General features: G+C 30.9%; 53 protein-coding genes. 37 read left to right on the top strand and 16 right to left on the bottom strand.

The window, feature by feature from the left end; translation table 11 throughout:
* Window positions 1-56 precede the first annotated feature (56 nt).
* The 4 genes from ITB9_RS06085 to ITB9_RS06065 all read right to left on the bottom strand — a co-directional run bounded on the left by ITB9_RS06085 (window position 57) and on the right by ITB9_RS06065 (window position 3,858).
* On the bottom strand, window positions 57-881 hold the full coding sequence (locus ITB9_RS06085) for a GIN domain-containing protein (RefSeq protein WP_028607783.1): 825 nt from the start codon (window positions 879-881) through the stop codon (window positions 57-59).
* A gap of 188 nt (window positions 882-1,069) precedes the next feature.
* Window positions 1,070-2,914, bottom strand: a complete 1,845-nt coding sequence (locus tag ITB9_RS06080; protein WP_054851552.1) for a PspC domain-containing protein — start codon at window positions 2,912-2,914, stop codon at window positions 1,070-1,072.
* Window positions 2,911-3,252 (bottom strand): PadR family transcriptional regulator, encoded by a 342-nt coding sequence (locus tag ITB9_RS06075; RefSeq protein ID WP_028290483.1) that lies wholly within the window; start codon window positions 3,250-3,252, stop codon window positions 2,911-2,913. Before ITB9_RS06075 ends, ITB9_RS06080 begins: the two co-directional genes overlap by 4 nt.
* A gap of 159 nt (window positions 3,253-3,411) precedes the next feature.
* Window positions 3,412-3,858 (bottom strand): DUF4870 domain-containing protein, encoded by a 447-nt coding sequence (locus tag ITB9_RS06065; RefSeq protein ID WP_054851550.1) that lies wholly within the window; start codon window positions 3,856-3,858, stop codon window positions 3,412-3,414.
* 145 nt (window positions 3,859-4,003) lie between these two features.
* Between ITB9_RS06065 and ITB9_RS06060 the strand changes: the two genes are divergently transcribed.
* From ITB9_RS06060 to ITB9_RS06030, 7 genes are all read left to right on the top strand, one after another.
* On the top strand, window positions 4,004-4,459 hold the full coding sequence (locus ITB9_RS06060) for a DUF4442 domain-containing protein (RefSeq protein WP_028290481.1): 456 nt from the start codon (window positions 4,004-4,006) through the stop codon (window positions 4,457-4,459).
* Window positions 4,460-4,519: 60 nt separating this feature from the next.
* Window positions 4,520-5,350 (top strand): TIGR00266 family protein, encoded by an 831-nt coding sequence (locus ITB9_RS06055; protein ID WP_036598879.1) that lies wholly within the window; start codon window positions 4,520-4,522, stop codon window positions 5,348-5,350.
* A gap of 147 nt (window positions 5,351-5,497) precedes the next feature.
* A complete protein-coding gene (locus ITB9_RS06050; RefSeq protein ID WP_028290479.1) occupies window positions 5,498-5,695 on the top strand; it encodes a hypothetical protein in 198 nt (65 codons plus the stop codon).
* Between the two features lie 136 nt (window positions 5,696-5,831).
* The gene (locus ITB9_RS06045; RefSeq protein WP_148638382.1) at window positions 5,832-6,185 is read left to right on the top strand and encodes a hypothetical protein; all 354 of its coding nucleotides are present in this window, start codon (window positions 5,832-5,834) and stop codon (window positions 6,183-6,185) included.
* Window positions 6,186-6,251: 66 nt separating this feature from the next.
* Complete coding sequence (locus ITB9_RS06040) at window positions 6,252-7,055, top strand: MbnP family protein (protein ID WP_054851548.1); 804 nt, start codon at window positions 6,252-6,254, stop codon at window positions 7,053-7,055.
* A 56-nt stretch (window positions 7,056-7,111) separates the two neighbouring features.
* A complete protein-coding gene (locus tag ITB9_RS06035; RefSeq protein ID WP_054851547.1) occupies window positions 7,112-8,158 on the top strand; it encodes a cytochrome-c peroxidase in 1,047 nt (348 codons plus the stop codon).
* 55 nt (window positions 8,159-8,213) lie between these two features.
* Window positions 8,214-9,122 (top strand): hypothetical protein, encoded by a 909-nt coding sequence (locus ITB9_RS06030; RefSeq protein WP_261975563.1) that lies wholly within the window; start codon window positions 8,214-8,216, stop codon window positions 9,120-9,122.
* A gap of 55 nt (window positions 9,123-9,177) precedes the next feature.
* Here the strand turns inward: ITB9_RS06030 and ITB9_RS06025 are convergent, their stop codons facing one another.
* Window positions 9,178-10,119, bottom strand: a complete 942-nt coding sequence (locus ITB9_RS06025; RefSeq protein WP_028290475.1) for a LysR substrate-binding domain-containing protein — start codon at window positions 10,117-10,119, stop codon at window positions 9,178-9,180.
* Between the two features lie 104 nt (window positions 10,120-10,223).
* Here ITB9_RS06025 and ITB9_RS06020 point away from each other — a divergent pair, with 104 nt between their 5' ends.
* A complete protein-coding gene (locus ITB9_RS06020; protein WP_028290474.1) occupies window positions 10,224-10,703 on the top strand; it encodes a Dps family protein in 480 nt (159 codons plus the stop codon).
* A gap of 52 nt (window positions 10,704-10,755) precedes the next feature.
* Here ITB9_RS06020 and ITB9_RS06015 read toward each other — a convergent pair whose 3' ends face one another.
* Entirely contained in the window at window positions 10,756-11,214 is a 459-nt protein-coding gene (locus tag ITB9_RS06015; protein WP_054851546.1) for a DUF2141 domain-containing protein, read from the bottom strand.
* 331 nt (window positions 11,215-11,545) lie between these two features.
* On the opposite strand from ITB9_RS06015, the gene ITB9_RS06010 reads away from it, so the two are divergent.
* Window positions 11,546-12,148, top strand: a complete 603-nt coding sequence (locus ITB9_RS06010; protein WP_054851545.1) for a trimeric intracellular cation channel family protein — start codon at window positions 11,546-11,548, stop codon at window positions 12,146-12,148.
* A gap of 17 nt (window positions 12,149-12,165) precedes the next feature.
* Here the strand turns inward: ITB9_RS06010 and ITB9_RS06005 are convergent, their stop codons facing one another.
* On the bottom strand, window positions 12,166-12,804 hold the full coding sequence (locus tag ITB9_RS06005) for a glutaredoxin domain-containing protein (protein WP_054851544.1): 639 nt from the start codon (window positions 12,802-12,804) through the stop codon (window positions 12,166-12,168).
* 68 nt (window positions 12,805-12,872) lie between these two features.
* Between ITB9_RS06005 and ITB9_RS06000 the strand changes: the two genes are divergently transcribed.
* From ITB9_RS06000 to ftsY, 8 genes are all read left to right on the top strand, one after another.
* Entirely contained in the window at window positions 12,873-13,646 is a 774-nt protein-coding gene (locus tag ITB9_RS06000; RefSeq protein WP_028289502.1) for a 3'-5' exonuclease, read from the top strand.
* 56 nt (window positions 13,647-13,702) lie between these two features.
* Window positions 13,703-14,314, top strand: a complete 612-nt coding sequence (locus ITB9_RS05995) for a fumarylacetoacetate hydrolase family protein (protein ID WP_028289503.1) — start codon at window positions 13,703-13,705, stop codon at window positions 14,312-14,314.
* A complete protein-coding gene (locus ITB9_RS05990) occupies window positions 14,315-14,656 on the top strand; it encodes a hypothetical protein (protein ID WP_054851543.1) in 342 nt (113 codons plus the stop codon).
* Window positions 14,656-15,906 (top strand): competence/damage-inducible protein A, encoded by a 1,251-nt coding sequence (locus tag ITB9_RS05985; protein ID WP_054851542.1) that lies wholly within the window; start codon window positions 14,656-14,658, stop codon window positions 15,904-15,906. The genes ITB9_RS05990 and ITB9_RS05985 overlap by 1 nt, the downstream gene beginning before the upstream one ends.
* An 81-nt stretch (window positions 15,907-15,987) precedes the next feature.
* A complete protein-coding gene (rpmB, locus tag ITB9_RS05980) occupies window positions 15,988-16,224 on the top strand; it encodes a 50S ribosomal protein L28 (RefSeq protein ID WP_028289506.1) in 237 nt (78 codons plus the stop codon).
* A 29-nt stretch (window positions 16,225-16,253) separates the two neighbouring features.
* On the top strand, window positions 16,254-16,436 hold the full coding sequence (gene rpmG, locus ITB9_RS05975) for a 50S ribosomal protein L33 (RefSeq protein ID WP_028282775.1): 183 nt from the start codon (window positions 16,254-16,256) through the stop codon (window positions 16,434-16,436).
* A gap of 38 nt (window positions 16,437-16,474) precedes the next feature.
* Entirely contained in the window at window positions 16,475-16,627 is a 153-nt protein-coding gene (locus ITB9_RS15325) for a DUF4295 domain-containing protein (RefSeq protein ID WP_082396086.1), read from the top strand.
* A 167-nt stretch (window positions 16,628-16,794) separates the two neighbouring features.
* Entirely contained in the window at window positions 16,795-17,769 is a 975-nt protein-coding gene (gene ftsY, locus ITB9_RS05970) for a signal recognition particle-docking protein FtsY (RefSeq protein WP_054851541.1), read from the top strand.
* A gap of 346 nt (window positions 17,770-18,115) precedes the next feature.
* Here ftsY and ITB9_RS05960 read toward each other — a convergent pair whose 3' ends face one another.
* On the bottom strand, window positions 18,116-19,192 hold the full coding sequence (locus ITB9_RS05960; RefSeq protein WP_054851540.1) for a serine hydrolase: 1,077 nt from the start codon (window positions 19,190-19,192) through the stop codon (window positions 18,116-18,118).
* Window positions 19,193-19,286: 94 nt separating this feature from the next.
* Between ITB9_RS05960 and rimO the strand changes: the two genes are divergently transcribed.
* The 3 genes from rimO (at window position 19,287) to ITB9_RS05945 (ending at window position 21,791) form a co-directional block, all read left to right on the top strand.
* Window positions 19,287-20,591, top strand: coding sequence for a 30S ribosomal protein S12 methylthiotransferase RimO (gene rimO, locus ITB9_RS05955; RefSeq protein WP_054851539.1), 1,305 nt, complete (start codon window positions 19,287-19,289; stop codon window positions 20,589-20,591).
* 76 nt (window positions 20,592-20,667) lie between these two features.
* On the top strand, window positions 20,668-21,150 hold the full coding sequence (locus tag ITB9_RS05950) for a DUF4878 domain-containing protein (protein ID WP_054851538.1): 483 nt from the start codon (window positions 20,668-20,670) through the stop codon (window positions 21,148-21,150).
* Window positions 21,151-21,155: 5 nt separating this feature from the next.
* Window positions 21,156-21,791, top strand: a complete 636-nt coding sequence (locus tag ITB9_RS05945; RefSeq protein ID WP_054851537.1) for a YiiX/YebB-like N1pC/P60 family cysteine hydrolase — start codon at window positions 21,156-21,158, stop codon at window positions 21,789-21,791.
* 2 nt (window positions 21,792-21,793) lie between these two features.
* Here the strand turns inward: ITB9_RS05945 and ITB9_RS05940 are convergent, their stop codons facing one another.
* The gene (locus tag ITB9_RS05940) at window positions 21,794-23,047 is read right to left on the bottom strand and encodes a carboxypeptidase-like regulatory domain-containing protein (protein ID WP_054851536.1); all 1,254 of its coding nucleotides are present in this window, start codon (window positions 23,045-23,047) and stop codon (window positions 21,794-21,796) included.
* A gap of 129 nt (window positions 23,048-23,176) precedes the next feature.
* On the opposite strand from ITB9_RS05940, the gene bshC reads away from it, so the two are divergent.
* The 6 genes from bshC to ITB9_RS05910 all read left to right on the top strand — a co-directional run bounded on the left by bshC (window position 23,177) and on the right by ITB9_RS05910 (window position 30,668).
* On the top strand, window positions 23,177-24,778 hold the full coding sequence (bshC, locus tag ITB9_RS05935; RefSeq protein ID WP_054851535.1) for a bacillithiol biosynthesis cysteine-adding enzyme BshC: 1,602 nt from the start codon (window positions 23,177-23,179) through the stop codon (window positions 24,776-24,778).
* 3 nt (window positions 24,779-24,781) lie between these two features.
* Complete coding sequence (locus ITB9_RS05930) at window positions 24,782-26,155, top strand: aminotransferase class V-fold PLP-dependent enzyme (RefSeq protein ID WP_054851534.1); 1,374 nt, start codon at window positions 24,782-24,784, stop codon at window positions 26,153-26,155.
* 80 nt (window positions 26,156-26,235) lie between these two features.
* Window positions 26,236-27,771, top strand: a complete 1,536-nt coding sequence (guaA, locus tag ITB9_RS05925) for a glutamine-hydrolyzing GMP synthase (protein ID WP_054851533.1) — start codon at window positions 26,236-26,238, stop codon at window positions 27,769-27,771.
* A 142-nt stretch (window positions 27,772-27,913) separates the two neighbouring features.
* Complete coding sequence (locus ITB9_RS05920; protein ID WP_054851532.1) at window positions 27,914-29,851, top strand: LysM peptidoglycan-binding domain-containing protein; 1,938 nt, start codon at window positions 27,914-27,916, stop codon at window positions 29,849-29,851.
* Between the two features lie 38 nt (window positions 29,852-29,889).
* Window positions 29,890-30,429, top strand: a complete 540-nt coding sequence (locus ITB9_RS05915; RefSeq protein ID WP_054851531.1) for a hypothetical protein — start codon at window positions 29,890-29,892, stop codon at window positions 30,427-30,429.
* A 2-nt stretch (window positions 30,430-30,431) separates the two neighbouring features.
* Window positions 30,432-30,668 carry a DUF3820 family protein gene (locus ITB9_RS05910; protein WP_036598481.1) on the top strand — a complete coding sequence of 79 codons (237 nt, stop codon included), beginning with the start codon at window positions 30,432-30,434 and terminating at the stop codon, window positions 30,666-30,668.
* 105 nt (window positions 30,669-30,773) lie between these two features.
* Here ITB9_RS05910 and ITB9_RS05905 read toward each other — a convergent pair whose 3' ends face one another.
* Window positions 30,774-32,402: a DUF4832 domain-containing protein gene (locus ITB9_RS05905; RefSeq protein ID WP_054851530.1), complete on the bottom strand. Its 1,629-nt coding sequence runs from the start codon at window positions 32,400-32,402 to the stop codon at window positions 30,774-30,776.
* A 274-nt stretch (window positions 32,403-32,676) separates the two neighbouring features.
* On the opposite strand from ITB9_RS05905, the gene ITB9_RS05900 reads away from it, so the two are divergent.
* The 3 genes from ITB9_RS05900 to ITB9_RS05890 all read left to right on the top strand — a co-directional run bounded on the left by ITB9_RS05900 (window position 32,677) and on the right by ITB9_RS05890 (window position 37,104).
* Window positions 32,677-34,293 carry a CTP synthase gene (locus ITB9_RS05900; RefSeq protein ID WP_054851529.1) on the top strand — a complete coding sequence of 539 codons (1,617 nt, stop codon included), beginning with the start codon at window positions 32,677-32,679 and terminating at the stop codon, window positions 34,291-34,293.
* Between the two features lie 83 nt (window positions 34,294-34,376).
* Entirely contained in the window at window positions 34,377-36,287 is a 1,911-nt protein-coding gene (gene yidC / locus ITB9_RS05895) for a membrane protein insertase YidC (protein ID WP_054851528.1), read from the top strand.
* A gap of 133 nt (window positions 36,288-36,420) precedes the next feature.
* The gene (locus tag ITB9_RS05890; protein ID WP_054851527.1) at window positions 36,421-37,104 is read left to right on the top strand and encodes a toxin-antitoxin system YwqK family antitoxin; all 684 of its coding nucleotides are present in this window, start codon (window positions 36,421-36,423) and stop codon (window positions 37,102-37,104) included.
* A gap of 105 nt (window positions 37,105-37,209) precedes the next feature.
* Here the strand turns inward: ITB9_RS05890 and ITB9_RS05885 are convergent, their stop codons facing one another.
* Complete coding sequence (locus ITB9_RS05885) at window positions 37,210-38,181, bottom strand: fasciclin domain-containing protein (protein WP_028289524.1); 972 nt, start codon at window positions 38,179-38,181, stop codon at window positions 37,210-37,212.
* 150 nt (window positions 38,182-38,331) lie between these two features.
* Here ITB9_RS05885 and mnmA point away from each other — a divergent pair, with 150 nt between their 5' ends.
* Genes mnmA through ITB9_RS05850 form a run of 7 tightly spaced genes read left to right on the top strand, consistent with a single transcriptional unit; the run spans window position 38,332 to window position 45,238 of the window.
* Window positions 38,332-39,549 (top strand): tRNA 2-thiouridine(34) synthase MnmA, encoded by a 1,218-nt coding sequence (gene mnmA, locus ITB9_RS05880; protein WP_261975565.1) that lies wholly within the window; start codon window positions 38,332-38,334, stop codon window positions 39,547-39,549.
* A 25-nt stretch (window positions 39,550-39,574) separates the two neighbouring features.
* Window positions 39,575-41,206, top strand: coding sequence for a S8 family serine peptidase (locus ITB9_RS05875; protein ID WP_054851525.1), 1,632 nt, complete (start codon window positions 39,575-39,577; stop codon window positions 41,204-41,206).
* A 33-nt stretch (window positions 41,207-41,239) separates the two neighbouring features.
* Window positions 41,240-42,181: a nitronate monooxygenase family protein gene (locus ITB9_RS05870; RefSeq protein WP_054851524.1), complete on the top strand. Its 942-nt coding sequence runs from the start codon at window positions 41,240-41,242 to the stop codon at window positions 42,179-42,181.
* Between the two features lie 14 nt (window positions 42,182-42,195).
* On the top strand, window positions 42,196-42,957 hold the full coding sequence (locus ITB9_RS05865) for an FkbM family methyltransferase (protein ID WP_054851523.1): 762 nt from the start codon (window positions 42,196-42,198) through the stop codon (window positions 42,955-42,957).
* Between the two features lie 42 nt (window positions 42,958-42,999).
* The gene (locus tag ITB9_RS05860) at window positions 43,000-44,382 is read left to right on the top strand and encodes an MATE family efflux transporter (RefSeq protein WP_054851522.1); all 1,383 of its coding nucleotides are present in this window, start codon (window positions 43,000-43,002) and stop codon (window positions 44,380-44,382) included.
* Window positions 44,383-44,402: 20 nt separating this feature from the next.
* On the top strand, window positions 44,403-44,630 hold the full coding sequence (locus tag ITB9_RS05855) for a hypothetical protein (RefSeq protein WP_028289530.1): 228 nt from the start codon (window positions 44,403-44,405) through the stop codon (window positions 44,628-44,630).
* A gap of 32 nt (window positions 44,631-44,662) precedes the next feature.
* Window positions 44,663-45,238, top strand: coding sequence for a phosphatase PAP2 family protein (locus ITB9_RS05850; protein WP_054851521.1), 576 nt, complete (start codon window positions 44,663-44,665; stop codon window positions 45,236-45,238).
* A 1-nt stretch (window position 45,239) separates the two neighbouring features.
* Here the strand turns inward: ITB9_RS05850 and ITB9_RS05845 are convergent, their stop codons facing one another.
* From ITB9_RS05845 to ITB9_RS05835, 3 genes are read right to left on the bottom strand one after another with little or no spacing between them, the layout of a single operon-like run.
* On the bottom strand, window positions 45,240-46,874 hold the full coding sequence (locus ITB9_RS05845) for a glycosyltransferase family 39 protein (RefSeq protein ID WP_054851520.1): 1,635 nt from the start codon (window positions 46,872-46,874) through the stop codon (window positions 45,240-45,242).
* Window positions 46,867-47,490, bottom strand: coding sequence for a lipid-A-disaccharide synthase N-terminal domain-containing protein (locus ITB9_RS05840; protein WP_028289533.1), 624 nt, complete (start codon window positions 47,488-47,490; stop codon window positions 46,867-46,869). Before ITB9_RS05840 ends, ITB9_RS05845 begins: the two co-directional genes overlap by 8 nt.
* Window positions 47,490-48,203 carry a glycosyltransferase family 2 protein gene (locus ITB9_RS05835; protein WP_054851519.1) on the bottom strand — a complete coding sequence of 238 codons (714 nt, stop codon included), beginning with the start codon at window positions 48,201-48,203 and terminating at the stop codon, window positions 47,490-47,492. Before ITB9_RS05835 ends, ITB9_RS05840 begins: the two co-directional genes overlap by 1 nt.
* A 94-nt stretch (window positions 48,204-48,297) precedes the next feature.
* Here ITB9_RS05835 and ITB9_RS05830 point away from each other — a divergent pair, with 94 nt between their 5' ends.
* Entirely contained in the window at window positions 48,298-49,239 is a 942-nt protein-coding gene (locus ITB9_RS05830; protein WP_054851518.1) for an NAD(P)-dependent oxidoreductase, read from the top strand.
* Window positions 49,240-49,405: 166 nt separating this feature from the next.
* Here the strand turns inward: ITB9_RS05830 and ITB9_RS05825 are convergent, their stop codons facing one another.
* On the bottom strand, window positions 49,406-49,621 hold the full coding sequence (locus tag ITB9_RS05825) for a hypothetical protein (RefSeq protein WP_054851517.1): 216 nt from the start codon (window positions 49,619-49,621) through the stop codon (window positions 49,406-49,408).
* Window positions 49,622-49,639: 18 nt separating this feature from the next.
* Window positions 49,640-50,084 (bottom strand): hypothetical protein (locus ITB9_RS15595; RefSeq protein ID WP_187294257.1); only part of this gene is annotated, 445 nt, incomplete at its 5' end.

The raw sequence follows: 50,084 nt of genomic DNA, 5'->3' as shown, positions 1-50,084 counted from the left end.
TCTAATCAAAATCAGTAAACGATATTATATNTTTTTTTTTATTGGTATTATTATAATTATTTCTTTTTTAAGATTGCATTATCTTCAAAAGATTCAATTATAATTTTTGGACTTCCAAAAGTTTCTATAATTGAAGATCCTGAAGCATTAATAACTAATTCTGAAGTTGTTTGAACGCTAACTTCAGCTCTGTTAGCAGTAGTCAGATTAGTGTTTTTAGCTGTTAGATTTTCTCCTGTAAAATCTGAAGAGTTATCTATGTTAAGTATTAAGTTTTTTGTATCACCTTCAATTTTTGCATTAGCACTTTCTAGCATATCTACAACAATTTTGGACGCGTTTATTAAAGCTTCGACTTTACTGCTTCCGTTTAACTCCAAAGTTGCAGATTGTGCAGTTATATTTAATTCAGCTTTAGCTTTATCATTATTAATTAGTTTAAACAAATCACTTTCTATAGTTAAATAAGCTTCAGAACTAGAAGTGGTTGTCAAGGTTAAATCTTTAAATTTTAAACTTGTTTTAGAAAGGATTTCTGCATCTTCATTTAACTCGATGGTATTCAAAAAATCATTATAATATATAGTTATATCTAATCTTTTTTCTTGAAGTCTAGCTGTAGTTTTAAGGCTTAAAGTACTGTCTTGAGATATAATTTTAATGTATTCGTGCAGATTTTCGTCTGTAGTGATTTCTATTTTAGTAGAGTCAGATCTAACTAAGTTAACTTCAAAATCTTCGTTTAAAACTAAGCGTTTAAAACTATGTAAAGGGGTTGCAACTTTGGTTAATACACGACTACCTTTTACTTTTTCCTTTTTTTGAGCAAAAGCTGTAATAGTTATGAATGTAAAAATTAGTGTAAGTAAGCGTTTTGTCATTTATCTGTAAATTTTTTTGTGTACAAATATAATCAAAAACCATCCCAAACTTTTTGTTAAGGAAAAAGTGAGATGGTTTTTTTTGGTTGGTTTTTAAATGTGTATCATAAAAATATAGACACTAGGGTTGTTACTATGTACTCGATTACAGTAATCATAACGTTTGGTTTTTGATTGATGATTAATTATTAGTCTTTTGGTGTGATGTTAATTCCGTTTTTATTATCAATAGTTACATTAATATTTTCGGTACTAACTTCAGTACCTTCGCTTTCAATTATAGTTTCTGTGTTTTCAGGTTTATTAACATCATTGCTGTTATTTTTATTAATTAAAGGTTTAGTGTTAATTTGTTGATGGTTTACATCATTGTTTTGGTTATCACAATCTAGGCATAACAATTTTGAGCGTTTAACTAACAAATAGTGTTCTTCCATCCCGTTGTTTAAAATATCATTGTAATAATGTGTATTGTTTCTGTGGTAATTGTAAGTGCTTTCTTCTGCATATAAAATTGTTCCTTCAGGTAAAAATAATGTTAGTTCAACTTCTTGATCTCTTGATATTGCATCGTTAGGGACTGTAAAATAATTATTTAAAATTAAATTGTTGTTAGTTAACCTGTAGTTATATTGTATATTTCTTGCTCTGTCTTTTGCAATATTATAATTTGTACCTCTAGCCGATTTATCTACTCTTAGTTTAGCAACGCTGTCTTTAGTAGATTTTACGATTAGTCTGATGCCTTGCGAGAAAATTATTGGATTACCATTATCATCGTGTGCCTTTTGTAAGCCATAATCACGTCTAAAACGATCAGCAAAACTATCGTTGTAATTCATGCTAACTACTAAGGTGTCATTAGTTTTGATTGAAGTAAAAGGCGTTGTTTTAACTACTGCAGCTTCTTCTTTATAACTTAAACCTTGTCTAGCGCTAATTACAGCTAAGCCAATTACTGCTAATATCCAAAATCCAATTAAGCTATATTTGGCAACAATACCCATTGGTTTTAGGTTATTTACCAAGATTTTTAATCCTAAGTAAATAAAAAAGATAATTGGAATAACGCTAACAATAAATATTAATACCGGAAACATCCAAAAAGGACCAGCTTCAGTGTTATATCCATTTACAAAATTAGTATCAAAAAATCTTAAGTCGGCTTCAAAGAAGGTTCCGAAAATTAAACCAATTAAAAGCGCTATAATTCCTGCGACGCAAGATACAACCAGAGCGACACCAATAAATTTAGAAAACACTTTAAATACAGATGAAAATACTTGACCTAAACTTCCAAAAAATGATTTGCTACTAGATTTTATTTTATTGGTATCTATACGTTTAACCGAGTCTGATATACTATCTGAGGCTTGGTCAAAACCTTCTTTAAACTTGTCTGCATGTTTCTGAAAGTCTATGTTTTTTACGTTTTCAGAAACGCTGTCAAATCCGTCTCTAATTTTTTTTTCAATGTTTGTAATCGTGACTTCTTCTCCTGTCATGGTTATCTTGTCAGAAGTAGAAGTTGCTTCAGGAATAAATATCCATAATAAGATATATAAAAACACACCTGTTCCAGCTCCAAAAATTAGTAATACCCAAATTAATCTGATCCAAACAACATCAATATTAAAGTAGTAAGATAATCCAGAGGCTACACCACCAACATAACTATTGTCAGTATCTCTAAATAGTTTTTTAGAGTTACTGTTGGATGATTTAGATCTAGAGGTTTTGGTTTTAGGTTCGTCTTCAAATATCTCGTCATCAACAAGGTAATCTTCAGGTTGTCCCATAATGGTAATAACCTGATCTACTTCTTTATTTCCAATAACTTGACGATCTGTTTTCATGCGTTCAGAAAACAATTCAGCTATTCTAATTTCTATATCAGCAATAATTTCAGAACGACCTTGAGAGTCAGTAAATGAACGTTTTATAGCCTCCAGATAGCGTTGTAATTTTAAGTATGCATCTTCATCTATATGAAAAAAGATACCTGCTAAATTTATGTTGACTGTTTTATTCATTTTTTAGTTGATTTAATTGATGTTACTATATTAACTGCGTTTTGTAATTCGTCCCAAGTCGTGGTTAATTCTTTTAAAAAAAGTTGACCTGTTTCTGTTAATCCATAATATTTACGTGGTGGTCCAGAAGTAGACTCTTCCCAACGATAGCTAAGTAATCCTGCGTTTTTAAGTCGTGTTAATAAAGGATATATTGTGCCTTCAACAACTAGCAGTTTGGCGTCTTTTAATGTGCCTAAAATTTCGGCAACATAAGCATCTTCGTCTTTTAATACAGACAAAATGCAGTATTCAAGAACACCTTTGCGCATTTGTGCTTTAGTATTTTCTATTTTCATAAGTCTTTTCTAATGTTTGTTACAAGTCTTATGCATTTTGCATCATAGACATCAGTATATATTAATAAAGTATGTGATGATGTTACTGTCATAATTGTGTAATTGATTTCATAATTAACTGTTCGTTTTTTGATGATTTGATTGATTGATTGATGATGGTTATTTGATAAATTCAATGGTAAAAGGATACTTGTAATCCTCTCCATCTCTAGCTTTTAAACTGGCATTGATAATAAATACAATTTCTAATATAAACCCTAATATGGCTAGTAATGTAAATGTTCCGCAGATATAAAATAATGGAGAGGGACTATTTACTTTTATGCTAATGTCACTAAAATAATTAAAGTCTAAAATGTCTAAATGATTAAACAAACTAAAAGCAAAAAAAGGAATGCATAATGTACCAATTATTATTACATATAACAAAATACTAAACTGAAAATTAATAGCTTGTTTACCATGTGTATCTACAAAATCAGACTTTTCTTTATTAGTTATCCATAAAACTAAAGGCGCAATAATGTTTCCAAACGGAAATATAAACCTAGCAAAGGTGGATAAATGTATAAAAGTAGCGATGTTTTTGTGGTGATTAGTTACCATGATTTAAAAGTATATAATAGTTTCTTATGCAAATATATATCTTTAAAAAGGTATTATGCAATACAAAGTACTAAAAATTAACATTTTTTTAACATGTTGGTAATTCAATTATTTTCAATAATTTAGCTGAAAAATATTTTATATAATGAAGATGACTCCTAGTAAACTCAATACTTTTACAATGTTTAAGTTACCATCTGCTTTCTTGTGTGGTGTACGTACTAAAGTATTAAACGAAGCACAATGTATAACGACAGTAAAACATAAATGGATTAATCAAAACCCATTTAAATCTATGTTTTGGGCTGTTCAAGGTATGGCAGCAGAGTTTTCAACTGGAGCTATAATGATCATGAAAATTAAAAATTCTGGTAAAAAAGTATCCATGCTTGTAACTAGTAATAACGCCACATTTACAAAAAAGGCTACAGGAAAAATTACGTTTGTCTGTAATGATGGAGCTAAAGTAGATGCAGCTTTAGCTGAAGCTATAAAAACAGGAGAAGGTCAAGCCTTTTGGATGCAATCTATAGGAACCAATAAAGATGGAGTAGTAGTATCTACTTTTAATTTTGAATGGTCTATAAAAGTTAAAAACTAATAGATTTTGTAACAAAACAGAATCCTTTGCAACATATAAATAAATTAAACCCTTAATAATATGTATCAAAAAGACCAAATACCAAACAATAACTTAAATGCACACGAGATTGATTTTGAAATCTTTGGTGAAGAAATGCAATATGTAGAAATCGAATTAGATCCAGAAGAAGGCGTTATAGCTGAAGCAGGTAGCTTTATGATGATGGACGATGGCATTAAAATGGAAACTATATTTGGTGATGGATCTCAAAAAGATACAGGTTTTTTAGGAAAAGTTTTTGGTGCTGGAAAACGTCTTTTAACAGGAGAAAGTCTTTTTATGACTGCTTTTTACAACAATCTTACCGGAAAACGTAAGGTTAGTTTTGCTTCTCCCTATCCAGGAAAAATTGTAGCAATTGATTTGTTAGAGTACAACGGTAAATTTATTTGCCAAAAAGATGCTTTTTTATGTGCAGCTAAAGGTGTAAGTGTAGGTGTTGAGTTTAGTAAAAAACTTGGTCGTGGATTGTTTGGAGGTGAAGGTTTTATCATGCAAAAATTAGAAGGTGATGGATTAACATTTGTACATGCAGGTGGAACTTTAGCTAGAAAAGTCTTAAAACCAGGCGAAACATTAAGAGTAGATACAGGATGTATTGTTGGATTTACACAAGATGTAAATTATGATATAGAGTTTGTTGGTGGTATTAAAAACACTGTTTTTGGAGGTGAAGGTTTGTTTTTTGCCAAGCTTGAAGGTCCAGGTGTTGTTTATATACAATCTTTACCATTTAGTAGATTGGCTGGACGTGTTTTACAAAGCGTACCAAGTGGTGGTAAAAGTAAAGGCGAAGGTAGTATTTTAGGAGGTTTAGGAGATTTGTTAGATGGTGATAATAGGTTCTGATTTTACTGTTTTAACTTTGTTTTAACTGTTAAAATTTGAAGTCAGTAAGTTTTGAATAATATTTTTTCATTACCTTTAATCGAAACTTTTAAACTGTTTGCCTATAGTATAACACTACTTTAATTTAACCAAATCCAATAATTAATTATGGCAAGAGCAATGTTTGAGTACACTAAAACTGTACTACAAAAGGTTAGTTTTGATACTACGTTGTTTTGCAAAGAAGTACAAAAAGCCCTAGAACGCCTTTTACCATATGAGGTAGAAGAACTTAAAGTTTACATACAGTCTTTAGTACAGCAAAACCCAAAACTAGACCAGTGTTTAATTTATTTAAACCCTTAAAAAAATAAAATTTAAAAAAAGCGACCTATTTGGTCGCTTTTTTTGTGTTAATGCACAAGATTAATTAAAAAAAGACGTCTTAATAATGTAACTTTGCCAAAATTTTATTTTTCTGAAAAAGCTATTTACAATATTATTGTTTTTATCATTTGCTATACGTCCAATGTATTACGTTGGTTATGTGGCTTATTTTCAGTTAAACATAGATTACATTGTAGATACTTATTGCGTTAATAAAGAAAAACCAAAATTAGCCTGTAATGGTAAGTGTCATTTAGCTAAACAACTTCAATCTGCAACTGCAGATAGCATAAATTCTGAAGGAATAACCTCTTTAGCAGAGTCTTTTTTTCCAGTATTTTATACAACTTATAATTATGATCAGCAACAAGTATTGTCAACAGACTTAGACAATCTTGTAAACGTTGCTTACAATCAGAGTTATTCTTTTGACTTTGATTATGTTCATTTTAAACCTCCAATTGCTTAATTTTTATTTATCGACCTAAGCCTAATAAGGCTTAATAACTTACTATTTAAAATAAAAATTATACAAATGAAATTATTAAAATACACATTTGCACTACTAGCGTGTGCAGTAATATCAGCATGTTCATCAGACGATGACGCAACATCAACTGAAGATTTATCAGGACAAACAGGATCATTAACATTAAAATATGATAATGGAGTAGGAGATCAAGATTTTTTATTCTCTACGTCTTACAATAAATCAAATTCAGAATCTTTTAAGCTAGAGAATGTAAAATATATTATCAGTAATGTAAGATTTACAGATAGCAATGGAGATGTATTTATGTATCCAACTGAAGATAACGTATTTATTGTTGATGAAGAAGATGGTAATAATGCAGGCGAAATTTACATCACTTTAGATAATGTAGATGCAGCAGACTACGTGTCTGTAACCTTTGGTGTAGGTATAGATCAAGAACGTTTTGCGTTAGGAGCAGAAGGACAAGGGGACTTTTTAGACTTAGCAGACGAAAAAGGTATGATGTGGAGTTGGGCTACTGGTTATAAGTTTATTAGATTAGACGGAACTTACACAACTAGTACTGTTATTGATGAGCCATTAAACATACACATGGGAAGTGTAGGTAACTCTTTAGATAATTATAAAGAAGTAACTTTAGATTTTCCTAATACTGTTTTGGTAAGAACAGATAAATCTCCAGAAGTACACATAAAAGCAGATATTGCTAAGGTATTTGATGGTACTGTATCAGTAAATTTTGCAGATGGATATAATCAAGTGCATACCGACGAGCTTACTACAGGTATTATTGCTACAAATATCTCTTCAATGTTTGAAGTACACCACGTACACAACGATTAAAGCTAATAATAATACACCATTGTAAATTTTATAATGGTGTATTAAATTTTATTAAAATGAAAAAAGTAAGCCTTTTAATTTTAGGGTTGGTTACTTTTTTTTCCTGTTCTGATAACTCATCACAAGAAAAGTATGTGCCAATACCCTTACAAATGGAATTGCCGACTAATTTTCCGGACTTAGCCTACAATTTAGATAATAATCCAATTACAGACGCAGGGTTTGAGTTAGGTAAAACGTTATTTTACGATGGTAAACTATCATCTAACGGAGCAATACCTTGTGCATTTTGTCATGAGCAAGCATTTGCATTTACACATCATGGACACACATTAAGTCATGGTGTAAATGGAGCTGTTGGTTTAAGAAACGCACAACCCATCCAAAATTTAGCCTATCAAACCTCGTTTATGTGGGATGGAGCCTCTACACATCTAGATTTACAGCCAATAATACCGCTAACTAGTGAGGTAGAAATGAATGAAACATTAAGTAATGTTATTAATAAATTACAAGCCGATAGTTATTATCAAGAACAATTTGGGATAGCCTTTGATGATGGTGAAGTTAACTCTGAAAACATGCTAAAAGCATTATCTCAGTTTATGTTAATGATGGTATCTTCCAACTCAAAATACGATAAATATGTAAGAGAAGAAGATGATGTAACATTAACCGCAACAGAATTAGATGGATTAAATACCTTCCAGAATAAATGTAGTACTTGTCACGCAACAGATTTGTTTACAGATCAAACTTTTAGAAATAATGGTTTACCTGTAAACCCACAATTAGATGATAAAGGACGTTACAACGTGTTAGAAAATCCTGATGATTTATATAAGTTTAGAGTCCCAAGTTTGCGTAACGTTGAGGTGTCTTATCCGTACATGCATGATGGACGTTTCTCTACACTAGACGCTGTTTTAAATTTTTATGATACAAATGCAGTAGATAATGGTAACGTAGATCCAGAGTTATTAAGACCTGACGGAACTTACGGAATTACATTATCGGACTACGAAAAAGAAAGCTTAATAGCCTTTTTAAAAACATTAACCGATACTCAATTTTTAGAAGATGAACGTTTTGCTGAATTTTAAACAAATACTACTAATTGTGCTGTTTTTAGGTTTCGCTAAAGCGGAAGCACATAGCTTGAAAAGTCCCTGTACAACACATCAACCATTACAAGTGTTGTGTGATCTTTGTGGATGTTCTACCAGTAGCGGAAGCTTTGGGTTTGGGACGCTAAGCAATGCTAACTTTGTTGGAGTACGTTATATTTATCAAAATTTTGAATCAAGAAATGGAATTTTTGAAGATTCGCCATTAAGTAAAGAAACCTTTAATACGTATCAAGTTTGGGCTCAAATACCAATTAACGATTCGTTTTATGTTACCGCTAGTTTACCTTATCAGGATCTTACTAGAGATTTTAACAATATAAAAGAAAACTTAAACGGAATAGGAGATGCTAATATTATAGGTTGGTACAAACATGTGTTTTATAAAAAAGAAGACGAAACTGTTATTAATTTTTCAGGCGAAAAAATAGCTTCAGGACACAGTTTACAGTTTGGTTTAGGTGTTAAGCTACCAACAGGCGAATTTGAACAACGTTTAACAGATAATATTAATCCTGGCTTTCAAGTGGGAACAGGGAGTGTAGATGGTATATTTTCGGTAGGATATAATTATGGTAGTGATACTTTTGGTGTCAACACTTTATTAAGTTATTACCTAAAAGGAGAAAACAAGAATGATTACCAATTTGGAGATCAGTTTAGTTATGCAGTTAACTTTTTTACTGCTATACCTAAAGAAAAAATGAATATTATGCCATTTGTTGGATTATCAGGAGATCGATATGATACTATTACACAATACGGAGAAACACTAAAAGACACCGATGGTAGCATCCTAAATGCGTCTATTGGTACAGAGTTGGCTATCGAAAAATTTATTTTTGGAGCCAGTTACACCTTACCAGTAAGTCAAAACTTATTTGGTGATAATGTACAGTCCAAACAACGATTGTCTTTGTATGTCAATTTTGCATTATAGTAGTAATAAAAAAAGGCGACCATTTGGTTGCCTTTTTTTATTACTTACAGTATGTTTATTTTTTGGAAATAGGACTTACAATTTGTACGTTTTGAAACGCAATTGCACCTCTAATAACTCCAGAGATTACATCTTGTAAAGCTTCAATGATTTGCATTTTAAGCTCACTTTTATGATAGATTAGACTGACTTCTCTAGCAGGAGAAGGCTCCGTAAAATAATGTAAGTTTGCTTTAGATTTTTCGTTTATATCTAAAGTGTGTAAATAAGGTAGTAATGTCATACCTAAACCTTCATTAGATAATTTAATTAATGTTTCAATACTTCCGCTTTCTAACTGAAACTTATCATCTGTATGGTTTTTAAATGCTTTACATAGGTTAATAACACCTTCTCTAAAGCAATGACCATCTTCAAGCAACAGCATATCGTCAATATCTAAATCGGTAATATTTAATTTTTTGTTATCTCTTAATCTGTGATTATTTGGTACGTAAGCTACAAAAGGTTCAAAATATAAAACACGCTCTTTAATTGTTTCGTTTTCTAAAGGTGTTGCAGCAATGGCAGCATCTAAGTGCCCATCATTGATGCGTGCAATAATTTCTTCAGTAGTTAATTCTTCAATTTTAAGTTTAACTTTTGGGTATTTTTTGACAAAGTTGTTTAAAAACATTGGTAAAAGAGTAGGCATAATTGTAGGAATGATACCTAATTTAAATTCGCCACCAATAAATCCTTTTTCTTGATCTACAATATCTTGTATTCTGTAGGATTCATTTACAATATTTCTAGCTTGAGTCACTATTTTTTTTCCAACTTCGGTTAGCTCAATTGGTTTTTTACTTCTGTCAAAAATTAAAATATCTAATTGATCTTCTAGTTTTTGAATTTGCATGCTTAATGTTGGTTGTGTTACAAAACATTTTTGAGCAGCTTTAGTAAAATTTTGGTGTTCGGCTACAGCCAAAACATATGATAATTGAGTAATCGTCATGGATATAAATTTAGGTTATAAAAATATAACATCTATCAATAAAACTTATTGAATATCTTGATTATTTAATCGTAAATTTGGTTAACAATCAAAACACAAATATTATGACTTTAAATACATTAGGATTAGATACCCAAAAGACCAAAGAATTAGCAGGACAATTGAATCAGTTATTGGCTAATTTTCAGATTTATTACCAAAATTTAAGAGGAATCCATTGGAATATTAAAGGGAAAAACTTTTTTGATTTACATGTAAAATTTGAAGAGTTATACAATGACGCTAATATGAAAGTTGACGAAATTGCAGAGCGTGTATTAACTCTAGGGGAAACACCTTTGCATACATTTGAGGATTACGTTAAGTTGGCAAAAGTACCAGTTGGTCACAACATATCTGTAGATGACAACGCTGTTGCTTTAATTGTAACTTCGTTAACAGAGTTATTAAAATTAGAACGTGACATTTTAAATGCTGCAGGAGATGCTAATGATGAAGGGACAAGCTCTATGATGAGTGATTTTATTTCTGAGCAAGAAAAAACAGTATGGATGATGAATGCGTGGTTAGGTAAAAGTTTATAAACTACAACTATAGTTAAAAAAAAAGAGCAACAATTGTTGCTCTTTTTTTTATTTAAAATCTGACCTTAAAGTCCAAATCTTGATTAGTGACTTCAAACTTAGCATCACTGTATTGTGGTGGTCCATAGCTTAATGGGTTATTGGTCATTCCGTAGTTTTCTAAAGGCATACCGTTTTTAAAATCCATACGGTTATTGATGTTTTCATCATGTAGTACCATAACTGCATATGTGCCAGGTTTTACGTTTTTAAAAGTAACCGTTGCTATATTGTTTTTAATTTTAGTTGAGGTATTTTGTATGCCTTGGGTTTTCATCCAAGTTTGATTGTTATGCAATCCAAATATAACTTGTCCTGTATTGTTTTTAACATTGTTAACTGTTACTGTTATGGTTTGTCCAGTTTCATTATTTTGTTCTGTTTGAGCTATTGTTGATAGGCTTAGTGCAAAAAATAAAATAACGTTTAATAATATTGTTTTTGTTTGGTTAAAAGATGTTGTCGTTTTCATAATGTGTTGTTTTAATTGGTTAACACTTCAAATTTGCAACATTTACTACTTGTGTAATAAAACAACTTACTGAACTGTACTATTAAATACCTGAACTGTATTTTTATTGTAAAAGGATGATTTCTACACGTCTATTTTTTTGTTTTCCTGCTTCTGTGTTGGTTTTATCAATAGGAAACTTAAAAAATATTAAAACTATTAAGTTAATGTGCTTATTTTGAAGGTTTAATTCGTATTTGTTATAGTTTTTAGAATGAAAATAATATGGATAAAACCACCCCTTAAGTTTTTAGTTTACATTATAAAAACTAATTTTACCTTTTTTTAAAACATGTTTTATATACTTGATATTTTAGGGACTATTGCTTTTGCCATTTCGGGTGTTTTGGTTGCATTAAACAAACGTATGGATGCTTTTGGCATCTTAATTATTGCTTTTGTAACCGCTGTTGGAGGAGGAACTTTAAGAGATGTTTTAATTGGCGAAACTCCAGTAAGTTGGATGAAGGATATGACCTTTATTTATGTTGTTGTTTTATCTACAATATTTGCTGTTATCTTTAGAACTAAAATAGATTATCTAAGAACCTCTTTATTATTATTTGATACCATTGGTATTGGTTTATACACTGTTGTTGGTGTAGAAAAAGGGATTTCGGCAGAATTACATCCCATTATATGTGTGTTTTTAGGTACTATGAGTGCTTGTTTTGGAGGTGTTATAAGAGATATTTTATGTAATGAGATACCTATTATTTTTAGGAAAGAAGTCTATGCAACAGCTTGTATACTAGGAGGCGTAACTTATTTTTTGGTTATAAAACTGCCTATAGCCTCTAATTTTGTATTTATTATAGCAGGAGCTGTTGTAATTACGGTTAGATTGATAGCTGTAAGATTTAAGATTAGTTTGCCTAATTTGTATAAGGATTAATTAGGTTGATTTAAATTTTAATTAAATGCCTCACGTAAACATTTTATAAAATCATCTAAAGATCCAATGTCATTATATAATTTGTTTTCAATCTTCAAAACAGGAATTTTATTAAAATCACTTTTAGGCTTAATAGTTTTAAATTCTTTAATTACTTTATTGTAATTAGTGGTGTCTTTATCTAAGTTGTATTCGGTGTAATTAATTTTGTTTTTAGTTAAAATGTGTTTAGCATCAGGACATATTAAACAGTCATTTTTAGTATAAATTACAACGTTTTTATTATGTATTTCTTTGTCTAGTTTAAAATCTATTATTTCATAGTCATTATCAACTTCTAATGCATAAGAGACTTCATTTACAACCAAAATGTAGGTGTATTTTCCGGGTTTACCGTTAAGTTTAACCATAGTTAAAACTTTCTTCTTGCTTTTTCCAGCTATGGTTTGTAAAATTGGACGCTCACTACTACGTCTAAAATCGTTTGTTTCAATTTTTAAAAAAATATCGTAGGATATAGAGTCTGTATTTTCAATAAAAATCTCGTAACGTTTACCAGTTATTTTTTCAGATAACTTTACATATTTATGATTGTTTTGCGCTAAAGCAGTTAGTGATACTAATGTTATAAGTATTAGAGTTAGGTTTCTTATCATTTTAAGAGGTTTACAAAGTAAAAGTAACAGATTAAAATTATATTTGCATAAACCATACCATAATATTTATGTCTTTAAACTTAACAAAACCAATTTGCTTTTTTGATTTAGAAACCACAGGAATTAACATTACCTCAGATAGAGTTGTAGAGATTTCTATCTTAAAAGTGTTTCCTAATGGTAATAAAGAAAGTAAAACTTGGTTAGTCAATCCAGAAATGCCAATACCAGCTGAGGTGTCTGCTATACATGGAGTAACCGACGAAAGAGTTGCAAACGAGCCAACATTTAAACAATTAGCGCCAGAAATTAACGCTATGATTAAAGATGCAGATTTAGCAGGATTTAATTCTAATAGATTTGATATTCCGCTTTTAGCAGAAGAAATGTTGCGTGCAGATTTAGATTTTGACATGAAAGGTCGTGTTGCTGTCGATGTACAAACTATTTTTCATAAAATGGAACAACGTACATTAAGTGCAGCTTATAAATTTTATTGTGACAAAAGTTTAGAAAATGCTCATACAGCCGAAGCTGATACCTTAGCAACTTATGAGGTTTTAAAAGCACAAGTAGAACGTTATGACGAGCTTGAAAATGACACTAAGTTTTTAGCCGAGTTTAGTTCGCGTAGACGATTTGCAGATTTTGCTGGTTTTATTAGTTTTAACAAAGAAGATCAAGAAGTGTTTTCTTTTGGGAAACATAAAGGAAAACTAGTTACAGAGGTTTTAGATAAAGAACCTGGTTACTTTGGATGGTTACTAAATGCAGACTTTCCTTTATATACCAAAAAAGTTTTAACAGCAATTAAGTTAAGAGCTTTAAATAATAAGTTTTAACCAGATTTACATATTTCAATCAATAATTACAAATAGTGTTTTAAATACATAAGTATATGAAATTAATTTGCATAGGTCGTAATTACACAGACCATATCAAAGAGTTAGAAAACGAAAAACCTACAGATCCAGTAGTGTTTATTAAATCTGATAATGCTATACTTTTAAAAAAACAACCATTTTTTATTCCCGATTTTTCAAACGAAATTCATTACGAATTAGAAGTTTTGGTGAAAATTAATAAGTTAGGAAAACACATTGATAAAAAATTTGCACACAAATATTATGATCAATTAAGTGTCGGAATAGATTTTACTGCACGCGATTTACAAAAAAAATTAAAAGACAAAGGTTTGCCTTGGGAAAAAGCTAAATCCTTTGATGGAGCAGCAGTAGTAGGACAATGGATTGATAAGTCTGAAGTTGCACATGTTGATAATCTTAATTTTAGGTTAGAAAAAAATGAAACTGTGGTACAAACCGCAAATACTAATTTAATGTTGTGGAAAATTGACGAATTAATAGAATATGTCTCAAAATATTTTACTTTAAAGATTGGAGACATTATATTTACAGGAACACCTGCTGGAGTTGGCAAGGTAGTTGCCAATGATAAATTAAAAGGATTTCTTGAAGATAAAGAGTTATTTTCAATAACAGTAAAATAAATGGAACAACATTACAAATTACATAGAATTAAAGAGTTAGCAGATAATGATCAAGATTTTATATTAGCCTTAGCTTCCACATTTATAGAGGAAGTGCCAGGAGATGCTAAAGTGTTGGAAATAGCAGTAAATAACGAAAACTATTTGCTAGCCTATCAAACTGCTCATAAAATGAAACCTACTGTAGATTTATTTGAACTTGGTGTATTAGACGACCTAATTGAAGTTCAAGATTGGGGTAAGTTTGAACAAAAAGATAAAGATATTTCTGAAAAACTACAAATCGTTTTAGATGCAGTAGATAGAACAACTAAAGAAATAATACAAGATTTTAAATTGTAATGCAAGCCGAAATAATTACAATAGGTGACGAAATACTTATTGGCCAAATCATAGATACCAATTCTGCATTTATAGGTAAAGCCTTAAACTCAATTGGTGTATCTGTGTATCAAATTACCTCTATTCAGGATGAAAAACAGCACTTGCTTAAAGCTTTTGCTGAAGCAGAACAAAATGCTGATATTATTATCATTACAGGAGGTTTAGGACCAACTAAAGATGATATTACAAAACATACATTAACCGAGTATTTTAATGATGTTTTAGTACAAAACAATCAAGTTTTACAACATGTAGAACAGTTGTTTAAAAAATACATCAATCAGCCCATTTCAGATCTTAATAAACAACAAGCATTAGTGCCATCTAAGGCTAAAGTGTTAAACAATCGTTTTGGGACAGCACCAGGAATGTGGTTAGAAAAAGGCAATAAAACGTTTATATCACTTCCAGGAGTGCCTTATGAGATGAAAGCCTTAATTGATAATGAAGTCCTACCAAATTTAGCCGAAAAATACAAAAGACCATTTATCTTGCATAAAACTATTTTAACCTATGGTTTAGGTGAAAGTGTTGTTGCAGAACGTATTGAAGCTATTGAAGACGCATTACCTAAACATATAAAGTTAGCCTATCTGCCAACATTAGGAGCAGTTAGATTAAGATTATCTGGTAAAGGTGAAGACGAAGCTGTTTTAGCTAAAGATATAGAGATACAAGTTGAAAAAATCTTACCATTAATTCAAGATATATTTGTTGGTTTTCAAAATTATAATGAAGGTTTAGAACTTATAATTGCTAAACAATTAGCTAAAATGGGAAAAACTTTGGCTTTAGCCGAAAGTTGTACAGGAGGAAAATTATCCGAGAAATTCACATCTCATTCTGGTGCATCAGCATTTTATAAAGGAGCAGTTGTTAGTTATGCTACGCAAACTAAAATTGATGTTTTAGACGTATCTGAAACATTAATTAATCAGTATTCGGTAGTAAGTGAGCAAGTTGCAAAAGCTATGGCAACTAATGTTAGACAAAAATTAAAATCTGATTTTGCAATTGCTACTACAGGAAACGCAGGACCAACAAAAGGAGATAGTGATGCTGAGGTAGGTACTGTTTTTATAGCTATAGCTACAAAAGACAAGGTTCAAGCTTTTGAATTTAGTATGGGAAACCACAGAGAACGCGTCATAAATAAAACCGTAAATAAAGCATTAGAGTTGTTTCAAAAAGAAATTTTTGAAAATTAATTACAAACATATTGTCAGATAGTAAAAAATTAGTATATTTGCACCTCGATTTTTAATAACATATTTTAAAGATATATAGTAATGTCAAGAGTTTGTGAACTTACAGGAAAGAAGGCAATGGTTGGAAACAACGTGTCTCACGCAAAGAATAGAACTAAGCGTACATTTGATGCTAATTTAATTAAAAAACGTTTTTATATTCCTGAAGAAGATCAGTGGATTACTTTAAAGATATCTACATCAGCGTTAAAAACAATTAATAAAATCGGTATCTCAGCTGCTTTGAAAAGAGCTAGAGCTAACGGATTTGTAAAATAATTACCCAAAAGGTAAAAATAATAATTATTATGGCAAAGAAAGGTAATAGAGTACAAGTAATATTAGAGTGCACAGAGCACAAAGAGTCTGGAAAGCCAGGAACGTCTCGTTATATTACAACGAAGAACAAAAAGAATACACCTGATAGAATGGAAATTAAAAAATTCAATCCTATCTTGAAGAAAATGACTGTTCATAAAGAAATTAAATAATATTCTTTATTTATTAAAGAAATAAAAAATATACAGAAATGGCAAAAAAATCAGTAGCATCATTACAGACAGGATCAAAAAGATTATCTAAAGCTATAAAAATGGTTAAGTCTCCAAAAACAGGAGCTTACATGTTTGTAGAGTCTATTATGGCACCAGAATTAGTAAAAGATTTCTTAAACAAGAAATAAGTTTTACTTCTTAAAACTATTATTAAGCTGCTTTCCTACAGGAAGTGGCTTTTTTGTTTTTAAAATATTACGTTTCTTTACACTCATAAAACTATGACAATGTAGCAGTAATTAAAATTAGGCTTCATAATTGTTATAAATCAACCAAACCAAATAATAAAAAACAGATGAGTTTTTTTAAAAAAATATTTTCTTCAGAAAAAAAAGAAACCCTAGATAAAGGACTAGAAAAATCAAGTACAAGCTTTTTAGGTAAGCTTAGTAAGGCTGTTGCTGGTAAATCTAAAGTGGATGATACTGTTTTAGATAACCTAGAAGAGGTTTTAGTCTCTAGTGATGTTGGTGTAAATACAACCTTAAAAATTATTGATCGTATAGAAGCTAGAGTAGCTAAAGATAAATACTTAGGTACTGACGAGCTAAATAAGATATTAAGAGAAGAAATCGCTGGATTATTGTCAGAAACAAATTCTGGTGAAGATACCGAGTATAAAGTACCTGTTTTACCAAAGCAAGCAGATGGAACCAAAACCCCATATGTTTTAATGGTTGTAGGTGTTAATGGTGTTGGTAAAACTACAACAATCGGAAAGTTGGCATACCAATTCAAAAAACAAGGATTAAAAGTTGTCCTAGGTGCAGCAGATACTTTTAGAGCAGCAGCTATAGATCAGTTACAGGTTTGGGCTGATCGTGTAGATGTACCAATGGTCCGTCAAGATATGGGAAGTGATCCTGCTTCTGTTGCATTTGATGCTTTACAATCTGGTGTTAATCAAGAGGCAGACGTTATTATTATTGATACAGCAGGTCGTTTACATAATAAAGTTAATTTAATGAATGAGTTAACTAAAGTTAAACGTGTCATGCAAAAAGTTGTTGGTGATGCACCACATGATGTATTATTAGTTTTAGATGGTAGTACAGGTCAAAATGCTTTTGAGCAAGCTAAGCAATTTACTGCTGCAACAGAGGTTACTAGCCTTGCAGTTACTAAATTAGATGGTACAGCTAAAGGTGGAGTGGTAATTGGTATTAGTGATCAATTTCAAATTCCTGTAAAATATATTGGTGTTGGTGAAGGTATTGAAGACTTACAAGTCTTTAACAAATTTGAGTTTGTAGATTCATTTTTTAAATAAACATGACTTTTAATTCTGACCGAATTTTTAGAATCATTACTGTATTTGTAATACTTTATTTGTTAGTAGCAATTGGTAGTAATATAGTTTTTGCTATAAGTTCATTTTTACAACCAAAAAGTCCATTAATCCCTGAAAAATTAATTTACTATTCGCTTTTTCCTTTAATATTTTTAATACCGTTTTTTGCGTTTTGTGTTTGGTATTGTTGGAAAAGTCTATTTAAAGAAACAATTAATAAGGTGGTAATTACTTTGATATTTGCAATTTGTTTATTCTATTTTTTCTGCCCTAATATTGTATTTGATGGACTATATAGTATTAACCCTTATAGAGTATAAATTTATTAATTAAATACGTTATTTAATTTTTCCCAAAGCTCATTGTCATAATTTGATAAAGCAAAATTTGAGGCGTCAGCTGCTTCTCCCATTCTCACAATAACCAAATCTTTACTAGGAACAATATAAATTTTTTGGTCATTTTTACCCAAAGCACAGTACATATCACTTGGACCATTGGGAATTAATTCACCTGGAAACTCAAACTGAGTTTGAGGTAGATGAAAACTTGACTTTCCATTTAACCACCATAAATAACCATAAGATTTATTAATGTTTTGTGATGTGTTTGTAGCTTCATTTAAAAAAGATTCTGACACAATTTGTGTGTTGTCCCATTTTCCATTGGCATATGTCATTAACCCAAATCTTGCCATACTTCGTGTATTACTCCAATACACGCTTAAGTCATCTAGATTAAACCAACTACCTGACATACCAATTTTATTTTTTAAGTTTTCATCAAAATAATCAGACCAACTTTGATTACTAACTGTAGCAATAACATCCTGTAATTTGACGTATACATTGTGGTATGCCCAACGATTGTTAGCGTCTGCAACATATTGTAAGTTTTCTGGAGCAACACTATCGCCTAATGTATCATCTAATCCTGAGGTCATAGATAATAAATTAGTGCAAGTAATTAAATTTTCTTTATCAATTGTAATGTTAGTCCAACCTGTGCCTAAATAATCGGATACTTTATTATTAATATCTAACAATCCTTGGTCTTGAGCAATACCAGTTACAGTTGTAGTTAATGTTTTTCCTGCACTTGCCCAATACCATCCTGAAGTTTCGGTATGATCATTAAAATAAGCTTCCCAAGCTATTTTTCCTTTATGCAAAATTATAAATGACTTTGTGTTTGAACTATTTAAAAAATCTGATAGTTCAGTCAATGCAGACGTATTCCATTGTAAATCTAATGGACTTACAGTGTCCCAAGTTTCCGAATTTAAAGGTGGAAAATATATAGATTCTGTTTCTTCAATTTCATTCAAAACAGTTTCATCTTCAGAAGAGCAACTTAAACTCATGAAAATTAGTAAACTAAGTGTTAAATAGGTTAGTCTCATAGTATTAGTTTTCTTTTTTACTAATATAAATCAAAATGTTTTAATATCAGTTATTTTAAAATTAGATAGTATCTTTGCAGTCCAAATTTGAGGTATGAGAACAAAATCACTTAAAAAGAACAAAATCAACGTAATAACTTTAGGTTGTAGTAAAAATGTTTACGATAGCGAAGTCTTAATGGGACAATTAAAAGCTAACGGAAAAGAAGTTGTGCATGAGGAAGAAGGTAATGTAATAGTGATTAATACTTGTGGCTTTATTAACAATGCTAAAGAAGAAAGTGTGAACACTATTTTAGAGTACATGCAAAAAAAGGAAGAAGGTGAAGTAGATAAGGTATTTGTTACAGGTTGTTTAAGTGAAAGATATAAGCCAGATTTACAAAAGGATATTCCTAATGTTGATCAATATTTTGGAACTACAGAATTACCAGGATTATTAAAAGCATTGGGTGCAGATTATAAACATGAGTTAATTGGTGAGCGTCTTACAACGACACCAAAAAATTATGCGTATCTAAAAATTGCTGAAGGTTGTGATAGACCATGCAGTTTTTGTGCTATACCATTAATGAGAGGTAAGCACAAGTCTACACCTATCGAAAATTTAGTGACTGAAGCTGAAAAATTAGCAGCCAATGGAGTTAAAGAATTAATTTTAATAGCTCAAGATTTAACATATTATGGTTTAGATTTATACAAAAAACGAAACTTAGCTGAGTTATTAGAAAATCTAGTTAAGGTTGATGGTATAGAATGGATTAGACTGCATTATGCCTTTCCTACTGGTTTTCCGATGGATGTTTTAGATTTAATGAAACGTGAACCTAAAATTTGTAATTATCTTGATATACCATTACAACACATTAGTGATGATTTATTAAAAAGTATGCGTCGTGGAACAACAAAAGCTAAAACGACTAATTTAATAGAGCAGTTTAGAGCAAAAGTGCCAGAAATGACTATTAGAACGACATTAATTGTTGGTTATCCAGGTGAAACTGAAGCTCATTTTCAAGAATTAAAACAATGGGTAAAAGACATGCGTTTTGAACGTTTAGGTTGTTTTACTTATTCTCATGAAGAAAATACACATGCTTTTAATCTTGAAGATGACGTCCCTCAAGAAGTTAAGCAAGATCGCGCAAATCAAATAATGGAAGTACAATCTCAAATTTCTTGGGAATTAAATCAAGAAAAAATTGGAGATACTTTTAGAGTTGTTATAGACCGTAAAGAAGGAAACTATTTTGTTGGTCGTACAGAGTTTGATAGTCCAGATGTGGATAATGAAGTATTAATTGATGCTACTGAAACCTATTTAAAAACTGGGGAATATTATACAATTAAAGTTACTGAAGCTGAGGATTTTGATCTTTACGGTGAAATAGTAAACTAAAAACAACTTAAGCTTTTTAATTAGTTTGGATACTAAGTACAAAAAAGTATATTTACAAAAATAAAACAATCAAAAAATGAAAAAACCAATTTTTAAAACTCTTTTACTAGCTTGCTTTTTAGTGTTAACAGCATGTGGAGGAGGAGGTCCTGAAGGAGCTACAATTAACTTTTTAGAAGCTATGTATTCTGGAGATTTTGAAACCGCTAAAGAATACGCGACTACAGACACAAAGTCTATGTTAACAATGCTAGAGTCTTTTGGAGCAAAAGACCAATTTGCTGATAAAATGAAAGAAACAGATATTGATTTTGAAGTTGTAGATACTAAAATTGATGGTGATAAAGCTGTTTGTACTGTTAAAATGTCAAGTAGCAAAGAAGAAAAAGATCAAGACATGCCAATAAATCTTGAAAAGCAAGATGGGAAATGGTTGGTAAATATGGATAAAGAGTCTATGAATAAAGAAGGAATGGGTAACCAAAATAAAGAAACAGGAAACCCTAGTATGGATTATGAGGAGGATGAAGTTGAAGTTGAAGTTGAAACTGAAGACTAACTTAAATGCTTAAAATTACTATTAAAATAGGATTAGTTTTAATCTTAGTTTTTTTAGCTTATAAATTTTTAAAAGACGATTCAAACAAACCGTATGAATCGTCTTTTTTGTATAAATTATCCTCTGCTGAAAAATCAAAACTACAGGATGGTGACATCATTTTACGTCGTGGTTATGGACTAGTAAGTACCATGATTTTAAAAATGATGGATGAAGATTATGATGTCACACATTTAGGTATGGTTGTTACTGAAAACGATACCTTAAAAATTGCACATGCTTTATCAAGTAGTGTTTCAAATCAAGATGGATTGCGGTTGCAGGCAATAGACTCGTTTGTGCATAATTCTCATGATAATACAATTTTAGTTACAAGGTTAAAAAACATAGACTCGGTAAAACAAAAAAAGATTGTTAAGCAAATAGCGTATTACAAGAAAAAAAAACTACCCTTTGATCATAGCTTTAACTATAAAGACAGCACAGAGCATTATTGTTCTGAGTTAATTTGGCGAATTTATGAGCATAATTTAAATATACTTAAAGTGTCAGATACCTTGACGGATGAACAAAAATATAACACACTTAAAACTTTTTACGATACTAATTATTTTGATATAATTATAAATCACCAACAATAAAATTAACTCTGTTTAAGTGTTTTGTTAATCTTTTTTATAGCATTTTCAATAGACTTTTCAGGTTCGATAATATTATATTCTCCCCAAAAATCTGGATCAGAAAACCCAGAAGCTTCATCTAGTAAAATACTATTTTGTTTTAAAGTTTTTGATTCTTTTTTGTAAACTAAGGGGTTGCCTATAGACCAATCTGTGATTGCCATTTCACTATTTAAAGTGTATTTACTGTTAAACCATCTTTTATCCCAATTGATCTTAAAAGTTAATTGTATGTTACTATATCCAAAGTACCATTTGCCATCTTTTGTTCTGTAATTAACTCTGTAAGAAGCTTCTGTTGGATAGACTTTTGCTCTATTTGGTTTTTTACGTACAAACATTTTAGACGCTTCTTCTCGATTCTCTACATTTAAATTATACACAGCACTAGTTAAAGCAAAAGTGTTAGCATCAATGTATAATTTACCAGTATATTTAGGTCTATAAACATCTTTTTTCTGTTTAAAATTAATAACATAAACTAGTCTGTTATCTATTTGTGTAGGTCTACTGAAAGTAAAATCATATTCAAGTAAGTCACTTTTAGAAAATATATATTTTGGATATTTAATCATATCAGTAAATAAACTACTAAAAGGTCCTCCTCGTAATTTTAGTGCTATAGTATCTAGTCTATTATAATTAACTTTTTTTCTAGCTTTGATTAATTTAATACCGTCATTTCTTGAGTTGTCATAGGATTGTTTGTTAATGTTTACCACAGCTTCAGAGAGTGAAGCATTTCGGTTTCTTTTTTTTATAGTTTCCCTGTAAAACCCAGTCATACTAACAGATTGGTTAAGGTAGTTGTCGCCCTTTAATTCTAACATTTTTTTGACTAAAGTAATGGCATCTTTAGGTTTATTAATATCTACTTGTGCTAAAACTGTAGCCGCTTGATTTAGTTGTATTGTAGGATTAGTTTTTAATTGTTGTAAAGGTATTTCAGATTTTTGATAACCCAAATAAGTCACAATAAGGGTTTCGTTTAATAAATCATTAGGCACTTTAATTAGATATTCTCCATCACTATTAGAAATGGTACTAATGTTGGAATTTGTAATAATAATATCTGCTAAAGCTAAAGGTGTATTATTATTTTTATCAATAATTTGACCTTTAAATTCTTGTACGTTTTGGCTGATGCCTAATACTGTAAATCCAAATAAATAAAGTGCAATAAATAGTTTGATGTAGTTAAGTAATTTCTTTTTCATAGTAATTTTATAACATAGTTAACCTTATAAAAATACTGAAAAAACCACAGTTTTATATAAGTTTTTATGTTAATTTTAAGACATAGTAATGGTTAAACTGCCTTATCTTTACGTCAGATTTTTGTAATTATGCCAACAGACTGTATACCATTTAAAAACACAGGATATTTTTCTAAATTAATATGTGATTATTTAGCTGAATCTGAAGCGCTTAAGCCTTTTTATAACATGTTTCCTAAGCTTCAAAATTTTGAAGCACAAATACAAGCAAAGCAACAAGAGTTTACTAACCAATCCAGAAAGGTTTTAGTTAATGCGTTACAACAGCAATATCAAGTATTTGAAACTTCAGAACTTACTGATACTAATATAGCGTTATTAGCAGATGCTAAAACTTTTACAATTACAACAGGTCACCAACTTAATCTGTTTACTGGACCATTATATTTTTTGCATAAAATAATATCAACTATTAATTTAACAAAACAGTTAAAGTTAGAGAATCCAGAATATAATTTTGTACCAATTTACTGGATGGCTTCAGAGGATCATGATTTTGAAGAAATCAATTATTTTAATTTTAAAGGAAAAAAAATACGTTGGAACAAAGATGCAAGTGGAGCAGTTGGTGAGTTAGATACAAATGGTTTGCAAGAGGTTTTTGAAACGTTTTCAAAAGAATTAGGTATTGGTAACAACGCCAAACAATTAAGACAATTATTTGAAACCGCTTATCTAAAACATAGTAATTTAGCAGAAGCAACATTATATCTTGCCAACGCATTGTTTACAGAGCATGGTTTAGTAATTATTGATGCTAACACTAAGGTTTTAAAACAGTTATTTATACCTCAAATAAAAACAGAGTTATTTAATAACACGTCATTTGACGCAGTAACAAAAACATCTAAGCAATTAAGTCTAGTGTCAGATAGTTATAACATACAAGTTAATCCTAGAGAGATTAACTTATTTTATATAACTAAAGGCATCAGAGAGCGTATTGTTTTTGAAAACGATACATATAAAGTTTTAAACACAACATTAACTTGGAATAAAGCAGAGTTAGAAGACGAAGTTGAAAACTTCCCAGAACGTTTTAGTCCAAACGTCATCATGCGACCATTATATCAAGAAGTTATCTTGCCTAATTTATGTTACATAGGTGGTGGTGGTGAGTTGGCATATTGGTTTCAACTTAAAGCAAATTTTGAAGCTAATAATGTGGTGTTTCCAATACTATTACTTCGTAATTCAGTATTAATAAAAACAAAACAACAAGCTCAAAAATTAGAAAAACTTAATATTTCTAATCAAGATTTATTTTTAAAACGCGATAGTTTTATTAATAAAAAAGTAAGAGAAATTTCAAATATAGATATCGATTTTTCTGAGCAAATTCAACATCTAAAAACTCAGTTTAAAGACTTGTATGATTTAGCTAATTTAACAGATAAATCTTTTGTTGGTGCAGTCGCTTCTCAAGAAAAAAAGCAAATTAAAGGATTACAACATTTAGAAAAAAGATTGCTTACAGCTCAAAAACGAAAACTTAAAGACCAAGTACAACGTATGACGGATTTACAATACCAATTGTTTCCTAATTACAGTTTGCAAGAGCGAAACACCAATTTTTCTGAATTATATTTAGAATTTGGTGACCAATTAATACCTCAATTAATTAAAAATTTAAAACCTTTGCAAGGTGAATTTTTAATAGTTGAATTATAAGCCATGCATAAAATAGATTTAGATTTAGTTGAAATGACGCTAGACGTCATGAAGTACACTATTGACCGTATTTCCAAAACCGAAGACGTTATTGGTAAGCCACAAAAAGCAGCTACACTAAAAGCTTTAGTTGGTGATACTGTTACAGATAAAGGAATTGGTGGAGAAACAGCATTTAATCTATGGAAGCAACATTTAATGCATGCTAATGTAAAAATAGATCATCCACGTCATTTAGCATTTGTACCAGCATCTCCAACTAGAGCCTCTATTTTATTTGATTTAGTGACTTCTGCCTCAAGTATTCATGGTGCATATTGGATGGAAGGTGCTGGAGGGATTTTTTGCGAAAACGAAGCCATGAAATGGATTGTATCCTTAACAGGATTGCCAGAAGGTGCGTTTGGAGTATTTACCAGTGGTGGTACAGCAGCAAATTTATCTGCAATTGTAACAGCAAGAGAATATTGGCGTAGTTTAAACGATCAAAATAAATCACAAAAAGGATTAATTATTACTTCTATTGGAGCGCACTCTTCTATTAAAGCTATGGCTAAAGTAGTAGATGTGGATGTATTATTAGTAGATACAGAAGACCGTTTAAAAGGTAGTGCACTACAACACACAATTGATAAATTAACACCACAACAAAAACAACGTCTATTTGCTGTTGTAGCAACAGGAGGAACAACCAATGCAGGAATTATAGACGATTTAGATGGTATTGCAACTATCTGTCAAGCAGAAAATTTATGGTTTCATGTGGATGCTGCTTATGGAGGAGGAGCTTTAGCAGCAGATTCTGTTAGACATTTATTTAACGGTATAGAAAAAGCAGACAGTATAACTATAGATCCACACAAGTGGATGTTTTCGCCTTACGACTGTGGTGCTGTAATCTATAAACAACCAGAATTAGCTAAAAAAGCTCATGCACAAGAAGGCTCTTATCTAGATATTTTTAAAGACGAAGGTGCACATGGTTTTAATCCTACAGATTATCAAATACAATTAACACGTCGTGTCAGAGGGTTGCCATTATGGTTTAGTTTGGCTACTCATGGAACAGATAGGTATAAACAAGCGGTTGAAAGAGGTTTGGAGTTGGCAGCAATCTCTGGACAGTTAATTAAAGACATGGATCATGTCGAGTTGGTTAGAGAGCCAAGCTTATCTTGTGTTTTATACAGACGTAAAGGTTGGACACCAAACGACTACAGAGATTGGACGTTTGCTAACCATGATAAAGGATTTGCTTTAGTAACACCTACAAAATGGAAAACAGGTGACACTTTTGAAACAGTTTCGCGTTTTTGCTTCATAAATCCAGACACTACTGAGCAAGATATTAAGGCTATTTTAGAGTCTATGAAATAGTAAATTAAAATTGTTAAAAAAATAGTGTAAATTTCATATATCTTAAATAGTATTTTTCCGCACAATTACTATTTTTGTGCATGCAACACGACAAAGTACTTATTTTAGATTTCGGATCGCAATATACACAACTAATTGCGCGCAGAGTTAGAGAGCTTAACATCTATTCCGAAATACACCCTTTTAACAAACCACCAAAAAACGTAGACGACTACAAAGCAGTAATACTGTCTGGTAGCCCAATGTCTGTTAGATCTGAAGATGCATTTCATCCTGATCTATCAGAAATTAGAGGAAAAAAACCAATGTTAGCAGTCTGCTATGGTGCACAATATTTAGCACACTTTTCAGGAGGTGAAGTAGCAGAATCTAACACACGTGAATATGGACGTGCTAACTTAAGTTTTGTTGAAGATAATGAAGCCTTTTTAGAAGGTATCCAAGTTGGAAGTCAAGTATGGATGAGCCATAGTGACACCATTAAGCAATTACCAGAAAACGGTAAATTGTTAGCAAGTACACACGATGTACAAAATGCAGCTTATAAAATAGAAGGCGAAACGACTTATGCCATTCAGTTTCATCCAGAAGTGTATCATAGTACAGATGGTAAACAATTGCTAGAAAACTTTTTAGTTAATATAGCTAATGTTAATCCAGATTGGACACCAAATGCATTTGTACAAGAAACCGTAGATGATTTACAAGCTAAATTAGGAGACGATAAAGTTGTCTTAGGATTATCAGGTGGTGTAGACAGTTCTGTAGCAGCTATGTTATTACATAAAGCAATAGGTAAAAACCTATATTGCATATTTGTAAATAACGGATTATTACGTAAAAACGAATTTACAGATGTACTAGAACAGTACAAAGGGATGGGCTTAAATGTAAAAGGTGTAGATGCTTCGGCACGCTTTTTGGATGCATTAGCAGGACTGAGTGATCCAGAATTAAAACGTAAAGCTATTGGTAAAACCTTTATCGAAGTTTTTGATGACGAAGCCCATTTAATACAAGACGTAAAATGGTTAGCACAAGGAACTATTTATCCTGATGTTATTGAAAGCGTAAGCGCAACAGGAGGACCAAGTGCAACAATTAAAAGTCACCATAATGTAGGCGGTTTACCAGACTACATGAAATTACAAATTGTAGAGCCACTTCGCGCTTTATTTAAAGACGAAGTAAGACGTGTAGGTGCATCAATGGACATGGATAAAGACTTATTAGGACGTCACCCTTTTCCTGGACCAGGTTTAGCAATCAGGATTTTAGGAGATATCACAGCCGAAAAAGTACAAATACTACAAGACGTAGATGCTGTGTTTATAAATGGATTACGTGAGTCAGGATTATATGACAAAGTATGGCAAGCAGGAGCTATTTTACTTCCAGTAAATAGTGTAGGAGTAATGGGAGACGAGCGTACTTATGAAAAATGTGTAGCCCTACGTGCAGTAGAAAGCACAGATGGTATGACAGCAGACTGGGTAAATTTACCTTACGAGTTTTTACAAAAAACAAGTAACGATATAATAAATAAAGTAAAAGGTGTTAATAGAGTAGTTTACGACATAAGTAGTAAACCGCCAGCAACAATAGAGTGGGAATAAGAAAACTTGATTAGGGTTAAAATAATTTGGGCGTTACCACAAGGGTCGCGTTTTACATTATATCTTTTTTTTGCCATATATAGCAGCAAAAAAAAGGATGCCATTACAACCGCTAACGCAGTTTGAAACGTATAAATAACATATGAGAAAATTAATATACATATTAAGTATAATTGTATTATTTGGCTGTGCTTCCGCAAAAGCACAAAATTATAAAACGCATAAAGTACAAACAGGTGAAACTATAGAAGAGATTGCTACAAAATACAAAGTAACAAAATCTCAGATATATGCTTTAAATCCGGATGCAAGAAAGGAGTTAAAACCTAATGCTGTTTTAATCATTCCTAATGCTGCATTAGTACCAAATAGACCAACAGTAACAGAGGTTAAATCTTTAGAAGGTTTTAAAACACACAAAGTAAAGCGTAAAGAAACCCTTTACAGTTTGTCTAAAAAATATGATGTTGCACAAGAAGAAATCAAAAAACACAATCCAGATTTATACTCAAACAGTTTACGCAAAGGAGACAAAATAAAAATTCCGATTTATAAAGTATCTAAAGAAGTTACTACTAAATCCTCAGTAACAAAATATACTGTAAAACCAAAAGAAGGAAAGTGGCGTATTGCTTACCAATATGGTATCACAGTTCAGGATTTAGAAGATTTAAATCCAGAAATGGCAGAAGTCTTGCAACCAGGAGATATTGTTAACGTCCCAAATTTAGAAGTAGAAGATGTAAAAGTTGTTGATGAGCAATATAGTTATTATACGGTTTTACCAGCAGAAGGTTTTTATAGATTAAAAATAAAAACAGGATTAACTCAAGAGCAATTAGAACAATTAAATCCTGATTTAGCAACTACAGGTTTAAAACCAGGTATGGTTTTAAAAATTCCTTTTGACGCTAATATCACAGCTATTAACCACGGATTAGATCCTTCAGTTTTGGCAGATTCATTAATGGTGTCTGACTTAACAACACGTCAATTAGATTTAGCAACTAAGCATGTTGCTATAATGTTGCCTTTTAAGTTAAATGAAGTTAATTCGGACTCAATCTATGATGCTAAAAAAATAATTAAAACAGATGCTTATGTTAGCATGTCGTTAGAATTTTATTCAGGCGTTAAAATAGCTTTAGATAGTTTGTCTTCTTTAGGTGTTAATCTTAAAGTTGATGTTTATGATACCGAAAAAAGAGAAAGTACGGTAAATTCAATAGTAAAATCAAGTGAGTTTGATGATGTAGATGTTGTGATTGGACCAGTAGATTCAAAGTTGTTTAATTCTGCTGCAGCAACATTAAAAAGTAAAAATATACCACTAGTTTCACCTATTACTAAAACAGTAAATCTAGGAGATAATGTATTTCAGTCTAGACCATCAGAGACATTATTAAAAGAAAGATTATTAGAGTATTTTAAAGCAGATACTACATCTCACTTTATAATTATTTCTGATATCAAAAATAAAGAAACTGCAACATCTCTTAAAAAGAGTTTTCCTAAGGCATCAATTGTTATGTCAAGAAAAGTATATAAAACAGGAGCTGATGCTTATTATATTATGGATTCTGATATTGAAAGTAAACTTAAACCAGGTAAAAATGTGGTGTTTTTAGAAACAGCTAATGCAGGTTTTGTATCTAATGTATCAAGTGTTTTAAATTCAATAATTAAACCAACAAAACAAATTGTTTTAACAACAACAGATAAAACTAAAGCTTTTGAAGACGATGAGGTTAGTAACATGCATTTGTCAAATTTAAACTTTACTTATGCCTCTATTAATAAGTCATTTAGTGAGGATGATAATAATAGTTTTGCAAAACGTTACAAAACGTTATACCATGAAACACCATCTACTTATGCAGTTAGAGGTTTTGATTTGACTATGGATGTAGTGTTAAGATTGGTGACTTCAGAAGATTTGTATTTATCTGCAATTCAATCTCCTTTAACAACTTATGTAGAAAATAAGTTTGCTTATAAAAAGGAGTTATTTGGTGGTTATTACAACAATACAGTTTACATTGTACAATACAAAGATTTAAGAATTGTTGAGGTAAAATAATAATTTTAGTCAATTTACGTTGATTGCATATTATGCCTATGATTAAGTATGTTTTAATAGTTGCCAGTTTTTTGCTATTACAAAATGATGTAATGGAAGAGTTACCTTGGAGTAAAGACTACAAATTAACTTGGTCAGACTTTAAAGGAAAACCTATAGCAGGTAATGATGCTGTAGCAGTAACTGCATCAGGAATAACATTTAGCTATTCAATTCAAAGAGAAAATAAAATTATAAAAGGCTTTAAAACTATAGTTAAAGCCTTTTTTTATCCAGAACATTCTTGGTGTAAATTGGATAAAGTAGATACTCATGTTTTAGGACACGAACAATTGCATTTTGATATTACAGAGTTACATGCAAGATTGTTTAGACAACGCATTTCTAAAATACAACCACATAGTACACTTCCACAAACTTTACAAACTCTTCATGCGACTATAGATGCAGAGTTAGCAGCTATGCAAAAAAAGTATGATACTGAAAGTGAATATTCAATTAATCACGAAGGGCAAAAAAAATGGAAAGATAGTATTGCAAAGCGATTATTAGTTCTTTCAAAATTTAAATCTAAATAATAATGCAGCTTCAGCCTGATAAAGATTTTTTAATAAAATTGGCACATACTAAAATGCCTTTTGGAAAATATAAAGATAGATTTTTAATAAACCTTCCAGAACATTATGTTGTTTGGTATCGTAATAAAGGTTTTCCAAAAGGAAAATTAGGTGAAATGCTTGAGACCGTTTACACACTTAAAGTAAATGGATTAGAAGATTTGATTTGGAATATTAAAAAGCAGTACCCTAGTAAATAGGATTTTAATTAACGTTTGATATGGCGAATTTAAATTCGCCATATCAAACGTTAATTAAAAGTAGTTTCAATAAAATAGGTTATTACATTTATATTTTGAGGCTAATTATTGCTTAATAAATTTATGGGTTATTGATTTTTTATCAGCTAAACGAATAATATATATTCCGTTTACTAAGTCAGAAACATCTAGTTTTTTGTTATTTGAAATAGTAGTTTCTTTAACCAATTGACCAATCATATTATATATTTTAACTTTTTCCTTACTAGAATTTTTAAATTGAATTGTTATAAAATCTGAAGCAGGATTTGGATATATTGAAAAATTATTTAATTCAAAATCCTCAACCCCAAGTGTATTTAAAGTTACAGTTTGTAACAAATTATTGTAGCCTGTTGTAGCGTCCCATAAACCTGAATTTGCAAACTGAACACTATAATCTGAATTAGAAGATAAATTCGTGTTAATGTCAGGTAACCAAAGGTATAGTTGAAAAGTACCTGTTAAACCAATATTAAAAACTTGATTAATTGTAATTGTAGATTCCCATGTCCTAATATACGAGTTTATTAAATAAGTAGTTACGTCATCTGTTGCAGTATTTTTTAATACTAAATAGGCATTTCTTTCTTTAAAAGGTCTAGCAAAACCAACATTTGTAATGTTTAAGGTTAAATCAATATCAGATCCTGATTGTGTTATTGATGACGAATTTAAAACAAATCGGTAGCCTAAATTTTTAAGGATCTCATTGTATTCATTTGTATTTAATTGATTCCAGAAGTCTTGATGATAATCTCTATTTAAAGTGGTCCAATTAGTCAAACCCATTTCGTAAATAGCATTTGCACCTGTGGTTCTAAATCCATTATCACAAGGATTTAATCCATTGGTTTCTCCTGTCATTGGTAAATACTTAGTTTCATTAGACAAATAATTGTATTGTGTATTGCCAACAGGGTTAGTACACTCATCAGTATTATATGTACCTTGGTCTCCATAATTATTCAAAAAAGCATCATTATAAAAACCAACTCTTGCATTTGCAGTATTTTGGTAAGCAGATTGTTCTGTTAATTGGGTGTTACCATACATAGTTGTCTTAATGCCAGCATATCTAACCTGAATAGGTGTCTCTAATGGTGTAGCAGCTAACATGGCATCTACAATGTCTTTACGGTTTGCCCATTGGGTTGCAGATATGTTTCCGTCGGTCCCAAACTCTGTAGAGTTTGTATAATACCATTCACCCCAAGTACCAATAAAACCAGCTTGAAGAGAAAATATAACATCTTTATTGTTGTTTAAAATAGCAGATAGTTGAGAGATATGATTTAGTATTTGAGACTTAGTTGGTTGTTGAGCTTCGGTACCTACTTCATTAGAATAAGAGAATCTTACAATAATTTTAAGACCTGCTGTTCTTACATTATCAAAATCGGTTTGTATATTATTTAAATAAGTAGTGCTAATGTCTTCATCTAAAAAGTTATCAAGTAAGAAGTAACGATAAACAACAGTTACTTTATCTGCACTAGTTTTCCAATTATTTAATGTTGTAACCGAAAAATTATTTGCTCCATCAATTGTTGCATAATCACTTGCTGTTATAGAGTATTTTTGCAAGCCACGTTCTGGGTTTGTAATAATATCTGTAGAAGGAGTGTAGTTTACAGTTTGTCCCGATAAAATAGCTTGAAATAAAAGTAAAAGCAATAAAAGTGGTTTTTTCATTGGTGTTGTTTTTAATTATTTTGTGGTTGATATGACTTGTTTAATATACGAGTAATTGCAGTAAATGGATTATATTATAAATCCACTCCAAACTTCAAATACTATTTACATAAAACCATTAATAATCCATTAGCCTTAAATAACGACAAGATCAAGTATATTAAGTCTTTAGTTAATTTTATAAGTCAGCTATAAATTCTTCCAAAAATAAAACAAGAAAGACCAACACGTTCCACTTAAAAATCGTAAATTTGCTCGCGTTTAACAACGCAACATGACACCAGAAACTAAGTACATATTTGTAACAGGAGGAGTAACATCTTCCTTAGGAAAAGGAATTATAGCAGCATCTTTAGCTAAGCTACTTCAAGCTCAGGGTTACAGAACCACAATCCAAAAATTAGACCCTTACATTAACGTTGATCCAGGTACGTTAAATCCGTATGAACATGGTGAATGCTACGTCACAGATGATGGAGCAGAGACCGATTTAGACTTAGGACATTACGAGCGTTTTTTAAACGTGCCAACCAGTCAAGCTAATAATGTAACGACAGGTCGTATTTACCAAAGCGTAATTAATCGCGAACGTAAAGGTGAATTTTTAGGAAAAACTGTTCAAGTAATACCTCATATTACAGACGAAATAAAAAATAGAATCCAAATTTTAGGAAACTCAGGTGATTACGATATTGTAATTACCGAAATAGGAGGAACCGTTGGGGATATAGAGTCTTTACCATACATTGAAGCGGTAAGACAATTAAAATGGGATTTAGGAGATAATAACGCTTTAGTTATACACTTGACGTTAATCCCTTATTTAACTGCAGCTGGTGAGTTAAAAACAAAACCAACACAACACAGTGTAAAAACATTGATGGAAAGTGGTGTACAAGCAGACATTTTAGTATGTCGTACAGAGCATGAATTACCATCAGACCTTAAACGTAAATTAGCATTATTTTGTAATGTGCGTGAAGAGGCAATTATACAATCTATTGATGCATCAACAATTTATGATGTACCAAATTTAATGCTTGAAGAAAAACTAGATCAAGTTGTACTTAAAAAATTAGCATTAAATAGTGATGTTCCAGATTTAACAAACTGGAATAAATTTGTGAAAAGACATAAAAATCCAAAATCAGAAATTACAATTGGTTTAATTGGTAAGTATGTAGAGTTACAAGATTCTTACAAATCTATTTTAGAAGCCTTTATTCATGCAGGAGCAGAGAATGAAGTAAAAGTCAATGTAGAATCTGTGCATTCAGAATACTTAAATGCAGATAATATTAAAATGAAATTATCGCATTTAGATGGGGTTTTAGTAGCTCCAGGTTTTGGAGAACGTGGTATAGAAGGTAAAATTACAGCTATTAAATATGTGCGAGAAAATAATATTCCGTTTTTAGGAATTTGTTTAGGTATGCAAATGGCAGTTATTGAGTTTTGTCGTAACGTAATGGAATTATCAGATGCTAGCTCGACAGAAATGAATCCAGATACTACTAATCCAGTAATAGATATCATGGAAGATCAAAAAACCATTACAGACATGGGAGGAACCATGCGTCTTGGTGCTTGGGATTGCCATATAGAAAAAGATACAATTGCTTACAAGGTTTATCAATCTCAAGATATTAAAGAACGTCACAGACATAGATACGAGTTTAACAGTACTTTTAAAGCTCAGATTGAAGCAGCAGGATTAAAAGCAACAGGATACAATCCTGATACTAAACTTGTAGAAATTGTAGAAAATCCCTCTCATCCTTGGTTTGTTGGTGTACAATATCATCCAGAATATAAAAGTACAGTTGCCAATCCACATCCTTTATTTGTAGCATTTGTAAAAGCAAGTTTAAAGCATAGTAAGAAAAAATAAGTGTCAATTTGACACCTAATTAAAAGTGGTCAAATATTTGACTAATAATAACTCCTCATAATAAGTAAGAGGGACCAAACAATATGGAAGAAAAAAAACTAGACGTCAAGTCAATAATAGGTTTCGTTTTAATATTCGGAATCTTATTGTTTATGATGTGGCAAAACCAACCAAGTGCTGAAGAAATTGAAGCACAAGAAGCCGAAAAACAAGCACAAATTGAAGCAGATAAAAAAGCAAAAGCTAACACTGCTAATACAAATGATACTAAAGTAACTACAGCTTTAGACTTTGCTAAGCCAACAGATTCAGCTCAAGTTGCAGCTTTACAATCTAAAATTGGTGATTTTGCATTTTCAGCAGCAACATCAACATTTAATGATGATGAGTTAACGGTTAGCAATCAAGTTTTAGATTTAAAATTTAATACAAAAGGTGGTCACTTATCAGAAGTTAAACTTAAAGAGTTTGTAGATTTTAATCAAGTACCAATCTATTTAGTTAAAGATGGTAACTCTGTATTTAACATTCAGTTTCAAACAACAGATAATCGTACTTTAAATACTAAAGATTTATATTTTCAGCCTACAGTTACTAAAAGTGGTGAAAACACTATAGTATCCATGAAACTAAAAACTGCACAAAATAAGTTTTTAGAATATAATTATGTAATTAAACCAAATGACTATATGGTAGATTTTACCATTAAATCTCAAGGTTTAGAAACTGCAATTAATACTTCAAATCCAATTAATTTAGATTGGACACAAAAAACATACAGACACGATCAAAGTATAAGTTACGAGAATAGATACACACGTCTTACATACAAAACAGATGGTGATGTAGATAAATTATCTCAAATGGGAGATGATGATGAAACTGAAGAAGATGTAGATTGGTTATCTTACAGACAACACTTTTTTAGTACAATCTTAGTAAGTGATAAGCCTTTTAAAGAAGTAAAAATTACGTCTAAAAATTTAGTTGAAGATGAAGCTGTAGATTCAGTGTTTACTAAGCAATTTTCGACTAAAACTGCTTTAGCTTTAAGTGGAGCAGCCATAAATAATAATTTAAAATTATATTATGGTCCAACGGATAGTCAGATTTTAAAAAAATACGATAACAATTTAGAAGAAAGTATTCCTTTTGGATGGGGAATTTTTGGATGGATTAACAAGTTTTTATTTATCCCTTTATTTAGTGGTTTAAGTTCATTTTTACCTTATGGTGTAGCTATTATAGTTATGACTGTAATTATTAAACTTGCTATGTCGTTTGTACAATACAAACAATATTTATCTCAAATGAAATTGAAGGTGTTAAAACCTGAATTAGATGCCATTAGAGAAAAATATAAAGACAATAAAATGAAGGCTCAGCAAGAAACTATGGCACTTCAGAATAAAGCAGGAGCTAGTCCTTTAGCAGGATGTTTACCAGCTTTAATACAAATGCCTGTGTTTTATGCTTTATTTATGTTTTTCCCTACAGCTTTTGCTTTAAGACAGAAAAAGTTTTTATGGGCTGAAGATTTATCATCTTATGATGTTGTTGCAGAGCTTCCGTTTAACATTCCGTTATATGGAGACCACGTTAGTTTATTCCCAATTTTAGCAGCTATTGCTATTTTCTTCTACATGAAATTAACAACGGGACAAAACCAAATGTCTGCGCCACAGCAAGAAGGGATGCCAGATATGGCTAAGATGATGAAGTACATGATTTACTTTGCTCCAATAATGATGCTTATTTTCTTTAATCAGTATGCATCAGGTTTAAGTTTATACTACTTTATTTCTAACTTAATTAGTATTGGTATTTTATTAGTTATCAAGAATTACATTTTAGATGAAGAAAAAATACATGCTAACATTCAGGTTCAAAAAGCAAAACCTAAAAAAGAAAGCAAGTTTCAAAAACGTATGAAGGATATGATGGAACAAGCTGAAAAGCAAAAACAAATGCAACAAAAAAATAAAAGAAAGTAATTTCTTCTTATTTATCATATAAAAGCTGTCTGCTATATTTTAGTATGGCAGCTTTTTTGTTATAACAAAAGTGACTTATTAACGTTAAGGTTAAAGGCTTGATTTCCGCGAAAGCGATATAATATTTATTAGAATGAAAAAAATAACACTTTTAATTATTGTTTTAATTACTACTACTGTAAGTTTTTCTCAGGAGTTTAATCAGTTTGATGATAATGGTAAACGTCATGGAACTTGGAAAAAGACTTTTGAAAATACTAAAGTTTTACGTTATCAAGGTCAGTTTGACCATGGTAAAGAGGTTGGTACTTTTAAGTTTTATAAAAACATAAACGGAAAAGCTGTTTTAACAGCTACCAAGGTCTTTAACAAGGCTGATGATGTGGCTCAAGTTACTTTTTTAGCAAGTAATAAAGCTAAGATAAGTGAAGGTAAAATGCGTGGTCGTAATTATATTGGTAAATGGGTTATTTACCACAAAAACTCTGATCAAGTCATGACTGAAGAAAATTATAATAGTAACGGTAAACTTGAAGGCCAAAAGAGGGTCTATTACTTAAGTGGTCAAGTTGCTGAATTAGCATTATATAAAGACGGTTTGTTGCATGGAGAGTCTAAATGGTATGCAGAAAATGGTAACCTAATTAAAAGTGTAACATTTAAAGAAGACAAGTATGATGGTGTGTATAAAACTTATAATAAAAATGGACAAATAGCAAAAGAAGGTCATTATAAAAATGACGTTAAATGTTGTGTTTGGAAGCGTTATAAAGATGGTAAGTTAGTAGAAGAAAAAGATTTAGATAAAAAAGGATAATTTTTTTAATACTTTATACAAAAAAGCCGACTTATATATTAAGTCGGCTTTTAAATTTACAATAACATTAATTAAGGGTAAATGTTATGGTAAACACACTAAATATTATTGTGGTGGTAAAATAACTTGGTCAATAGCATGTACAACACCATTTGTAGCTTGTATGTCTACTAGACTTGTTATTATGTTGCTAACTCTATCATTGGCATCAGTTAAAGTAAAAGCTGTAGCGTCTGCTGTAATGTCACCTCCTAAAGTAGCAACAGTACCAGAAGCAAGCATTGATGATTGTACGTTAGCTGCAACTATGTGATAAGTTAAAACAGCATCAACTGTAGCTGTATCAAGGTCTGTTAAAGCTGTTGCATTAAGTTCTACTAATAAGTCTCCAAAAGCAGCATCAGTAGGTGCAAATACTGTAAAGGGTCCAGCTTCAGCATCAGACACTGTAGTAATGTAAGGTACTGTTGGCATTCCAGAATCAGCATATTGTAAGGCTGCAACTAGGTTTGTCAAGTTTGGGTTAGAGGTTGCAAATGTTGCTATTGTTGGTAAATCAATTACTGCATCAACTACATGAACAATTCCGTTTGACGTATTTATATCTGCTAATGCTACGTCAGACGTTCCGTTAAACGTTACTCCAGAAGTACCATCCCAAAACAAACTTAAATTAGTGTTATTTGGTCCAGAAGCTAAAGTTGTTGTGTAACCAGTGCTTCCTGCTAAGTCAGAAGACATGATGTTAGATCCATCAATAACATGGTTTAACAAAATTTGCGTTAGTACTTCATCAGGAACTTCTTCTAAAGATGCAAATCCTTTAGCATCTAAAAATGCTGTAAAGGCATCATTTGTTGGTGCTAATACTGTTTTGTCTCCAGATGCAGACAAAGCATCTACTAATCCAACTTGTACAGCAGCTTCAACTAAAATACTTAAGCTTGGTGTTGCTTGTGCAGTTTCAACAATATTTAATTGTTGTTCTTGCATTTGTTGTGCGTCATCGTCGTCGCTACAAGATACAAATGCAAATGTCGCTAAAAATAGCAGTGATAATTTTTTGATAGTTTTCATATTTTTTGTTTTATTTTGTTTAACAAATCTAATAAAAGATTAAACAAAACAACTTAAAGATTTGTTAAAATTTTATAACCACTTGTTTTGTAGTTATGTTAGTAGATAATCCAATTCTAGTTTATGCTAATAGATTTTATATAAAAACTTATCTTTGCAGTCTATTTAAAATTAGTCATGAAAAAAAGAGTTATTGTTGGATTGTCAGGAGGTGTAGATTCTAGCGTTGCTGCTTACTTATTGAAGGAGCAAGGTTATGAGGTTATTGGACTGTTTATGAAAAACTGGCACGACGATTCCGTTACTATATCAGATGAATGTCCATGGTTAGACGATAGTAATGATGCTATGTTAGTAGCAGAAAAATTAGGTATTCCTTTTCAAACTGTTGATTTAAGTGAACAGTATAAAGAACGTATCGTAGATTATATGTTTGACGAGTATGAAAAAGGTCGTACACCCAATCCTGATGTGTTATGTAATAGAGAAATCAAGTTTGATGTTTTTATGAAAATAGCATTAGATCTAGGTGCGGATTATGTTGCAACAGGACATTATTGTCGTAAAACTACAATAACTAAAGATGGTCAAGAAGTACACCAATTACTAGCCGGAAAGGACAGTAATAAGGATCAATCTTATTTTTTATGTCAATTATCTCAAGCACAATTAGCAAAAGCACTATTTCCGGTTGGAGAATTATTAAAACCAGAAGTAAGAGCCATTGCTAAAGAGCAGGAACTTACAACAGCAGATAAAAAAGACTCACAAGGGTTATGTTTTATTGGTAAAGTAAGATTACCAGAATTTTTACAACAACAACTGAAGCCTAAAGAAGGTGTTATAGTTGAAATACCTAAAGATAATTCGTTTTACAACGAAACTTTACCAACTTTTAGTAATAAGCTAGAAGAACTGAAATATCAATCCAGAAAGCCAAGTTACCAAGTGGCTGAAGGTAAAATAATGGGTAAACATCAAGGTGCACATTATTTTACAAAAGGTCAGCGTAAAGGATTAGCAGTTGGTGGTACGGTTGAACCTTTATTTGTAATTGATACAGATGTAAACGAAAACGTGATTTATACAGGTCAAGGTGCATCTCATCCTGGTTTATTTAAAAAAGCATTATTTGTATCCAATGATGAGTTACATTGGGTTAGACAAGATTTGGCTCTAGAAAACGATCAAAGTATGCAAGTTTTAGCCAGAATTAGATACAGACAACCACTTGAAAATGCCACTTTATATAAAGTAGAATCTGGACTTTACGTTCAGTTTGAAAACCCTCAATCTGCAATTACAGAAGGTCAATTTGTTGCTTGGTATTTAGATGAAGAATTAGTTGGTTCTGGTGTAATTTCTTAAATTGCAGTAACAAAACGTTATTGCTATGAAACACATTTACTTATTTTTATTTTCAATGTTTTCAATTGGGATTTACGCACAAGAACATGCTTGGGTGTATTTAGCAGACAAACCTGATAGTGCAGCAGCTTTAGCTAATCCTATTTCTATTTTAACTCAAAAAGCATTAGATCGTAAAGCAGCACATAATGTAACTGTAGATTTTAGAGATGTTCCTGTTGATGAATCTTACATATCAGCAATAAAATCTCAAACAGGTATTACAGTAGTTTCAAAATCTAAATGGTTTAATGCAGTGCATGTTTTAGGTACTCAAACCAATATTAATGCTTTGTCAGCTGTTATGGTTAATGGTAATTCTATAGTAAGCACTATAGATTTTGCAGATTCAAGTTTAAATGCACGTCCTGCTCAAAACCAAAATAAACACGATTTTGAAGCTAGTCTAACAGACTTTACTTATGGTAATACCTCTAATCAAGTAACCATGATTGGAGTAGATCATTTACACCAAAATATCAATAATTACACAGGTACAGGAATGACAGTAGCAGTTATTGATGCTGGTTTTCCTAATGTTGAGACTATGAATGGTTTTCAGCGTTTAAGAGATGCAAACGGAATTGCTGGAGGTTATGATTTTGTAGATAGAAATTCAAACGTTTATGCTTACTCAGGTAATTCTCACGGAACTTGGGTGTTAAGTGATATGGCTGGATTTATTCAAGATCAATTTGTAGGTACAGCTCCAGACGCAACCTATTATTTATTTAGAACAGAAGATGCAGCAACCGAAACACCTTTGGAAGAAAGTCTTTGGGTTGAAGCTGCAGAACGTGCAGATAGTTTAGGAGTAGATGTTATAAATTCGTCTTTAGGCTATACTACATTTGACAACCCTAATTACAGTTATACTCCAGCTCAGATGGATGGTAATACAGCTTACATTACAAAAGGCGCTAATATTGCTTTTGAAAAAGGGATACTAGTCGTTAATTCTGCTGGAAATTCAGGTAGTGGTAGTTGGCAAATTGTTGGTGCACCAGCAGATGCTTCAGGTGTATTTAGTATTGGTGCAGTTCAAGCTAATGGGACTTATGCGTCTTTTAGTTCAAGAGGTAGTAATGCTCAACCAACACAAAAACCAGATGTTGTAGCTCAAGGTCAAGCTAGTTATGTTATAAATACTAATGATGCTGTAACAACTTTAAACGGAACATCGTTTAGTGCTCCTATTTTAGCAGGAGGAATTGTCTGTTTATGGCAAGCATTACCTGATAAAACGAATGCCGAAATTATGCAATTGGTACGCGAGTCAGCATCACAATACTCCACACCAGATTTTTTCTTAGGTTATGGTATTCCTGATTTATCTCTAGCTTTAGCTGAAGGATTATCTTTAGATGAATTTGATACCCAAAACACAACACTAAAACTATATCCTAATCCTGTTGTCAATCAATTAACAGTCGAAATTCCTAGTCAATTTGAAGAAGCTAGTATAAAAATGTATGATGTTTTAGGTAAAAAAGTAATCGATACTAAAGTCAATGCAATTAATAAAAAGGTAGATACATCAGTATTGTCTAAAGGTGTCTATTTAATTAAAATTGAAGCAGAAGGCCTTTCAATTACTAAAAAAATTATTAAAAAGTAAAAGATATAATTTTAACAAACTAACATAAAACTAATGCCAAATTCTATAACAAAACTTTTCAATATAAAATATCCAATAATCCAAGCAGGAATGATTTGGAATAGTGGATGGAAACTAGCTTCAGCAGCTAGTAATGCAGGAATATTAGGACTAATTGGAGCAGGAAGTATGTATCCTGATGTGTTAAGAGAGCACATTCAAAAATGTAAAAAAGCAACCGATAAGCCTTTTGGTGTTAATGTCCCAATGTTGTATCCAAACATTGAAGAGATTATGAATATTATTGTTGAAGAAGGTGTTAAAATAGTATTTACTTCTGCAGGAAACCCTAAAACATGGACTAAGTGGCTACAAGATCAAGGTATTACAGTAGTACACGTTGTCAGTAGTGTTAAGTTTGCTTTAAAAGCACAAGCAGCTGGTGTGGATGCTATTGTAGCCGAAGGTTTTGAAGCTGGAGGACATAATGGTCGTGATGAGACCACAACTTTAACTTTAATACCAATGGTTAAAGAGCAGTTAGAAATACCATTAATTGCAGCTGGAGGAATAGCTACTGGTAAAGCTATGTTAGCGAGTATGATTTTAGGAGCAGACGCAGTACAGGTTGGAAGCCGATTTGTTGCAAGTACAGAAAGTAGTGCACATGATAATTTTAAGCAAGTAGTTGTAGATGCTAAAGAAGGAGATACACAATTAACTTTAAAAGAATTAGCACCTGTAAGATTAGTTAAAAATAAGTTTTTTAATCAAATTGAAGCTTTATACAAAACAGCGCCTTCACTTGAAGCACTTAAAGGATTACTTGGTCGTGCAAGAGCAAAAAAAGGAATGTTTGAAGGCGATTTAGAAGATGGCGAATTAGAAATTGGTCAAATTGCAGGATTAATACACGACATTAAACCAGTTGCTGATATTGTAAAACATATGGTAGAAGAGTTTGAAGCGGCTAAACTTAATGTGGCTAAACTTTAATAGTATTTATATAAATGCTAATAAATAAACTGTTTTTTAAAGCTTACCAGATAAAATATCTTTTCAAGTGGATAGATGTACTTGGTATTTTTCAATATCTTAAGCTAATATCTAATTTACAAAGTGATTCCGAGTTTTTAGAACTTAAACTTAAAAGTTATACTTCAACTATATATTTAAGACCTAAGACTTCCGATTTTAAAATTTTTAAGCAAATTTTTATTGCAGAAGAATATAACGTCACATACCCAAATCAGGTTAAAACTATTATAGACGCTGGATCTAATTGTGGCTATTCAATAGTTTATTTTAAAAATAAATTCAAGGATGCTAAAGTTATTGCTATTGAGCCAGATCATTCTAATATTAAAATGATTAGAAAAAACACTCAGAATTTAACAAATGTAGAGCTATTAGAAGGTGGTGTATGGTATAAAGATTCAGACTTAAATATTTTAAATAAAAATGCAGGGAAATGGGCTTTTAGAGTTGTTGAAGCTAAAAAAGATGAAGGTGAATTTAAAGGGTTTTCGATTAATACGATACTAAAACAATTCAATCTAGAAAGTATTGACTTATTAAAACTTGATATTGAAGGTACAGAAAAAATAATCTTTGAAAACAATGTACAACCATGGTTGTCTGTAACATCATTTGGATTTTTAGAGCTTCATGAAAATTATGAGCCTGGTGTCACTAAATTGATTCATAAAATATTAAAATCTGAGAATTTTAAAATATCACATTCTGGTGAAAATCTAGTGTTTTCAAAATAATATTTAAGATGTTTTCCGTTTAAAAACAACTACATTTGCTTTATGGTTTTAAGCAATTACACAAAAGAATTTAAATATAATTGGCAGCTTGCAGCTCCTGTAATGTTAGGTATGCTAGGTCATACTTTTGTGAGTTTTATAGACAATATTATGGTTGGCCAATTAGGTACAGCAGAGTTAGCAGCTGTGTCGTTAGGAAACAGTTTTATGTTTATAGCAATGTCTATAGGTATTGGTTTTAGTACAGCTATAACACCATTAGTTGCAGAGGCAGATAGCGCCAACAATTTTGACGAAGGAAAATCTGCTTTTAAGCATGGTTTGTTTTTATGCACTGTTTTAGGTTGTTTACTATTCTTATTAGTGTTTTTTGTAAAACCTTTAATGTATTTAATGAAACAACCAATTGAGGTTGTAGAGTTGGCTATTCCGTATTTAGATTTGGTAGCCTTTTCTTTAATTCCGTTAATAATTTTTCAAGGTTTTAAACAATTTAGTGATGGTTTGTCATTGACTAAATATCCAATGTATGCCACAATTGTAGCTAACTTAATTAATGTAGGTTTAAACTATTTATTGATTTTCGGAAAATTTGGTTTCCCAGAAATGGGTATTGTAGGTGCAGCTTATGGGACTTTAGTGTCTCGTGGTGTTATGGTATTTTACTTATGGTGGCTTTTAAAAGGTAGAGCAAAATCTAAAGATTATGTTACCAATATTAAGTTGTTTGTTTTAGATAAATTAATGCTGAAAAAGATTATAAGTTTAGGTACACCAAGCGCTATGCAAATGTTTTTTGAAGTAGCCATCTTTACAGCAGCAATTTGGTTAAGTGGTTTGTTAGGTAAAAACCCTCAAGCAGCTAATCAAGTGGCTTTAAACTTAAGCTCAATGACCTTTATGGTTGCTATGGGATTAAGTGTAGCCTCAATGATTAGGGTTGGTAATCAAAAAGGTTTGCATCAATATTTAGAACTACGTCGTATTGCAGTGTCTTTATTTTTGATGGGTTTTATTTTTGCAGTAATTTTTGCCTCCTTATTTTTAATATTCAATCAGTTTTTACCAAGATTATATGTGGATTTTGACGATGCTATTAACTTTAAAGATAATATGGAAGTTGTATCCATAGCTTCACAACTGTTAATTGCAGCAGCCATTTTTCAAATTAGTGATAGCCTGCAAGTTGTTGTTCTTGGAGCTTTAAGAGGTTTACAAGATGTTAAAATACCGACTTTAATCACTTTTATTTCCTATTGGCTAATTGGATTTCCTGTTAGTTGGTATTTTGGAAAAGCAGATGCTTATGGTAGTTTTGGTATTTGGCTAGGTTTACTAGCAGGACTAACAACTGCTGCTATTTTATTGTTTATACGTTTTAATTATCTAACTAAAAGGTTAATTTTGAACTCAGCTAATAACTAACAGCTAAAAGTTAATAAAACATGGAATTACCAAAATATATATTAGGTGATAATACAGATCATCCAAATGCAATCTTTGTAATACATACCGAATTTCCTAGATTTATAATTAATCTTGAAGATGATGAGGTAGAGTGGTTTGAAGATTTTGACCAACATGATCAAAGAGAATTAGAAATGGAAACCGAAAACTTAATTAAAGAAGCTACTGCTTTTTATGATCGTGAAGTTGCACGTTACGAAGAGTAAAAACTGGGTTTAATTACCCTCAAAATTATTATATGTTAGACCAATTAGTACAATACGACAAAGAATTATTTTTGTTTTTAAACAATTTAGGAAGCACCTCTTGGGATGCTTTCTGGGTTTTTTATACTGACAAAGTACATTGGGTTCCGTTTTACGCTATCCTGTTGTTTTTAATGTATAAAAAGTTGAATACAAAAATGTTTGTATTAACATTAGTGGTTATTGCTTTAATGATTTTGTTTACAGATCAAGTTACTAATTTATTTAAAAAAGTATTAGTTAAACGATTACGACCTTGTCATGAAGACGAGCTAGTGCAAGCCATGAGATTACTTAAATCTTGGTGTGGTGGACAATATGGTTACTTTTCTGGACATGCAAGTAACAGTATGGCAGTCGCTATATTTTCTGGATTAATGTTACGTTATAAGTATAAATATTTGATATACTTTTTAATTGTTTGGGCTCTAGCTATGGCATATAGCCGAATTTACATTGGAGTACATTATCCTTTAGATGTTGTAAGCGGAATGATATTTGGTGCGTTCTCTGGATATTTATTCTATAAACTTGACAAATATTTACAGTCAAGGTTTCAATTAAAATAATTTATTTTTTTCTGAAATAATAATACTTGCTAATCAGTCTATCTTTATACTGTTTACTATCTGGTTCACTTTCGTTTAAATCAAAAGTTTTAATTAATTCAATTGAATAGTTTTTGCTGATTATTTCTTGATCCTTTTTACTGATATTGTTAGCTAAAACTCCAAATTCAGTAGCCTTAGGAAATATGTAAACACCTTTGCTTTTTGTTATCTGCGGAATTTTTTGACCATATTGCCAAATAGCTTCTGGAGAGATATGATTTATATTATACAATTTAACTTGAGTTTCTTGATGAGTTTTTAATAAAGAATTAATTGGTTTAAAATTAGAACTTGTAAACGTTTTAAAAAGCGGTAATCCAAATAAAAATAAAGCACCAAAAAAAGTAGTTGTTAAGATAAAAACAGTTTTAATGTCTTTCTTTATTAGCTTTAGTAAAATAAATAGACCTAAAGTAAATGCAACTATTACAAAAACAGCAAACTTAATTGGATGCTGACTTAATTCTGTTTTAAACATAAAAAATAGAGCGATAGGAGCAATCATACCTATTACAGCTATTAATCCAAAATTAAAATATACAGGAATAGTTTCGCGTTTATCTGTTAACGATTTAAATTCACGAATTAAATAATCAATATAAAAGCCAATATTTAAAGCTAGTGGTATTAATACAGGCATCAAGTAACGCGATTTTTTTTCAGGTATTAAGGATAATAAAATAACTGCAAAAATGGTCCATAATAATGTAAATTTATAGGCTTTAAAATTTATAACTCTCGATTTTAAATATGGATAAAGCAAACTTATAAATGCAGGAATAGTCCATAATCCACTTTGTGTAAAAAAACTCCAATAGTAGTAAAATGGTCTAACATTGTAACTTGTCCAATTTCCAGTTTCTTTACTGGTGATGGCTTTAAAAGTTTCAGCATCTTCTAATCTAACATATAAATACCACCAACCTCCAATAGTTAATGCTATTATTAAAAGAGCTAATATTGGTACTATTTTAGGTTTAATAGTATTGTATTTAAAACTAAAACCATAAGCCATTGTAAATGGTAATAACAAGGCATAAAAACTTACAGGACCTTTACTTAAAATAGAACATCCTATAAAAAATCCAGCATAAATAACAGAGGTCCATTTAGTAATGTCAGAATTAAAAAAGCAAACTAAGTGGTAAATAGCAACCATCATAAAACCATGAGTAAAAATATCCCAAGGTGCTTCAATTGTAATTCCAATAACGTAAAATGAAGTCACTAAAATTAAAGTGTTTAAATAGCTGTGTATTTGATTTTTTAAAATTAAGTTAGACAGTTTGTAGCTGTATATGGCTAAAACCATAATCATGATTATAGCAGGTAAACGCATTCCAAAAATACTTTTAACACCAAAAACTAATCCCGAAATAGCAGTTAACCAAGTTGGTAAAGGTGGTTTTTCGTAACGTGCTTGACCATTCATGGTAGTTAACAACCAGTTGTTATCTTGTATCATCTCTCTAGCTGTAATAAAATTACGAGCCTCCATAATGGTAACTTGAATAGTGTCTAAATTTGGTAGTAGCATGATTGCAATAAGCAAACATAGAGTTGCAAGCGGATATTTTTTTAAAAATTTAGGCATCTTGTTTTTTTAAGATCAATAAATTACGAATGTAAATAACAGCTCCTAATGAGTGTCCAACTAATAAGACATAATCTACTCTAAAAATAGCGTAAGTCAAAATTAAAAGCGATCCTGTTAAGCTTAAAGCCCAAAAGCCAAGCGGTAAAGATGATTCTTTGTTTTTTTCAGAATAAATCCATTGAAATACAAAACGTAGTGTAAATATAATTTGAGATACTATGCCTAACGACAATAACCAAAACGGAATGGCTTCGTTTTTAAATAATTTTACAGTATCAATTTCGTTATTATTAAAGTAAAAGACTGTCACAAAAACAGGCATTAATAATAAGATGTAACGTACACTAACGTGGTAGGTTTTCCATTGGTTTTGTAATTGTAGATTTCTTATGTAAATATAATAAGTCAAACTTTGACCTAACATAATTGCAAAATCATCACGTAAATATCCATAAATAAACAAAAGGAAAGACGCAATTAAACTTAGTGTCCAGAATAAGGTTGGTGTAATGACACGTTTTTGTTTCTCGCTTGTAATCCATTGGATGATTAATCGAGAAGAAAATAAGGTTTGAGCCAAAAAACCTATACTAAGTATAATCCAATTGCTCATTATTTTTGTTTAGCAACTTCGTAATTGATGTACTTTTTTTTCATCCATAAATAAGCAAAGCAATCCATTAAAGGTCCAAGTAAACGGTTCCATAAACCAAATTTGGCTTCTCCAGCAACTCTAGGAAAATGTTGTACAGGTATTTGCTTAGTCTTACCGTTTTGTAACATAATCATAGCAGGTAAAAAACGATGTAATCCTTTAAACATTGGGATACGTTTAGCATAGACTGTTTTAATAACTTTTAAAGGACAACCAGTGTCATCCATACCATCTTTGGTAAAAGCACGTCTAATTCCGTTAGCAATTTTTGACGACATGTTTTTTACAAAACTATCTTTACGGTTAGAGCGTACACCTGTAACCAAATCAAACTCACCAATATGTGCTAAAAGTAAATTAAAGTCTTCTGGAGTAGTTTGTAAATCGCTATCAATATAACCAACAAGCTCTGTGGTAGTGTAATCAAAACCTGCTTTAATAGCAGCACTTAATCCTCTATTTTCTTTAAATAAAATATAGTCAAACTGCTCGTTTCTGCTACAAATAGCTTCAATTAAATCTTGGCTTTTATCTTTAGAGCCATCATTAACAAACAATATTTTGGTAACTTTAGTTGCTATTTTTGTATAAGCTAACAGCTCCTTTTCAACTCTTAATAAATTATCTTCCTCGTTATAAACAGGAACAACAATGGTAAATTGGTAATTCATAAACCTATTTTAGTACTGCAAATGTATTGTTTTTTAAAGAATTGAAATTACTATCGAAAAAAAATCTGTTTCTTTGTAATACTTAAAAACATTTATGAAAATATTAGTCACTGGAGCAGCAGGTTTTATAGGCTCTCACACCTGTGAGCGTTTACACGATTTAGGTCATCAGGTTGTTGGTTTAGATAATTTTAATGATTATTACAGCTTAAAGCTGAAAACCTTAAACGAAAAAGCACTTTTAAATAAGGGAATAACCATTATAAAAGCCGATTTAAGAGATGATAGTTTAGCCAAAGCTTTACCAAAAGACATCAACTATATTTTTCATTTTGCTGCACAGCCTGGTATTTCTGCAAGCTCTACATTTGAAGATTATTTTAGTAATAACATTATTGGGACTAAAAATTTAATAGATTATGCATTACAGTGCAATGCATTGCAATTATTTGTTAATATAGGGACGTCTTCAATTTATGGTTTACAAGCAACCTTTACTGAAGATGCAGCACCAAAACCAGCATCACATTATGGCGTTACAAAATTAACAGCAGAGCAACTTGTTTTACAAAAAAGTAGAGAACACCAATTTAAAAGCTGTTCCTTACGCTTATATTCTGTAATAGGACCAAGAGAGCGTCCAGAAAAAATGTATACAAAATTAATTACTTGCGCATATAATGGAGAGGCTTTTCCGTTATATAATGGTAGTGCAACGCATTTACGTAGTTTTACTTATGTTGGTGATATAGTAGACGGAATTGTAAGCGTTATAGATAATGAAGATGTTGTTGATGGAGAAATTATTAATCTTGGTACAGAGGTAGAACATACTACTCAAGATGGTATTGAAGCAGTACAACAAGTTATTGGTCAAACTATAAAAATAGATCATGTCAAGTCTAGAGTAGGAGACCAATTGCGTACAAAAGCTAATATTGATAAAGCTAGAAAACTGTTACATTATAATCCAAAAACAACTTTATTAGAAGGTGTTGCAGCCCAAGTAGAATGGTATAAGGCTAATTTTTTGTAGTTGTTTTTTCAAGTTTATTAGTAAACTAGCTTTAAAAGCTAATTTTCTTTGTAATTATTACTTTTACAATAGCAAAATCAGGACTAACTTATGATAATAATTATAAAAGTGTTTTATTGAAAAATTAATGAGTTTTTACTTGTTTTTTAACACAGTACTTTGTTTCCTAACGTTTTTTACTTTTTTCTTTTTCTCCAACTGCCCATTTCCTTATTTTTTCATTTAAACCTCGAAATCCAATTCCGCCAAATAACATTCCAATCGGCATTCCGATAATAGTTCTCCAAAATTCTTTTGGGTTTCGTTTATAGTCAGGTAAATATGCCCAATAAATGAAAGCTCCAAGAAGGATTACTAAAACGACAATTATTATATTTTCCATTTTTAAAATTTCTCGTTTTTAATTTTCAAATTCGGTTTTTTCATAATTCAACATCTTATCAATTTTCCATTCAGAAACTTTTCTAATTCTTTTAATTCGGTCAGATAATTCAGAGTTGTAAGAACATCTACTTTCATTAAATCTAATCCAATTCGGAAAGTATTTTTTTGCTAATTTAAAAGTCCGTTTTTCAATTTTACCTGAATTAGCGTTATTAGTTTCAAAGTCTGTATTCGCAATTAAATTTGTCCGATAATTAAGTGCATACCTTAAAGCGTTTTCCAATTTAGGATTGCACTTTTCAATTTCTTCGTCTTCCCAAACTATCGCATCAGCTAAAGCGTGATAATCAAATTTCGGATTTTCAAAATCAGATTTAGTTGGAAGGCTATCTTTAAATTTTCTGAAAACTCTCCTAATAAATAATTCTTGTATTATCCGTTCTGCTGTTTTGCGCATCTTT

It is taken from the genome of Olleya sp. ITB9, assembly GCF_001315805.1.
GTDB lineage: Bacteria > Bacteroidota > Bacteroidia > Flavobacteriales > Flavobacteriaceae > Olleya > Olleya sediminilitoris.
Note: the sequence above shows the minus strand (reverse complement) of the source record. Positions and strands in the feature narration are given on the sequence as shown.

Coding starts and splice junctions, on each gene's coding strand:
- ITB9_RS05930 (WP_054851534.1), top strand. CDS start 24,782: ATGCATAAAATAGATTTAGATTTAGTTGAAATGACGCTAGACGTCATG.
- ITB9_RS05875 (WP_054851525.1), top strand. CDS start 39,575: ATGAAACACATTTACTTATTTTTATTTTCAATGTTTTCAATTGGGATT.
- ITB9_RS15325 (WP_082396086.1), top strand. CDS start 16,475: ATGGCAAAAAAATCAGTAGCATCATTACAGACAGGATCAAAAAGATTA.
- ITB9_RS06000 (WP_028289502.1), top strand. CDS start 12,873: ATGTCTTTAAACTTAACAAAACCAATTTGCTTTTTTGATTTAGAAACC.
- ITB9_RS05990 (WP_054851543.1), top strand. CDS start 14,315: ATGGAACAACATTACAAATTACATAGAATTAAAGAGTTAGCAGATAAT.
- ITB9_RS05920 (WP_054851532.1), top strand. CDS start 27,914: ATGAGAAAATTAATATACATATTAAGTATAATTGTATTATTTGGCTGT.
- ITB9_RS06010 (WP_054851545.1), top strand. CDS start 11,546: ATGTTTTATATACTTGATATTTTAGGGACTATTGCTTTTGCCATTTCG.
- ITB9_RS06050 (WP_028290479.1), top strand. CDS start 5,498: ATGGCAAGAGCAATGTTTGAGTACACTAAAACTGTACTACAAAAGGTT.
- yidC (WP_054851528.1), top strand. CDS start 34,377: ATGGAAGAAAAAAAACTAGACGTCAAGTCAATAATAGGTTTCGTTTTA.
- ITB9_RS06060 (WP_028290481.1), top strand. CDS start 4,004: ATGAAGATGACTCCTAGTAAACTCAATACTTTTACAATGTTTAAGTTA.
- guaA (WP_054851533.1), top strand. CDS start 26,236: ATGCAACACGACAAAGTACTTATTTTAGATTTCGGATCGCAATATACA.
- ITB9_RS05870 (WP_054851524.1), top strand. CDS start 41,240: ATGCCAAATTCTATAACAAAACTTTTCAATATAAAATATCCAATAATC.
- ITB9_RS05950 (WP_054851538.1), top strand. CDS start 20,668: ATGAAAAAACCAATTTTTAAAACTCTTTTACTAGCTTGCTTTTTAGTG.
- ITB9_RS05900 (WP_054851529.1), top strand. CDS start 32,677: ATGACACCAGAAACTAAGTACATATTTGTAACAGGAGGAGTAACATCT.
- ITB9_RS06065 (WP_054851550.1), bottom strand. CDS start 3,858: ATGGTAACTAATCACCACAAAAACATCGCTACTTTTATACATTTATCC.
- ITB9_RS05845 (WP_054851520.1), bottom strand. CDS start 46,874: ATGCCTAAATTTTTAAAAAAATATCCGCTTGCAACTCTATGTTTGCTT.
- ITB9_RS05905 (WP_054851530.1), bottom strand. CDS start 32,402: ATGAAAAAACCACTTTTATTGCTTTTACTTTTATTTCAAGCTATTTTA.
- ITB9_RS06005 (WP_054851544.1), bottom strand. CDS start 12,804: ATGATAAGAAACCTAACTCTAATACTTATAACATTAGTATCACTAACT.
- ITB9_RS05960 (WP_054851540.1), bottom strand. CDS start 19,192: ATGAGACTAACCTATTTAACACTTAGTTTACTAATTTTCATGAGTTTA.
- ITB9_RS06080 (WP_054851552.1), bottom strand. CDS start 2,914: ATGAATAAAACAGTCAACATAAATTTAGCAGGTATCTTTTTTCATATA.
- ITB9_RS05910 (WP_036598481.1), top strand. CDS start 30,432: ATGCAGCTTCAGCCTGATAAAGATTTTTTAATAAAATTGGCACATACT.
- ITB9_RS06035 (WP_054851547.1), top strand. CDS start 7,112: ATGAAAAAAGTAAGCCTTTTAATTTTAGGGTTGGTTACTTTTTTTTCC.
- rimO (WP_054851539.1), top strand. CDS start 19,287: ATGAGAACAAAATCACTTAAAAAGAACAAAATCAACGTAATAACTTTA.
- bshC (WP_054851535.1), top strand. CDS start 23,177: ATGCCAACAGACTGTATACCATTTAAAAACACAGGATATTTTTCTAAA.
- ITB9_RS06015 (WP_054851546.1), bottom strand. CDS start 11,214: ATGAAAACGACAACATCTTTTAACCAAACAAAAACAATATTATTAAAC.
- ITB9_RS05915 (WP_054851531.1), top strand. CDS start 29,890: ATGATTAAGTATGTTTTAATAGTTGCCAGTTTTTTGCTATTACAAAAT.
- ITB9_RS06075 (WP_028290483.1), bottom strand. CDS start 3,252: ATGAAAATAGAAAATACTAAAGCACAAATGCGCAAAGGTGTTCTTGAA.
- rpmB (WP_028289506.1), top strand. CDS start 15,988: ATGTCAAGAGTTTGTGAACTTACAGGAAAGAAGGCAATGGTTGGAAAC.
- ITB9_RS05860 (WP_054851522.1), top strand. CDS start 43,000: ATGGTTTTAAGCAATTACACAAAAGAATTTAAATATAATTGGCAGCTT.
- ITB9_RS05940 (WP_054851536.1), bottom strand. CDS start 23,047: ATGAAAAAGAAATTACTTAACTACATCAAACTATTTATTGCACTTTAT.
- ITB9_RS06085 (WP_028607783.1), bottom strand. CDS start 881: ATGACAAAACGCTTACTTACACTAATTTTTACATTCATAACTATTACA.
- ITB9_RS06025 (WP_028290475.1), bottom strand. CDS start 10,119: ATGACGATTACTCAATTATCATATGTTTTGGCTGTAGCCGAACACCAA.
- ITB9_RS05825 (WP_054851517.1), bottom strand. CDS start 49,621: ATGGAAAATATAATAATTGTCGTTTTAGTAATCCTTCTTGGAGCTTTC.
- ITB9_RS05855 (WP_028289530.1), top strand. CDS start 44,403: ATGGAATTACCAAAATATATATTAGGTGATAATACAGATCATCCAAAT.
- ITB9_RS05835 (WP_054851519.1), bottom strand. CDS start 48,203: ATGAATTACCAATTTACCATTGTTGTTCCTGTTTATAACGAGGAAGAT.
- ITB9_RS05945 (WP_054851537.1), top strand. CDS start 21,156: ATGCTTAAAATTACTATTAAAATAGGATTAGTTTTAATCTTAGTTTTT.
- ITB9_RS05985 (WP_054851542.1), top strand. CDS start 14,656: ATGCAAGCCGAAATAATTACAATAGGTGACGAAATACTTATTGGCCAA.
- rpmG (WP_028282775.1), top strand. CDS start 16,254: ATGGCAAAGAAAGGTAATAGAGTACAAGTAATATTAGAGTGCACAGAG.
- ITB9_RS05865 (WP_054851523.1), top strand. CDS start 42,196: ATGCTAATAAATAAACTGTTTTTTAAAGCTTACCAGATAAAATATCTT.
- ITB9_RS05890 (WP_054851527.1), top strand. CDS start 36,421: ATGAAAAAAATAACACTTTTAATTATTGTTTTAATTACTACTACTGTA.
- ITB9_RS06055 (WP_036598879.1), top strand. CDS start 4,520: ATGTATCAAAAAGACCAAATACCAAACAATAACTTAAATGCACACGAG.
- ITB9_RS05840 (WP_028289533.1), bottom strand. CDS start 47,490: ATGAGCAATTGGATTATACTTAGTATAGGTTTTTTGGCTCAAACCTTA.
- ftsY (WP_054851541.1), top strand. CDS start 16,795: ATGAGTTTTTTTAAAAAAATATTTTCTTCAGAAAAAAAAGAAACCCTA.
- ITB9_RS06020 (WP_028290474.1), top strand. CDS start 10,224: ATGACTTTAAATACATTAGGATTAGATACCCAAAAGACCAAAGAATTA.
- ITB9_RS05995 (WP_028289503.1), top strand. CDS start 13,703: ATGAAATTAATTTGCATAGGTCGTAATTACACAGACCATATCAAAGAG.
- ITB9_RS05830 (WP_054851518.1), top strand. CDS start 48,298: ATGAAAATATTAGTCACTGGAGCAGCAGGTTTTATAGGCTCTCACACC.
- ITB9_RS06040 (WP_054851548.1), top strand. CDS start 6,252: ATGAAATTATTAAAATACACATTTGCACTACTAGCGTGTGCAGTAATA.
- ITB9_RS05885 (WP_028289524.1), bottom strand. CDS start 38,181: ATGAAAACTATCAAAAAATTATCACTGCTATTTTTAGCGACATTTGCA.
- ITB9_RS05850 (WP_054851521.1), top strand. CDS start 44,663: ATGTTAGACCAATTAGTACAATACGACAAAGAATTATTTTTGTTTTTA.